Origin of the sequence: Gandjariella thermophila (genome assembly GCF_005405885.1) — a bacterium.
In the GTDB taxonomy this organism is placed as follows: domain Bacteria; phylum Actinomycetota; class Actinomycetes; order Mycobacteriales; family Pseudonocardiaceae; genus Gandjariella; species Gandjariella thermophila.
In genome coordinates, this window is the sequence record NZ_BJFL01000003.1 from 55446 (window position 1) to 113116 (window position 57671).

The 57671-nt window shown below is 73.3% G+C and carries 52 protein-coding genes and 1 pseudogene (2 of these 53 cut by a window edge); 19 read left to right on the forward strand and 34 right to left on the reverse strand.

The window, feature by feature from the left end; all coding sequences use genetic code 11:
* Positions 1 to 355: the beginning of an ABC transporter ATP-binding protein gene (locus tag FFT21_RS04135; protein ID WP_137812406.1), read on the reverse strand. It extends 1229 nt beyond the left edge of the window; 355 of the gene's 1584 nt are visible here — the first part of the coding sequence; it begins with the start codon at positions 353 to 355; its stop codon lies beyond the left edge, outside the window.
* Between the two features lie 75 nt (positions 356 to 430).
* Complete coding sequence (locus FFT21_RS04140) at positions 431 to 1558, reverse strand: BMP family lipoprotein (protein WP_137812685.1); 1128 nt, start codon at positions 1556 to 1558, stop codon at positions 431 to 433.
* A 432-nt stretch (positions 1559 to 1990) separates the two neighbouring features.
* Here FFT21_RS04140 and FFT21_RS04145 point away from each other — a divergent pair, with 432 nt between their 5' ends.
* The 10 genes from FFT21_RS04145 (at position 1991) to FFT21_RS04190 (ending at position 12084) form a co-directional block, all read left to right on the forward strand.
* Complete coding sequence (locus FFT21_RS04145) at positions 1991 to 2383, forward strand: hypothetical protein (protein WP_137812407.1); 393 nt, start codon at positions 1991 to 1993, stop codon at positions 2381 to 2383.
* A 163-nt stretch (positions 2384 to 2546) separates the two neighbouring features.
* A complete protein-coding gene (locus FFT21_RS04150; RefSeq protein ID WP_137812408.1) occupies positions 2547 to 4202 on the forward strand; it encodes a PPE domain-containing protein in 1656 nt (551 codons plus the stop codon).
* A gap of 19 nt (positions 4203 to 4221) precedes the next feature.
* Positions 4222 to 4995: an ESX secretion-associated protein EspG gene (locus FFT21_RS04155; RefSeq protein ID WP_137812409.1), complete on the forward strand. Its 774-nt coding sequence runs from the start codon at positions 4222 to 4224 to the stop codon at positions 4993 to 4995.
* 10 nt (positions 4996 to 5005) lie between these two features.
* Complete coding sequence (locus FFT21_RS04160) at positions 5006 to 5530, forward strand: YbaB/EbfC family nucleoid-associated protein (protein WP_137812410.1); 525 nt, start codon at positions 5006 to 5008, stop codon at positions 5528 to 5530.
* A 45-nt stretch (positions 5531 to 5575) separates the two neighbouring features.
* Positions 5576 to 6724: a WXG100 family type VII secretion target gene (locus FFT21_RS04165; protein WP_137812411.1), complete on the forward strand. Its 1149-nt coding sequence runs from the start codon at positions 5576 to 5578 to the stop codon at positions 6722 to 6724.
* Positions 6721 to 8346, forward strand: coding sequence for a hypothetical protein (locus tag FFT21_RS04170; RefSeq protein ID WP_137812412.1), 1626 nt, complete (start codon positions 6721 to 6723; stop codon positions 8344 to 8346). The genes FFT21_RS04165 and FFT21_RS04170 overlap by 4 nt, the downstream gene beginning before the upstream one ends.
* Positions 8347 to 8657: 311 nt before the next feature.
* The gene (gene sdhC, locus FFT21_RS04175; RefSeq protein WP_137812413.1) at positions 8658 to 9092 is read left to right on the forward strand and encodes a succinate dehydrogenase, cytochrome b556 subunit; all 435 of its coding nucleotides are present in this window, start codon (positions 8658 to 8660) and stop codon (positions 9090 to 9092) included.
* Entirely contained in the window at positions 9092 to 9520 is a 429-nt protein-coding gene (locus FFT21_RS04180; RefSeq protein WP_137812414.1) for a succinate dehydrogenase hydrophobic membrane anchor subunit, read from the forward strand. The genes sdhC and FFT21_RS04180 overlap by 1 nt, the downstream gene beginning before the upstream one ends.
* Before the next feature lie 21 nt (positions 9521 to 9541).
* A complete protein-coding gene (gene sdhA / locus FFT21_RS04185) occupies positions 9542 to 11293 on the forward strand; it encodes a succinate dehydrogenase flavoprotein subunit (RefSeq protein WP_137812415.1) in 1752 nt (583 codons plus the stop codon).
* The gene (locus FFT21_RS04190; protein ID WP_137812416.1) at positions 11293 to 12084 is read left to right on the forward strand and encodes a succinate dehydrogenase iron-sulfur subunit; all 792 of its coding nucleotides are present in this window, start codon (positions 11293 to 11295) and stop codon (positions 12082 to 12084) included. The genes sdhA and FFT21_RS04190 overlap by 1 nt, the downstream gene beginning before the upstream one ends.
* 215 nt (positions 12085 to 12299) lie before the next feature.
* Here FFT21_RS04190 and FFT21_RS04195 read toward each other — a convergent pair whose 3' ends face one another.
* Entirely contained in the window at positions 12300 to 12560 is a 261-nt protein-coding gene (locus tag FFT21_RS04195; protein WP_137812417.1) for an SCO4848 family membrane protein, read from the reverse strand.
* 61 nt (positions 12561 to 12621) lie between these two features.
* Between FFT21_RS04195 and FFT21_RS04200 the strand changes: the two genes are divergently transcribed.
* Positions 12622 to 13953 carry a D-alanyl-D-alanine carboxypeptidase family protein gene (locus tag FFT21_RS04200; protein ID WP_225978079.1) on the forward strand — a complete coding sequence of 444 codons (1332 nt, stop codon included), beginning with the start codon at positions 12622 to 12624 and terminating at the stop codon, positions 13951 to 13953.
* A 2-nt stretch (positions 13954 to 13955) separates the two neighbouring features.
* Here the strand turns inward: FFT21_RS04200 and yhjD are convergent, their stop codons facing one another.
* The 4 genes from yhjD to FFT21_RS04220 form a co-directional block, all read right to left on the reverse strand.
* Positions 13956 to 15005 carry an inner membrane protein YhjD gene (yhjD, locus tag FFT21_RS04205; RefSeq protein WP_225978080.1) on the reverse strand — a complete coding sequence of 350 codons (1050 nt, stop codon included), beginning with the start codon at positions 15003 to 15005 and terminating at the stop codon, positions 13956 to 13958.
* Between the two features lie 48 nt (positions 15006 to 15053).
* Entirely contained in the window at positions 15054 to 16094 is a 1041-nt protein-coding gene (trpS, locus tag FFT21_RS04210) for a tryptophan--tRNA ligase (protein ID WP_137812419.1), read from the reverse strand.
* A gap of 61 nt (positions 16095 to 16155) precedes the next feature.
* Positions 16156 to 16461: a hypothetical protein gene (locus tag FFT21_RS04215; RefSeq protein WP_225978081.1), complete on the reverse strand. Its 306-nt coding sequence runs from the start codon at positions 16459 to 16461 to the stop codon at positions 16156 to 16158.
* A 236-nt stretch (positions 16462 to 16697) separates the two neighbouring features.
* Positions 16698 to 19238 carry a bifunctional FO biosynthesis protein CofGH gene (locus FFT21_RS04220; protein WP_137812421.1) on the reverse strand — a complete coding sequence of 847 codons (2541 nt, stop codon included), beginning with the start codon at positions 19236 to 19238 and terminating at the stop codon, positions 16698 to 16700.
* Positions 19239 to 19354: 116 nt separating this feature from the next.
* Here FFT21_RS04220 and FFT21_RS04225 point away from each other — a divergent pair, with 116 nt between their 5' ends.
* Positions 19355 to 20050, forward strand: a complete 696-nt coding sequence (locus FFT21_RS04225; RefSeq protein ID WP_137812422.1) for a Clp protease N-terminal domain-containing protein — start codon at positions 19355 to 19357, stop codon at positions 20048 to 20050.
* A gap of 106 nt (positions 20051 to 20156) precedes the next feature.
* Here the strand turns inward: FFT21_RS04225 and FFT21_RS04230 are convergent, their stop codons facing one another.
* The 7 genes from FFT21_RS04230 to FFT21_RS04255 form a co-directional block, all read right to left on the reverse strand.
* Positions 20157 to 20588: a type II toxin-antitoxin system VapC family toxin gene (locus tag FFT21_RS04230; protein WP_137812423.1), complete on the reverse strand. Its 432-nt coding sequence runs from the start codon at positions 20586 to 20588 to the stop codon at positions 20157 to 20159.
* Positions 20575 to 20832 carry a ribbon-helix-helix protein, CopG family gene (locus tag FFT21_RS04235; RefSeq protein WP_137812424.1) on the reverse strand — a complete coding sequence of 86 codons (258 nt, stop codon included), beginning with the start codon at positions 20830 to 20832 and terminating at the stop codon, positions 20575 to 20577. Before FFT21_RS04235 ends, FFT21_RS04230 begins: the two co-directional genes overlap by 14 nt.
* Before the next feature lie 84 nt (positions 20833 to 20916).
* Entirely contained in the window at positions 20917 to 21090 is a 174-nt protein-coding gene (locus FFT21_RS28745) for a hypothetical protein (RefSeq protein ID WP_153816532.1), read from the reverse strand.
* Positions 21091 to 21245: 155 nt separating this feature from the next.
* A complete protein-coding gene (locus tag FFT21_RS04240) occupies positions 21246 to 22040 on the reverse strand; it encodes an exodeoxyribonuclease III (protein ID WP_137812425.1) in 795 nt (264 codons plus the stop codon).
* Between the two features lie 45 nt (positions 22041 to 22085).
* Positions 22086 to 22361, reverse strand: a complete 276-nt coding sequence (locus FFT21_RS04245) for an SH3 domain-containing protein (RefSeq protein WP_137812426.1) — start codon at positions 22359 to 22361, stop codon at positions 22086 to 22088.
* A gap of 248 nt (positions 22362 to 22609) precedes the next feature.
* Entirely contained in the window at positions 22610 to 22954 is a 345-nt protein-coding gene (locus tag FFT21_RS04250) for a hypothetical protein (protein ID WP_137812427.1), read from the reverse strand.
* Between the two features lie 155 nt (positions 22955 to 23109).
* Positions 23110 to 24327, reverse strand: coding sequence for an NADP-dependent isocitrate dehydrogenase (locus tag FFT21_RS04255; RefSeq protein WP_137812428.1), 1218 nt, complete (start codon positions 24325 to 24327; stop codon positions 23110 to 23112).
* A 206-nt stretch (positions 24328 to 24533) separates the two neighbouring features.
* On the opposite strand from FFT21_RS04255, the gene FFT21_RS04260 reads away from it, so the two are divergent.
* Both FFT21_RS04260 and FFT21_RS04265 read left to right on the forward strand, forming a co-directional pair.
* The gene (locus tag FFT21_RS04260; protein WP_137812429.1) at positions 24534 to 25367 is read left to right on the forward strand and encodes a metal-dependent hydrolase; all 834 of its coding nucleotides are present in this window, start codon (positions 24534 to 24536) and stop codon (positions 25365 to 25367) included.
* 111 nt (positions 25368 to 25478) lie between these two features.
* Entirely contained in the window at positions 25479 to 26582 is a 1104-nt protein-coding gene (locus tag FFT21_RS04265) for a J domain-containing protein (RefSeq protein WP_137812430.1), read from the forward strand.
* Between the two features lie 64 nt (positions 26583 to 26646).
* On the opposite strand, the gene FFT21_RS04270 is transcribed toward FFT21_RS04265, so the two are convergent.
* Positions 26647 to 27216 carry an HhH-GPD-type base excision DNA repair protein gene (locus FFT21_RS04270; protein WP_137812431.1) on the reverse strand — a complete coding sequence of 190 codons (570 nt, stop codon included), beginning with the start codon at positions 27214 to 27216 and terminating at the stop codon, positions 26647 to 26649.
* A gap of 268 nt (positions 27217 to 27484) precedes the next feature.
* On the opposite strand from FFT21_RS04270, the gene FFT21_RS04275 reads away from it, so the two are divergent.
* Positions 27485 to 27676 (forward strand): DUF1918 domain-containing protein, encoded by a 192-nt coding sequence (locus FFT21_RS04275; protein ID WP_137812432.1) that lies wholly within the window; start codon positions 27485 to 27487, stop codon positions 27674 to 27676.
* Between the two features lie 89 nt (positions 27677 to 27765).
* Here the strand turns inward: FFT21_RS04275 and FFT21_RS04280 are convergent, their stop codons facing one another.
* From FFT21_RS04280 to FFT21_RS04300, 5 genes are all read right to left on the reverse strand, one after another.
* Complete coding sequence (locus FFT21_RS04280; protein ID WP_225978082.1) at positions 27766 to 28596, reverse strand: inositol monophosphatase family protein; 831 nt, start codon at positions 28594 to 28596, stop codon at positions 27766 to 27768.
* Positions 28597 to 28667: 71 nt separating this feature from the next.
* Entirely contained in the window at positions 28668 to 28994 is a 327-nt protein-coding gene (locus FFT21_RS04285) for a DUF3017 domain-containing protein (protein WP_137812433.1), read from the reverse strand.
* Positions 28991 to 29851 carry a bifunctional methylenetetrahydrofolate dehydrogenase/methenyltetrahydrofolate cyclohydrolase gene (locus FFT21_RS04290; protein ID WP_137812434.1) on the reverse strand — a complete coding sequence of 287 codons (861 nt, stop codon included), beginning with the start codon at positions 29849 to 29851 and terminating at the stop codon, positions 28991 to 28993. The genes FFT21_RS04285 and FFT21_RS04290 overlap by 4 nt, the downstream gene beginning before the upstream one ends.
* 13 nt (positions 29852 to 29864) lie before the next feature.
* Positions 29865 to 30863 carry a DMT family transporter gene (locus FFT21_RS04295; protein WP_137812435.1) on the reverse strand — a complete coding sequence of 333 codons (999 nt, stop codon included), beginning with the start codon at positions 30861 to 30863 and terminating at the stop codon, positions 29865 to 29867.
* On the reverse strand, positions 30860 to 32158 hold the full coding sequence (locus tag FFT21_RS04300) for an MFS transporter (protein WP_225978083.1): 1299 nt from the start codon (positions 32156 to 32158) through the stop codon (positions 30860 to 30862). The genes FFT21_RS04295 and FFT21_RS04300 overlap by 4 nt, the downstream gene beginning before the upstream one ends.
* A gap of 176 nt (positions 32159 to 32334) precedes the next feature.
* Here FFT21_RS04300 and FFT21_RS29540 point away from each other — a divergent pair, with 176 nt between their 5' ends.
* Positions 32335 to 34368, forward strand: coding sequence for a TNT domain-containing protein (locus FFT21_RS29540; RefSeq protein WP_225978084.1), 2034 nt, complete (start codon positions 32335 to 32337; stop codon positions 34366 to 34368).
* Between the two features lie 46 nt (positions 34369 to 34414).
* Complete coding sequence (locus tag FFT21_RS29545; protein WP_225978085.1) at positions 34415 to 37951, forward strand: glycohydrolase toxin TNT-related protein; 3537 nt, start codon at positions 34415 to 34417, stop codon at positions 37949 to 37951.
* Positions 37952 to 38025: 74 nt separating this feature from the next.
* Here the strand turns inward: FFT21_RS29545 and FFT21_RS04315 are convergent, their stop codons facing one another.
* From FFT21_RS04315 to FFT21_RS04375, 14 genes and pseudogenes are all read right to left on the reverse strand, one after another.
* Entirely contained in the window at positions 38026 to 38550 is a 525-nt protein-coding gene (locus tag FFT21_RS04315; protein ID WP_307722898.1) for a pentapeptide repeat-containing protein, read from the reverse strand.
* Entirely contained in the window at positions 38505 to 42014 is a 3510-nt protein-coding gene (locus FFT21_RS04320; protein ID WP_137812437.1) for an error-prone DNA polymerase, read from the reverse strand. Before FFT21_RS04320 ends, FFT21_RS04315 begins: the two co-directional genes overlap by 46 nt.
* Positions 42015 to 42016: 2 nt before the next feature.
* Complete coding sequence (locus FFT21_RS30230) at positions 42017 to 42148, reverse strand: hypothetical protein (RefSeq protein ID WP_264081624.1); 132 nt, start codon at positions 42146 to 42148, stop codon at positions 42017 to 42019.
* 59 nt (positions 42149 to 42207) lie between these two features.
* Positions 42208 to 43824 (reverse strand): DNA polymerase Y family protein, encoded by a 1617-nt coding sequence (locus FFT21_RS04325; RefSeq protein WP_225978086.1) that lies wholly within the window; start codon positions 43822 to 43824, stop codon positions 42208 to 42210.
* 550 nt (positions 43825 to 44374) lie between these two features.
* Positions 44375 to 45004: pseudogene (gene imuA' / locus FFT21_RS30895) on the reverse strand (DnaE2-dependent mutagenesis accessory factor ImuA'); the annotation flags it as partial.
* A 352-nt stretch (positions 45005 to 45356) separates the two neighbouring features.
* Complete coding sequence (locus tag FFT21_RS04335; RefSeq protein WP_225978087.1) at positions 45357 to 45959, reverse strand: superoxide dismutase family protein; 603 nt, start codon at positions 45957 to 45959, stop codon at positions 45357 to 45359.
* A 215-nt stretch (positions 45960 to 46174) separates the two neighbouring features.
* Positions 46175 to 47791 carry a bifunctional phosphoribosylaminoimidazolecarboxamide formyltransferase/IMP cyclohydrolase gene (purH, locus tag FFT21_RS04340; RefSeq protein ID WP_137812692.1) on the reverse strand — a complete coding sequence of 539 codons (1617 nt, stop codon included), beginning with the start codon at positions 47789 to 47791 and terminating at the stop codon, positions 46175 to 46177.
* 5 nt (positions 47792 to 47796) lie between these two features.
* The gene (purN, locus tag FFT21_RS04345) at positions 47797 to 48459 is read right to left on the reverse strand and encodes a phosphoribosylglycinamide formyltransferase (protein WP_137812439.1); all 663 of its coding nucleotides are present in this window, start codon (positions 48457 to 48459) and stop codon (positions 47797 to 47799) included.
* Positions 48460 to 48569: 110 nt separating this feature from the next.
* Positions 48570 to 50009: a cell division protein PerM gene (locus FFT21_RS04350; RefSeq protein ID WP_137812440.1), complete on the reverse strand. Its 1440-nt coding sequence runs from the start codon at positions 50007 to 50009 to the stop codon at positions 48570 to 48572.
* Between the two features lie 115 nt (positions 50010 to 50124).
* A complete protein-coding gene (locus tag FFT21_RS04355; protein WP_192909384.1) occupies positions 50125 to 50931 on the reverse strand; it encodes a DUF5336 domain-containing protein in 807 nt (268 codons plus the stop codon).
* 202 nt (positions 50932 to 51133) lie between these two features.
* Entirely contained in the window at positions 51134 to 52024 is an 891-nt protein-coding gene (sucD, locus tag FFT21_RS04360) for a succinate--CoA ligase subunit alpha (RefSeq protein WP_137812441.1), read from the reverse strand.
* A gap of 5 nt (positions 52025 to 52029) precedes the next feature.
* On the reverse strand, positions 52030 to 53199 hold the full coding sequence (sucC, locus tag FFT21_RS04365) for an ADP-forming succinate--CoA ligase subunit beta (protein WP_137812442.1): 1170 nt from the start codon (positions 53197 to 53199) through the stop codon (positions 52030 to 52032).
* A gap of 388 nt (positions 53200 to 53587) precedes the next feature.
* Complete coding sequence (gene icmB / locus FFT21_RS04370) at positions 53588 to 53995, reverse strand: coenzyme B12-dependent isobutyryl CoA mutase small subunit (protein ID WP_137812443.1); 408 nt, start codon at positions 53993 to 53995, stop codon at positions 53588 to 53590.
* Positions 53996 to 54131: 136 nt separating this feature from the next.
* Entirely contained in the window at positions 54132 to 56015 is a 1884-nt protein-coding gene (locus tag FFT21_RS04375; protein ID WP_137812444.1) for an amino acid adenylation domain-containing protein, read from the reverse strand.
* A gap of 228 nt (positions 56016 to 56243) precedes the next feature.
* Between FFT21_RS04375 and FFT21_RS04380 the strand changes: the two genes are divergently transcribed.
* Both FFT21_RS04380 and FFT21_RS04385 read left to right on the forward strand, forming a co-directional pair.
* On the forward strand, positions 56244 to 57236 hold the full coding sequence (locus FFT21_RS04380) for an alpha/beta fold hydrolase (protein WP_137812445.1): 993 nt from the start codon (positions 56244 to 56246) through the stop codon (positions 57234 to 57236).
* Positions 57237 to 57578: 342 nt separating this feature from the next.
* Positions 57579 to 57671, forward strand: the 5' portion of a protein-coding gene (locus FFT21_RS04385; RefSeq protein ID WP_137812446.1) for a M23 family metallopeptidase. Its footprint extends 558 nt past the window's final position; the window shows 93 of its 651 coding nt (coding positions 1-93); it begins with the start codon at positions 57579 to 57581; its stop codon lies off the right edge, out of view.

Consider the following 57671-nt stretch of genomic DNA (forward strand, 5'->3'; position numbering starts at 1 on the left):
GCACCACGTTCTCCAGCACGGTGAGGTTGTCGGCGAGCATGAAGTGCTGGTGCACCATGCCGATGCCGGCGCGGATCGCGTCGGCCGGGGTACGGAACCGTACCGGGCTGCCGTTCACCTCGATGGTGCCCTCGTCCGGGTGCTGCATCCCGTAGAGGATCTTCATGAGGGTGGACTTTCCGGCGCCGTTCTCGCCGCACAGCGCGTGCACGGTGGCCGGCCGCACCACCATGTGCACGTCGGAGTTGGCGACCACGCCGGGAAAGCGCTTGGTGATGCCGGAGAGGGCGACGGCGGGCGGCGGCTCGGTGGCCACGGCGTCCGCGTCCGTTCCGGTGGGGGCGGATGTGGTCATGGGTCAACGCCTTCGGAAACGGTGCTCGGCCCCTGGCGGGCTCGTCGCCGCCAGGGGCCGAACCACGGGGCGGGATCAGCCGGTCAGCTTGTCCTTGACGGTGATCCTGCCCTGGACGATCTCCGCCTTGTAGCCTTCCAGCACGTCCCGGATGTCGTCGATCTTGCCGCCGGAGGTGGCGTAGCCGACGCCGTCCACCTTGAGGTCGAACACCTTCGGCAGCGAGCCGAGGTCGTTCGCGGCCACGGCCCTGATGTAGTCGAAGACCGCCAGGTCGACCCGCTTCAGCGCGGACGAGATGATCACGTCCTTGTCCTGCGCCACAGTGGGCTGGTTGTACTGGTCGGAGTCGACGCCGATGGCCTTGACCCCGCTCTCCTTGGCGGCGTCGAACACGCCCTTCCCGGACGCGCCGGCGGCGTGGTAGATGACGTCGGCGCCGGAGGAGATCTCGCCCTTGGCGATCACGTTGCCTCGGGTCGGGTCCTGGAATCCGGTGTTGTCGCCGGCGGTGGAGATGTACTGCGAGATGACCTTGATGCCGGGTGCCGCGGTCTTCGCGCCCTGCTCGAAGCCGGCCTGGAACTTCTGGATCAGCGGCACGTTCACCCCGCCGACGAAGCCGACCACGCAGCTCCTGCTCTTGTACGCGGCGATGACGCCGGCCAGGAAGGACCCCTCCTGCTCGGCGAAGCCCAGCGGGGTCACGTTGGGCGCGCTGGCGGAGCCGTCCACGATGGCGAACCTGGTGTTCGGGAACTGCGGCGCGACGGCGGCGAGCGCGTCCGCGTAGGCGAAGCCGATGGTGACCACCGGGTTGTAGCCCTCGCCGGCGAGCTGGCGTAGCCGGGACTGCTTGGCGTCCTCGGACTCGCTCGGGCTCGCGGTCAGCTCCTTGGTGTTCTCCTTCTTCACGCCGAGCTGCGCGATCGCCTGATCCAGGCCGGCCGCCGCGGCGTCGTTGAAGGAGGCGTCGCCCCGGCCGCCGATGTCGTAGGCCAGCCCGATCCGCAGCGTGCTTGCGTCAACCTTCGGTCCCGCGTTCGAGCTGCTGGTCGCCGCCGGTGCGGCCGGAGGCTTCGGCGCGAGCTGGCAGCCCTTGCCCCCGGTCCCGGAGGCGTTGTTCCCTCCCGTGTCCTTGGCACAGCCGACCAGCGACAGCGTGCCGGTCAGCGCGATGGCCAGAACCGCCACGCCTCGCATTCGACGACGCACGGCACTCCTCTCCCTCCCTGCTCGAGTGGAGCAGCCACCACCGATCTCGGGGTCGAGATTCGGATGGCGAACCGTACCTCCGGGCCACCCGGGTTCGACACCGCCGTGCCCGTGCGTGACCGAATCGTTGAGGCACCAACGGTCGGCCGACCGCCAAATGGGGCGAACGGCGGTACCCGACTCGTCCGATCATGGCGTTGTGATCTCGGCGACTCTGAGAAAACCCCATGAACCTCCGGACATGGTTGCACGTCTTCACACTGTGCGCCGACAATGTCGCTGGCTGTTAATGCGCCCTCACGTTGTTCGGCCACTTCGAACGCCGTAGGCAGCGAATATTTGTTGAGGGGAAGGGTGGACGTGTACATCTCGGCGGAAGATCAACAAGTCCCCACGGGCACCGAGGATACGCCGCGCGAGATGCGCAGGATGGTCGTCGCCCTGCAGAACAGCGTGGCCCGAATCGCGCAGCTCAAGACCGATGTGCGGGCAGGGCGGGTGGTCATCGACCCGGCTGCCGGTCAGCAGTTGCTCGCCGCGCTGCAAGAGCAGGCGGACAAGGCCGAGGCGTGGCGGGAACGGGCGCGGGGCATGGCCAGGAGCGCACCGCTGGGACGCAACTTCGTCGGCCAGTCGATGGCGGAGAAGTTCCAGCGGCGGGCCGATGGTGATCAGTTCGCCTTCGCCACCGTGCTGGACCAGTACCGGGCCGGCCTGGTCGACGCGCACGCCGCGGTCGACGAGGCGATGCGCCGCTACCACCAGACCGATCAGGTGCACGCGGCCACGTTCCGCCGGCTCGAGCCCTCCTGATACACCGCCCGCTCCGCGGGCCTTCGCGTGTGCGTTCCGACGTCCCATGCCGGGGCGTCGACGTGTATGACCACCCGCCCGGCCGGTCGACGTCGACCCGCCCGCGGCGAACGGTGCGGCCGGACGGACGCGTTCCGCCGGACGCGGTGAGGACGGGATTTCCGTGGATCAACAGAGTTCTTCCGACGGTGTGGTGATCGGCGAGGACAGGGTCCTCAACCAGACGATCAACTGGGCCGCGCTGTCGCACCAGGAGTTATACGACGCGGTACACCAGGACAACGATCCCGCTCAGGCGTACGCGCTGGCCGGCGAATGGAACGACCTCGGCGCGGAGATGGCCGAGGCGTCCCGGGTGCTGGACCAGCGGATCCGGGCGACCGAGTCCGGCTGGCAGGGCGCCGCCGCCGACTCGGCGCGGGCGGCCACGTCGCAGCTGGCGAGCTGGGGCTGCGACGCGGCGCTGACCTCGCAGCACATGAGCGCCCGGATCAACGACCAGGGGCAGATCGTCGAGCGGGCCAAAGCGGCCATGCCGGAACCGGTGAAGTTCGACATGGCCAAGGAACTGGCCATCGGCTTCGCCACCGGCGGGCTGTTCGGCCTGGCCATCGCCGGCGCCGACGTCAAGGCCAAGAGCGATCAGGCGCGCGCCGCGCATGACCGCGCGGTGGACGTGATGACCGCGATGGAGGCCAGCTCGCACACCGTGGACGGCAACACACCCCGGTTCGTGCCGCCGCCCAACGTGGTCGCGCCGCCGCCGGGCGGAGGTCCGCAGCCATTCCTCGGCGGTCCCGGGAGCCCGTTCGTCGGTGGCCCGGGCCCGGTCGTCCCGTCCGTGCCGGGCACTCCGGGGTCCGTGCCCGCCGGCACGGACCCTGCGGGGCAGTCGCCCGCAGCCGGCGACCCGGCGGGTTACCCGTCGCGGAGTTACCAGCCGGCCACCGCGCCGGCCGCCTGGTCCGCCGACCCCTCCGGCGGCGATCCGGGCGGCGAGCGCGGCGGTGGCTGGGGTGACGGGTCGTACGGGGGCGGCAGCCCTCACGGGGGTGGCGCCCCAGCCCTTCCCGGCGGCGGCTCCTCCGGCGGCGTCCCGGGTGACGGCGGCGGCCACACCTCGCCGGCCGCGTACAGCCCGCCGACGACCACCAACCCACAGTACGCCGACGGGTACGGTGCCCTCCCTGACTACGGCCACGGCCGGGATTCCGTGTACTACCCGCGCCAGGCGCCGCAGTGGGACCCGTCATCGTCGTTCGGCCCGCGGGGCGGCGCCGCGGCGAACGAGATGGCCGACCCCAACTACTGGTCCCGCATGCTCGGCTCGGGCGGCGCCGAACCCGGACGCGGCGGGGCCCGGCCCGGCATGCCCGGCAGCCCGGGGATGCCCGCGTTCGGACCGACCGGCGGCGGCCGGGTGCCCTCCGGCGGGTTCGGCGATGTTCCGGGTGGCGCCCGCGGCTACGGTGGCGGCGGTCTCGGCCCCAGCGGCGCCGGGCGGATTCCCTCGGGCACCGGTGCGGGCGAGTTTGGTCCGCGTGGCTCGAGCCAGCCACTCGGTCCCGGTGCCGCGTCAGCGGCCGCCGAGCAGGCCGCGACCGGCCGGGCCGGAACGCCTGGTGGACGCGGCCCGGCCGGCCCGGGCGGCCCCGCCACGGCGGGCGGCCCGATGGGCGCGGGCGCCGGGGCCCGGGGTGGCGCGCAGGACAAGGAGCGCAAGTCCGCCGGCTACCTCAAGGGCGAGAAGCTCATCGAGGAGCCCGGCCGGATCGTGCCCCCGGTGATCGGTGAGACCTTCAAGAAGAAGCAGCCCTGAGCGGGACGGACGCGAACCGATGACGATCTCTCCCGAGTTTGTGCTCTCCGCCCGCGAGTACGAGGTGCTGTGGTCCACGCTCGAACTGCGGCGGATGCCCTACCCACTGCACGTGCCCAGCGAGGGGGTGACCGGGCCGGAACGCGCCCAGGTCATCGAGGACGCCCGAGGGTCGTTGCGGGACAAGGGTCTGCTGCATGGCGACCGGTTCGATGCCGACCTGGTCGCCGCGCTGCGGGTGCTGGCCAATCCCGAGGTGTCGGTAGACGCCGTCGGCTACGCCGATGGCCCGCTGCGCGGATTGGCCGCCTCGGACGGCGGCACCGCGGTGCTCGCCGCACTGGACAACGGCCACGTCGCGCTGGCCACCATCCGGCCGACCGCGCTGGCCCCGAGCGTGGTGCAGGTGATGCCGTCCGGTCAGCCCGGCAGGGGGCAGGCCATGTCGGTGAGCTACCAGGCGCTGCGCCGCGCGGTCGAACCGGACGAGGCGGACTACGACCCGTTCGCCACGGGCGCGGAGCGGGACGCGCTGATCCGTGCGGGCGTGCCCGCCTCGGATGCGGACACCCTGCTCGACCTGGCCAACAACCGGGTGGCTGGCGGCCAGTTCGGTGTGAACTCCGCCGACCGGCGACACGGCACCATGCGCCGCGACCCGACCGTGGTCAGCTGGTTCGACACCAGCGAGGGCCGCTACCTGATGGTCCAGGAGGACGGCTGGCTGAGTCTGAGTCCCGCGGACGACCAGCGGATCACCGCACGCATCGACCAACTGCTCGCGGCAGCCTGAAGGAGACATCTTGGACCCGTCGGGAGAAACGTGGTTGCAGAACTTCGAATCCCGCGTCGCCGACATGCAGCGCAAGTCCGCGGCGCTGGCCGAGGGGCTGGCCGAGGCGTCGGCCACGGTGTCCTCTCCGGACGGTTCGGTGACCGTGCGGATCGGCGCCAACGGCGGCCTGGAGAACCTGGAACTCGGTCACCGGGCCACCGAACACAGCCCGGCCCGGCTCACCGCGCTGATCATGGAGACGGTGCGCAGGGGCCAGCGGATGGCCGCGCACAAGGTCAGCGAGGCATTCGCCCCGATGGGGCCCAACAGCGAGGCCATGCGCCTGATCAGCCGCTTCGCCCCGCCACCAGCTGATGAACCGGGCGGTGACGGCGAGGACCCCTTCCCGGTCGAGGACTCCGCAGCGGAGCCGCCGCGGGCCGACCGCCGGCAACCCCCGCCCCAGCACCCCAGGCCACCTGCGCCACCGGCCCGGCCGACCGGCCGCCAACGTCCGGCAGAGGACGACGATGACGACGTCGACCTCTGGTGACCCGGCCGGCATGAGCGCACGAACCCGTGGGAAGGGAGAGCAGCCGTGACGGCCGCAGTGAGCAGCAGCGTGACCACCTCGACCACCGGGGCGGGCATTTTCGACAGCTACCACGGTCTCGTCCAGTCGATCCAGGAGGACGCGGAGAGCGAGGGCGAGAAGGTCCTCGACGTGGCGATCAACGCGGCCGGCGTGGTCGCCGACACCGTCGCGTTCGCGATGGATCCGCTGGCCGGCCTGCTCACCGCGGGCGTCGGCTGGTTGCTTGAACACGTCAGCTTTCTGCGTGAGCCACTGGACATGCTGCTCGGCAACCCTGAGGAGATCCAGGCCAATGTGGATAAGCTGAAGACCTACGCCGCCAACGTCAGGTCACTCGCGGACGCGCACAGCCAGGACATGGCGAACTTCCAGGACTGGACGGGACAGGCGGCGGACGCCTTCCACAGCAACATGGACCGGCTCGGCGGCGAACTGGCGTCGCTGGCGGATACCGTGGAGGGTACCGCGACGGTGGTCGCGGTTTCCGGCGTGCTGGTGACCACGCTGCGCTCGATCGTCCGTGACATGATCGCCTCGCTGATTGCCGAGTTGATCGAGGGCGCGCTGATCGCGGCGGCCTCCGCCGTGGTCACCTTCGGCGCCTCGATCGCCGGTTTCATCGGGTACGCGGTCGGGCGCGCGGCCGCGCTCGGCGCGAAGATCGCCGGCAAGATCAGCAAGCTGATCGCCGGAATGGCCCGCCAGGGCTCCCGGCTGGCCAAGCTCGGCCAGGCCATGGGCGAGTTGGCCAAGAACCTCGGCCGGTTCGCCATGATCGCCGGGGTCGGCAAGAGCGTCTACGACGCCACCAAGCCCGGCCAACCCGACCTCGACACCGGCTCCGGCGACGACGGCTCCGGCGAGAACGGGTACGGCGAGAACGGGTACGGCGAGAACGGGTACGGCGAGAACGGGTACGGCAGCGACGGTGCCGACCGGGCGGGTTACCCGGCGGCGCAGGCACCGTCCGGGCAGTACCCGCAGCAGTCCCGCGTGGACGGCGAGCCGCTGCGCCACGTCAAGATGGACCGCGCCGCAGCCGAACCGTACCTCCGCGTCGGCGTCGAAGTGCCGCCCGACCGGGGGGCGACCGCATTCCAGAACTTCGGGCCCCGCCCGGGTGAGCGGGAGTCAGGAGACAACCCGCGATGAACGTGCACGTCCCGCATCCCACCCACACCAGTCCTCACGCGCCTGGCAAGCCGCCCGTCCCGCACCCGCTGGCCGGCTCCAAACCCACCGATACCGAGAGCCGACCGCCGCGCACCGGGCAAGGCTCGGAGCCCGGCGGCCACGGCTCCGGACGCCCGCACGACAGCACGGGACCCGGCGGCAAGCGCGTCGGTGTCAACACCGACTCCCTGCACCGCGTCGCCGGCAACCTGGACCACACCTCCCGGGAACTGCACAGCATCGCCGCCGGCATCAGCGGCATCAACGTCGGCCCGACCAGCTTCGGCCTCCTCGGCCAGGGATTCGCCGTGGGCACCAGCCAACATCTCCACAACACCCAAGCCGCCACCAGCCACGCCGCCAAGAACGTCGGCCTTGCCGCCACCGCCACCAGGAAGACCGCGGAGGACTACCGCGGCGTCGAAGACCACAACGCGAACACCTTCCACGGCATCAACCCGGACGGCCGGCCCGCCCCGAATCCCCACGGCGGAGACGGCACGGCGCCGAGTTCGGCGGGCACGACCACGCCATCCGGCTACCACGCGCCCAAGGACCCGCCGGGTGCGGCACCGACCACGCCGCGCCACGACAACCCCGCCGGCGGCGGCACCCACCAGCCGCCGACGCTGCCCACCAGCGCGTCCCCGGCCACGACCCGCTCCTCGACGGGAACCCGCAGGGGCAAGGGCCCCGCCAAGACCGGCGGGGGGAAGAAGCCTTCGGACCCGCCCGGCCCGAGCAAGAACAACCAACCTCCCGGCGGCGGGCGCGGTGGGCGCGGCGGTGGCGGCGGAAGTGGCGGCGGCCGTCCGGGTGGCGGTGATCCCGGCGGCAGCGGCGGCGGTGGTGGCGGCGGCGGCAGCCGCGATCACCGGCCGTTGGGCAGGTACAACGGGGTGGACGTCAGCGTCGACAGCCACCAGAACAAGCACCACACACGCCCGATCTTTCCCGGCGAGCTCAATAACTACACCGGTGCGCCCGGAGCCAAGTTCCCCCACAACGTGCGGGAGGAATGGCACCAGAACTACTTCGCCCACGAGGTGTCCAGGCTCACCCATCAGGAGGTCCAGCGACTCGAGGGAGAGGCCCACCACTACCGGCAGCAGGCCGACAACCTCAAACCACAACTCGAGGACGCGCGTCGGCAGGCGGAGATCGCGGACATCCGGGCGAACAACATGCAGCACCGGGCCGACGTCGCCCGGCAGAAAGGGTGGCCGGACGCGGACCATCTCGAGAGCGAGGCGCGGCGACTGGCCGCCGAGCGAGACGCCTTCCGCCGGGACACGCTCGGTCCCCTGGAGCGGCAGTACGAGCAGGCCGACAGCAGGGCGGCCGCCGCGGAGCGCAAGCTCAACGGCGACGAGGCGTTCTCACCGTCGAAGGACACGCAGAGGGACGGCGTGAAGTACGACATCACCGCCAGAAAGAACCCCGAGACGGGCCAGTGGGAGGCCGTTTACCACAACAACCCGGACACCAGCCGACGGGACCAGGGAAACGATGAACGGGCCGGCCAGCCGGGCAGGTCCTGGTGGGACGGCTACGGAAGGGACATCGGACGGAGCCGTCCCGATCTACCGGGCTTCAACTAGTGAGCCGGTGGCCGGCTCCCTCCCCACGGAGGTGCAACCGGCCCACGAGTGTCGAACCCGTCGGCGGCGGGCCCGGCCACAGCGGTCGGCGGCGAGCGTCCACCGTGACCTTCGCCGCCGGCCGCGGCGCCGCTTTCACCACCGCCGACGTCGCCACGGGACACGGCGCTGTCTGCTGGCTCACACAGTGCGCCAGGTCATGCGGGCCGCGCAGCTGGCAGGGCTAGCATCCGTCAGGTCAAGGACCCGTATGGACGTACTGCAACGTTTTTCGGGCCAAGTCCCACCAGTGACGTTGGAGGCCGTACACCATGGCCAGCAGCAGCGCCCCGGCGGCGGGCGCCCCCGAGCGGGCGGGCGGCTCGCACGGCGGGACGCTCTACCGCGGCGACCTGGGCATGTGGTCGTGGGTGGCGCACCGGATCACCGGCGTGCTCACCTTCTTCTTCCTGTTCGCGCACGTGTTGGACACCGCGCTGGTGCGGGTCTCGCCGAACGCCTATGACAAGGTCATCGAGACCTACAAGAACCCGGTGGTCAACCTGCTCGAGGTGGGTCTGGTCGCGGCCATCCTGTACCACGCGCTGAACGGGATCCGGGTGATGCTGGTCGACTTCTGGTCCAAGGGGCCGAAGTACCAGCGCCCCATGCTGTGGGGAATCGTGGGCATCTGGCTGGTGGTCATGGTCCCCGGCGCCTACTTCATGCTGGAGCGCACCCTGCACACGCTGTTCGGGGGCAACTGATGGCCACCACCGCACCGAACTCCTCGCTGGTTCTGGACAAGCCGCACGCGCCCCGCCGGCCGGCCGCCCGCCGCAGCAACTTCGAGCTCTACGCCTGGCTGTTCATGCGGCTGTCCGGCCTCGCGCTGATCGTGCTCGTGCTCGGCCACCTGTTCATCATGAACATCCTCGACGGCGGCGTGCACCGAATCAACTTCGCGTTCGTCGCCGGCCGGTGGTCCTCGCCGTTCTGGCAGTTCTGGGACCTGGCCATGCTCTGGTTGGCCCAGTTGCACGGCGGGAACGGGCTGCGCACCGTGATCAACGACTACGCGCGCAAGGACACCACCCGGTTCTGGCTGAAGATGCTGCTCTACACGTCGATGGTGGTCATCGTCGGCCTCGGCACGCTGGTGATCTTCACCTTCGACCCCAACATCAGCCGGTAACCGGACGACAAGAGGCTTCTCATGCAGTTCCACAAGTACGACGTGGTGATCGTCGGGGCCGGCGGCGCGGGCATGCGGGCGGCGATCGAGGCCGGACAGCGCACCCGGACGGCGGTGCTCACCAAGCTCTACCCCACCCGGTCGCACACCGGCGCGGCGCAGGGCGGCATGTGCGCCGCCCTGGCCAACGTGGAGGAGGACAACTGGGAGTGGCACACCTTCGACACGGTCAAGGGCGGTGACTACCTGGTCGACCAGGACGCCGCGGAGATCATGTGCAAGGAGGCCATCGACGCCGTCCTCGACCTGGAGAAGATGGGCCTGCCGTTCAACCGCACGCCGGAGGGCAAGATCGACCAGCGGCGGTTCGGCGGGCACACCCGGGACCACGGCAAGGCCGCGGTGCGTCGCTCCTGCTACGCGGCCGACCGCACCGGCCACATGATCCTGCAAACGCTCTACCAGAACTGCGTCAAGCACGGCACGGACTTCTTCAACGAGTTCTACGTGCTGGACATCTCGCTGGTCGACACGGACGAGGGTCCGACGTGCAACGGCGTGGTGGCCTACGAGTTGGCCACCGGCGAGCTGCACGTGTTCCAGGCCAAGGCGGTCATCTTCGCCACCGGCGGCGCAGGCAAGATCTTCAAGACCACGTCCAACGCGCACACACTCACCGGCGACGGGCTGGGCATCATCTTCCGCAAGGGCCTGCCGCTGGAGGACATGGAGTTCTTCCAGTTCCACCCGACCGGCCTGGCCGGCCTCGGCATCCTCATCTCCGAGGCGGTCCGCGGCGAGGGTGGCATCCTGCGCAACGGCAACGGCGAGCGGTTCATGGAGCGCTACGCGCCCACCATCAAGGACCTGGCGCCGCGCGACATCGTGGCCCGCTCCATGGTGCTGGAGGTGCGGGAGGGCCGCGGCGCCGGCCCGAACAAGGACTACGTGCTGCTCGACGTGACCCACCTCGGCGAGGAGGTGCTGGAGTCGAAGCTGCCGGACATCACCGAGTTCTCCCGCACCTACCTCGGAGTGGACCCGGTGAAGGAGCCAGTGCCGGTCTTCCCCACCTGCCACTACGTGATGGGCGGCATCCCCACCAACGTGCACGGGGAAGTGTTGCGGGACAACGAGAACGTGGTGCGCGGGCTGTACGCGGCCGGCGAGTGCGCGTGCGTCTCGGTGCACGGCTCGAACCGGCTGGGCACCAACTCGCTGCTGGACATCAACGTGTTCGGCAAGCGCGCCGGGATCGCCGCCGCCGAGTACGCCGCCGCGCACGACCACGTGGACCTGCCGGACGACCCGGCCGCACTGGTGCGGGGCCAACTGGAGCAGTTGCTCTCCGAGCACGGCAACGAGCGCGTCGCGGACATTCGCACCGCCCTGCAGTCCACGATGGACGCCAACGCGTCCGTGTACCGCACCGAGGACACGCTCAAGCAGGCCCTGCACGACGTGCAGGCGCTCAAGGAGCGCTACCAGCACATCACCGTGACCGACAAGGGCAAGCGGTTCAACACCGACCTGCTGGAGGCCGTGGAGCTGGGCTTCCTGCTGGAACTGGCCGAGGTGCTGGTGCAGGGCGCGATCGCGCGCAAGGAGTCCCGCGGCGGGCACGCCAGGGAGGACTACCCGAACCGCGACGACGTGAACTTCATGCGGCACACCATGGCCTACAAGATGGGCGAGGGTCTCGCCGCGGACATCCGGCTGGACTACAAGCCCGTGGTGCAGACCCGTTACGAGCCGATGGAGCGGAAGTACTGATGACCGCGACGCAAGAGCAGACCACCTCCGCCGCCGGCTCCCGCGGTAGCCAGCCCCCGGTGCCGGACGGCGCGGTCACGGTCACGCTGAAGATCCTCCGGTTCAACCCGGAGGTCGACGAGGAGCAGCACTGGCAGTCCTTCGACGTGCCGGCGCTGCCCACCGACCGGGTGCTGAACCTGCTGCACTACGTCAAGTGGTACCTGGACGGCACGCTGACGTTCCGCCGGTCCTGCGCGCACGGCGTGTGCGGCTCGGACGCGATGCAGCTCAACGGGGTGAACCGGCTCGCGTGCAAGGTGCTGGTGCGGGACCTGCTGGCGCCCAAGGGCAAGCCGACGACCATCACCGTGGCCCCGATCAAGGGCCTGCCGGTGCGGAAGGACCTGGTCGTCGACATGGAGCCGTTCTTCGAGGCGTACCGGGCGGTCAAGCCGTACCTGATCACCTACGGCAACGAGCCGACCCGGGAGCGCATCCAGTCGCCGGCCGACCGGGCCCGCTTCGACGACACCACCAAGTGCATCCTGTGCGCGGCGTGCACCACGTCCTGCCCGGTGTACTGGAGCGAGGGCTCCTACTTCGGACCGGCGGCGATCGTCAACGCGCACCGGTTCATCTTCGACAGCCGGGACGAGGGCGCCGAGGAGCGGCTGGACATCCTCAACGACCGCGAGGGCGTGTGGCGCTGCCGCACCACGTTCAACTGCACCGACGCCTGCCCCCGCGGCATCCAGGTGACCAAGGCCATCCAGGAGGTCAAGCGCGCGCTGCTGTTCCGCCGCGTGTGACGGGGCTTGTGACGGAGAGCACGGCACCGCCCGGGTGGGGTCCAGAGGGACCCGCCCGGGCGGTCCTGTCCCGGCTACGAGCGGCTCGACTCGGTGTGCTCTCCGCCACCTTCGCGGGAAGAAGCACGTCGGCGGTGCTACCTGCCGCCTCCGCGGGAGGAAGCACGTCGGCGGTGCTACCTGCCGCCTCCGCGGGAAGAAGCACGTCGGCGGTGCTACCTGCCGCCTCCGCGGGAAGAAGCACGTCGGCGGTGCAGCGCCAGCAGACCGCGCACGCCGATCACGCCGATCGCGGTGCCCAGCGCCACCGACACGACCGTGAGCACCAGGTGCACCGTGAAAAACCCGGTCGGGCTACCCGTGGCATCCCACGATCGAGGGTCCATCCAGACGTTGCGCATGAAGTTGGGCCAGATCACCCAGGACCACACCGCGAAGGCGAGCAGGAACAGCGAGGCGCCTCGGGACAGCTTCACACGGGCAGTATCCGACGTGGCGACTGTCGACCTTCATGGCGGGGTGGCTAGCCTGCCTTCCGTGCCCCTCACCGCTCGACGGTCCACGATTGCCCTCGTTCTGTCCCTGTGCGCGCTGGTGGCGGCCGTGGCGGCCAGCCCGGCCGCGGTGGCGACGGCGCGGCCGAGGCAGCCCACGGACGCCAGGATCGCCGCCGGAGCGCCCGCACCGAACTGCCCCAACCAGGAGGCACCCCCGCCCGCGGTGGACACCTCCGAGCAGCCCCCGCCCGGGGTCCGCGGCCCGAGCCCGCTGCCGATTCCCGAGCAGCCGATCGGGGGACCGCGGATGGGTGAATGCGGTCTCGTGTTGCCCGCGGGCGCCAAGCCGCCGCCGAACGCGCTGTTCGGCTCCTGGGTGCTGGCCGATCTGGACAGCGGCGCCGTGCTCGCCGCCAAGGACCCACACGCCCGGCTGCGCCCCGCGTCGCTGATCAAGGTGCTGCTCGCCCTCGTCGTGGTGCGCGAACTCAAGCCGGACATGGTGGTCACCGCGATCGACGAGGACGCCAGGCAGGAAGGCACCCGGGTCGGCCTGGTCCCCGGCGTGCCCTACACCGTCGACCAGTTGCTGCACGGGTTGGTGATGGGTTCGGGCAACGACGTGGCGCACGCCCTGGCCCGGCAGCTCGGCGGCGTGCCGCGCACGCTGAACAAGATGAACGCACTGGCCAGGCAGCTCGGCGCGATGGACACCCGGGCCGCCACCCCGTCCGGCCTGGACGGCCCGGGGATGAGCACCTCGGCGTACGACGTCGCGGTGATCTTCCGCACCGCCATGCAGGACCGCGAGTTCGCCGACGCGGTCGCCACCCGCCGGATCGACCTGCCCGGCGGCCCCGGCAAGCCGCCGTTCGCGCTCTACAACGACAACCCGCTGCTCACCAGCTACCCCGGCGACCTGGGCGGCAAGACCGGCTACACCGACGACGCCAACCACACCTACGTCAACGGCGCGCAGCACGGCGCCGACCGGCTGTTCATCGTCGGACTGAACGGCAACATGCACCCGGTCAGCGCGATGTACGCGCAGGCCAAGCCGCTGATGGACTACGCGTTCGAGTTGAAGGCGGCGAACAGCGCCCCGGTCGGCCAGCTGGTCGACCGGGGCATGGTGGAGTCCGGCACCAACGCGGCGAGCGCCGGCGAGCAGGGCGCGGCTCGAGCCGCCAACCTGCGCGCCGCCAACCAGATGTCCAGGGCGTTCGGCAACGTCGGTGGCCCGCTCACCGCGGTCGCCGGGGTGTTCCTGCTGCTGGTGCTGGTGATGTGGTGGCGGAGGCGGCGGGCCCGGCTGGCCCGGCTGGCCAACGCGGAGCGGCCCACCGAGGTCATCCGGACCCAGGCGCCATAACGCTAGCGGCGCCGGCGGGAGCCGCGGCACAGCAGCAGGCCGGCGAGCACGCCGAGGCCGAGCAGTCCGGCGGCGGTGCGGCCGTCCGGCCCGGACCGCACCCGCACGATCGGCCGGATCACCGCCGGCGGGGGCGGCGGCACCGGGCGGAGCAGCACGTTCTCCCGGGCGGTGGCCATCCACGCGGTCACGTAGAGCAGGAAGCGGGCGACCAGGTTGGCGAACACGAGAACGCCCAGAATCGGCCCGAACGCGGCTCCGGCCGGCGAGCCGGTCACCGCGCGCAGGTAGACCGCGCCGAGCTGCTTGAGCACCTCGAAGCCGACCGAGGCCACCAGCGCGCCGCGCATCGCGCTGCGCAGCGTCACCGGCTCGCGCGGCAGCCGGGTGAGCGCGTAGAGGAAGAGCAGCCAGTTGGCGGCGAGGGCGAGCAGCACGGTCAGCACCAGCAGCAGCGCCCGCGCCCAGCCGGAGCCCGCCAGCCCGGCCCAGCGCAGCACCGTGGCGCCGGCACCGGTGCCGGTCGCGGTCAGCCCGAAGCACACCGCCAGGGCGACGCCGAGCGCGACCAGCGCCGCCAGGTCCCGCAGCGCGGTGCGCAGGAACGGCAGTTGCGGGCGCTCCTGCCCCCACTGCGCGGTCAGCGCGTCGCGGACGTTGCCCATCCAGCCGATACCCGAGTACCCGGCGACCAGCAGGCCGATCACGCCGACCGCCTCGCGGGAGGCGATCGCCTGGTCCACGATCCCGTTCACCTCGGCGCCCAGCGTGCCCGGCACCGTCGCGGTGATGCTCACCCGGAGCTGGTGCAGCAACTGCGGCTGGCTGGCCAGCACGAAGCCGGTCACCGAGAACGCGATCATCAGCAGCGGGAACAGCGAGAGCACGCTGAAATACGCGATCGCGGCCGCGTAGTGGTTGCCGTAGTGGAGGTTGTAGGAGTCCGCCGCCCGCTTCAGGTGGTCCAGCCAGGGGTACCTGCGCCGCAACCGGTCGAACCGCGCCTCGGCCTCCTGGACGCGCTCGGCCACGCGCCGGGTCGGGTTGACCACGCCAGGACGTTAGCCATCCTGCCGATCAAGCCGCAATTCGGGGTGGCCTCACTCCGCGCGCGGCAGGAACCCGACCCGCTCGTACACCTGGCGCAGGGTCGCCGAGGCCACCTCGCGGGCCCGCTCCGCGCCCCGCGAGAGCACCTTGTCCAGCTCGGCCGGGTCGTCCAGGTAGGACCGGACCTGCTCGCGGATCGGGGTGAGGAAGTCGGTGAGCACGGCGGCCAGATCCTTCTTCAGGTCGCCGTAGCCCTTGCCCTGGTAGTCCCGCTCCAGGTCGGCGACCGTCCGGGCGGTCACCGCGGAGTAGATCACCAGCAGGTTGCTCACCCCGGGCTTGGTCTCCGGGTCGTAGACGATCTCCCGGCCGGTGTCGGTGACCGCGGAGCGGATCTTCTTCGCGGACACCTTGGGGTCGTCCAGCAGCTCGATGATCCCGGCGGGCGACGAGGCCGACTTGCTCATCTTCGCGCCGGGTTCCTGCAGGTCGTAGATCTTCGCGGTGTCCTTGACGATGTGCGCGCCGGGCACCACGAAGGTCTTGCCGAACCGGCTGTTGAACCGCTGCGCCAGGTTGCGGGTGAGTTCCAGGTGCTGCCGCTGGTCCTCACCCACGGGCACGGCATCCGCCTGGTAGAGCAGGATGTCCGCGGCCTGCAGCACCGGGTAGGTGAACAGGCCGACGCTGACCCGGTCGGCGCCCTGCTTGGCCGACTTGTCCTTGAACTGGGTCATCCGGTTGGCCTCGCCGAACCCGGTCAGGCACTCCAGCACCCAGGAGAGCTGCGCGTGCTCCGGCACCTGGCTCTGCACGAACAGCGTGGACCGCTCCGGGTCGATGCCCAGGGCGAGCAACTGGGCGGCCGAGCGCCGGGTCCGCTCCCGCAGCAACTTCGGGTCGTGCTCGACGGTGATCGCGTGCAGGTCGGCGATAAAGTAGAACGCCTCGTTGTCCTGCTGCATGTCCACCCAGTACCGGAGCGCGCCGAGGTAGTTGCCGAGGTGGAACGAGTCGGCGGTGGACTGGATACCGGACAGCACGCGCGGCTTGCGGGCGCTACCTTCGCTGGACGTCTGCTGGGTGGACACGTCCCGAATTGTCCCAGGCCGGCGGGGTGGGCCGGCAACGGGGTTTTCCGCCCGGAAGGGGTTACACCTGGGTGGGCAACTGCTCGGCGGCGGTCGCGCCGACGCCGCCGGCGGTGGCCTGCCGGACGCCCTCCGCGGCCCGCTGCCTGGCCTCGGCCGCGCTACGCGCCAGCGCCGCGCGGCGGTGCCTGACCAGGCCGAACACCAGCCCGCCCACGCCGAGCAGGATGGCGATCATGCCGACCGGACCGGTGATGCCCAGGCGCATGTGGGTCTGCACGGCGAACAGCGACGATTCCGGCGCGGCGCTCGCGGTGCCGGTGCCGGCGGCCACCAGGACCGCCACCGTGCCGACAACCGTGCCCATGCTCGCGCTCCACCGGGCCACCAGGCTGCGCACCGGTCCGCCTCCCACAGGGATGACAACATCACACTTCTGGGTGATGCCATGGCTGCCTATGAGCGAAAAAACTACCGAACGTGTCAATACCGGAGGCTGCGCTTCGCAGTCTCGATCTCGACGAGCCAGAGACTAACCCGATCGTGCCGAGACGATCAGGGGGGGTGTCTTTCTCGGCATCCTTCCTGGCAGCGGCGCCGCCGTCACGTCGACACGCCGATCTCGCCGTAGGTGGTGGTGCGCTGCCGGGCCGGGCGGCCGGCGAGCGCGGCGATGCCGTGCAGTTGCTCGGCGGTCCGCGCCGAGCCGTGTTCGGAGCCGGCCATCCGGCTGATGGTCTCCTCCATCAGGGTGCCGCCCAGGTCGTTGGCGCCGCCGCGGAGGATCTCCGTGGTTCCCTCGTCGCCGAGCTTCACCCAGGAGCACTGGATGTTCGGGATCCGCCCGTGCAGGGCCAACCGGGCCATCGCGTGCACCGCGCGGTTGTCCCGGCGGGTGGGACCGGGCCGGGCGATCCCGGCGAGGTAGATGGGCGCGCTGCGGTGCACGAACGGCAGCAGCACGAACTCGGTGAAGCCGCCGGTGTCGTCCTGCACCCGGGCGATGGTGCGCAGGTGGGCCAGCCAGTGCCCGGGGTGGTCGACATGCCCGTACATCATCGTGGACGAGGACCGGATGCCCAGCCGGTGTGCGGTGCTCACCACGTCGATCCAGGTGGACGCGGGGAGCTTGCCCTTGGTCAGCACCCACCGCACCTCGTCGTCAAGGATCTCGGCCGCGGTGCCCGGGATGGTGTCCAGCCCGGCGTCGCGTAGCTCGGTCAGCCACTCGGCCACGCTCACCCCGGCCTTGGCCGCCGCGCTGACCACCTCCATCGGGCTGAACGCGTGCACGTGCATGCCGGGCACCCGGGCCTTGATCGCCCGCACGATGTCGGCGTAGTAGGAGACCGGCAGCTTCGGGTCGATGCCGCCCTGCATGCATACCTCGGTGGCGCCGGCCTGCCATGCCTCGTCCGCCCGGTCGGCCACCTCGGTCACGGACAGCCGGTACGCGTCGGCGTCCCGCTCCCGCTGGGCGAACGCGCAGAACCGGCAGCCCACGTAGCAGACGTTGGAGAAGTTGATGTTCCGGTTGACCACGTAGGTGACGTCGTCGCCGACAACCTCGGCCCGCAACTCGTCGGCCAGCCGGGTCAGCGTCTCCAGCGCCGGGCCGTCCGCGGTGAGCAGGGCCAGCGCGGCATCCGCGTTGGCCTCATCCAGTAGCGCGGCCGGGTCGTCCCCGGCGATCCGCAGCCCCGCCGCGACGTCGCCGGTCAGCCGCTCGGGTGCGCCGACGCGTCGGGTGGTGTCGCGCAGCGCGTCCCAGTCGCCGTAGACGCTGTCGAAGTCGCCCCGACGGTCCGCGCTCCGGCCGGTGGTGTCGATCGCGGTGTGCAGGTCGGCCCGGCCGGTGGTGTCGAACCCGCCGTCCGGTTCCTGCCACGGCCGGCCCTCCGGCACCGTGTCCGCCGCCAGCCCGGTGTCCGGGTCGACCAGCGCGGCGACGTGCTCGGCCAGCCGCACGTCCACCCACTGCCCGGCGGCCTTGCCGTGCACGAACCGGGGGTAGGCGGTGAGCCGCTCGCGGAGGTCGAACCCGGCCTGCTCGGTCCACCCGGTCAGCGCGTCGAGCTGCGGCCAGGGCCGCTCCGGGTTGACGTGATCCGGCGTGACCGGGGAGACGCCGCCCCAGTCGTCGATGCCGGCACGCAGCATCAGGTCGTGCTGGTCGCCGACCAGGTTCGGCGGAGCCTGCACGCTCACCCCGGGCGGCAGCAGCAACCGCGCCACGGCCACGGTGGCGGCCAGGTCGTGCAGGTCGGCGTCGGGCACACCGCGCATCGCGGTGTCCGGCTTGGCCCGGAAGTTCTGCACGATCACTTCCTGAATGTGCCGGTACTGCCGGGCGCTGGCTCGGATGGCGAACAGGGACTCGGCCCGCTCGGTCAGCGTCTCGCCGATGCCGACGAGGATGCCGGTGGTGAACGGCACGCCGACCCGGCCGGCGTCGGCGAGCACCCGCAGCCGCACCGCGGGCTCCTTGTCCGGGCTGCCGTAGTGCGGGCCGCCCGGCTGCGACCACAACCGCTCGGCGGTGGTCTCCAGCATCATCCCCATGCTCGGTGCCACCGGCCGCAGCCGCTGCAGCTCCTCCCAGCTCAGCACGCCCGGGTTGAGGTGAGGCAGCAGCCCGGTCTCCTCCAGCACCGCCACCGCGCACGCGCGCAGGTAGTCCAATGTGGACGCGTAGCCGCGCGCCTCCAGCCACTCCCTGGCCGCCGGCCACCGCTCCTCCGGCCGGTCGCCGAGGGTGAACAGCGCCTCCTTGCACCCGTTGGCCGCGCCCTGCCTGGCGATCTCCAGCACCTCGTCGGTCTCCAGGTACGGCGCGTCCAGCCGGTGCGGCACGGTGGCGAACGTGCAGTAGTGGCAACGGTCTCGGCACAGCCTGGTGAGCGGGATGAAGACGTTCTTGCTGTAGCTGAGCACGCCGGTGCGGCCCTCGGCGGCCAGGTGCGCGTCCCGCACCCGCCCGGCGATCGCCAGCAACTCGTCGAGGTGGTCACCGCGGGCGTGCAGCAGCACGGCCGCTTCGGTGACGTCCAGCGTCGCCCCGTCGCCGGCGCGGCGCAGCGCCCTGCGCAGTGCGGCGTCACTCGGCTTCGGCTCGGGCGGCGTGATGCTGATGTCGCGTGGCACGCCGTCGAGCCTAGGAGCTTGCTCCGATGTGCAGCAGTGTCGTGATTCGGCGCACAGTCCGGTATGTCGTCAATTCCTTCTTGACGACCACGCCGTCGTCAAGCCAGGCTTGACGCATGAGCAGCCCACTCGACATGAACCTCGGCGACCTCATCACCCGCGTCGAGAAGGCCAACCCGCAGGCCACGGCGCTGGAACAGGTCTCGATGGCGCAACTAGTCGCGGACACCCTGGACAACCTCGGCGACCAGCTCGTCGGCCACTTCGTCACCCGAGCCCGCGAGTCCGGCGCCACCTGGAGCCAGATCGGTGACGCGCTCGGGGTGTCCAAGCAGGCGGTGCAGCAGCGCTGGTCGCCCGAGGTGTTCCGGAAGTACACGCCCCGCGCCCGGCACGCCGTCGTGCTCGCCCAGGAACGCGCCCGGGCCCGCAAGCACAGTTACATCGGCACCGAGCACCTGCTGCTCGGTCTGCTCGGCGAGCCGGAGGGGCTGGCCGCCCAGGTGCTCGCCGGCCACGTCGACTCCCTGGCGGAGATCGAGCGCGCCGTGGATGCCGCCATGCCGCCAGGCGGAGAGACCTCGCCCGGGAAGATCCCGTTCACCCCGCGCGCCAAGGAGGCGCTGGAGCAGGCGCACAGCCGGTCCACCGAACTCGGCCACGACTTCGTCGGCACCGAGCACCTCCTGCTCGGCCTGTTCCACGACCCCGGCGGCGTCGCCGCCCGCGTCCTCGCCGACCTCGGCTTCGACTACGACACCGTCCGCGCCGACGTGCTGGCCGGCATCGCCCGGCTGACCGGCAAAGACTGATCCTGGCCCGGCCGCGGGCGCCCGGCGCGCAGCGCCCCGGCCCGGCCAGCCCCAGCGCTCCATCGGCATCAGCCAGGCGGCCTCGCCTGCCCAGATGATCAGGGTGTTACAGATCCAGCGGATGGCTCCAGCGCAGTCGCTTGAAGCGCGCGAAGCCGCGGTCAGCGCTCAGCCAGGTCGCGTTGTGCTCAAGCGCATACGCGGCCAGGTAGGCGTCTGGAATGTCATTGCCACGCGCATCGATGTCGTGCGCGAGTTGCTGGAACAGCGTCCAGTGACGTTCTCCTGCGGCAAGCCTCATCACCGCGGGCGCCGCGAGCAACGCGTCAACCGCCTGCCACGCCTCGTCCGAACTCGCCGGCTCGGTGAAGACCCGACGGTTGGTCATGACTCGTATGAAGCCGCTGAGCACGAGATCCGGCAGACCGAGAGGCTCGTCGTCGTTGGCGAGACGCTCGAGCAACGGACGATATTCCGCATGTTCAGGGAGGTCCGCGCGGTGGGCGTAAACGAGAACGTTGACATCAACGCTGAGCATCGACCGACGTGCCTTCGTCCATCACCTCGGCGAGAGCGGCGTTGGAGGAAAGGTCCACGCCGGACCGAAGGCCTCCGCGGCCTGTCGGCCGGACCGTGTAGCGGGCTCCGGACCGCTGCTCAGGTGGGTTGAGACCACGCCGCACCGCGTCCTCGAGGACCGCGGCCACGGTGCGCCCGGAACGGACGGCCCTCGCCTTCACCTCGCGGTAAAGCTCGTCGTCGATGCGGATCGTGGTTCGCACGTCGACATCTTAGCATCACCCCTGAGCATCAAGATGACGCCATGGCGCAGCATCGCCCATCGAGCCGGGCGCCCAACTCTGCCCTCAGCCGCGCAACGCCATGGCTCGCGGCAGCGCGGCCACCTGTTCCTGGATCGTCGCCAGTTCCATGCAGCCCTCGGCCGTCGTCTGCCCAGTCGGCAGCTGGTGGGCCACGGCGTCCAGTGCCCACTGGGTTTGCCACAGGACGACGGCCAGTTCCGCCCGCGAAGACGTCACGGCCGAAAACTCGCCAAGGTGTGGCGGGCCGGGGGTTTGTCTCGATCCGGTAGGCGTCCGAGTCGGCGGCGCACCGGAGTACCGGGCAAGGTGGCCACCACCGCCGTGGGTACCTGCGGGGGCACGGCAGGCTGGCCACGCCGGGCCCGTGAGCTTCACTGGTACGTCACGGTGACCGGGGCGTGGTCGGACCAGCGGGTGTCGTAGCTGGGGGCGCGTTCCACCACCGCACGCACCGCGCGCTCGGCGAGCCCGGGAGTGGCGACGTGGTAGTCGATGCGCCAGCCGGAGTCGTTGTCGAATGCCCTGCCGCGGTAGGACCACCACGAGTAGGGGCCGGCGACATCGGGGTGCAGGCGGCGGACCACGTCGACGTAGCCGACGTCGCCGAAGACGCGGTCCAGCCAGGCGCGCTCCTCCGGCAGGAAGCCGGAGGACCTGCGGTTGGCCTTCCAGTTCTTCAGGTCGACCTCGCGGTGGGCGATGTTCCAGTCGCCGCAGACCAGCACCTCGCGGCCGCCGGCGGTGGCCTTCTCGCGCAACTCCACCAGGTAGGGCAGGAAGGACGCCATGAACCGCTCCTTCTCCTCCTGCCGGGGTGTGCCGACGTCGCCGCTGGGCAGGTAGAGGCTGGCCACCACCAGCCCGGGCAAGGTGACCTCGACGTAGCGGCCGCTGCCGTCGAACTCCGGGTCGCCGAATCCGATCCGCACCGCGCCGGGCGCCTCGCGGGTAAGCAGCCCGACGCCGTTGCGCCCGCGGACCTCGCAGTGCGCGAACACCGGGTGCCAGCCGTCCGGCTGCCGCAGGTGTCCCGGGAGCTGGTCCAGCTCGGCGCGGGTTTCCTGCAGGCACACCACATCCGCTCGGGTGGCGGACAGCCACTCCACGAAGCCCTTCCTGGCGGCGGCGCGCAGCCCATTGACGTTGACGGTGGAGACGGTCAGCACGCCTCGCAGGCTAACCGCGGCCACCGACAGGCGACCGCCGCGGGCTCAGCAGCGCGCGCCGGGCAGCGGGACGAGGTACCGGCTGGCCGACCAGCGGCCCTCGCCGAGCCGGCGGAAGCCGTTCCAGGTGATCGGGTCGGCGGTGGTGGTCGCGCCGCGCGGGTACGTGCCCACCACCCGCCAGCCGGTGCCCGGGCCGGAGCGCACGTTGAGCACGTCAGCGTCGATGCGAACCTGGCACTGGCCGGCGTCCAGCGCCCGCTCCAGCGCGTCGAACAGGTGGCCGCCGGTGTAGTACCACGCGGCGGCAACGGCGCCCACCACGATCAAGGGTCGGATCGGCAGACCGAACATGACACTCGCCCCCCTGCGAAGTGCCGTAGACCCGGACAATCCGGGCATGTCCGGGATGACCGGAACCAGGCCGGTCCGAAACCGGCCGGACCGAAGACCACCCGACCGGCACGACCGAACCGGCACGATTCGGGGAACGCGGGGGCGGCGGAACGGCCACCACCTCACCCGCGCTCACCCGCGCTCACCCGCGCGAGCGACCCTCGAAGGGTGACCTACTCCCGGCGGAGTGCCGGCTGGTTCACCAGCGGCGACATGCCGGCGGCCTTCTCCAGGGGCGCGCCGGTGCCGGCGGAAGGCGGCGCGGGGACGCGCGGCGGGCCGGGCGCGGTGGGCGGCGCCGGGGTGGTCCGGCGGTGGTGGGGGCGAAGTTCGGAGCGGAACCTGCGCAGCGAGCCGGGGCGCAGGTCGAGCAGCCGGGCGGAGACCTCGTAGCCCGGGCGGGCGACCTTGCCGTACGTCGTGTCGTGGTGGCTGTGCACGCACGCGGCGGCCGAACCCACGAACCCGGCCATGGTCAGCGCACCGGCGCACGCCGCCACGCGGAACCACGAGACCACGACGCCCTCCTCGACACTCGGATGTAGCCCGAACGTAGCGCGATCCTGCCAGCCGTGTGTGAAAGAGGCGTGATCGCCCCCCGGACGGGCGGATACACAAGGGCCGGTCACCACGCTGTGTGACCGGCCCTCGACGGACGCGCGACGTCCTGACCTCAGACGGCGACCTTCTTCTGCAGGTTCTCGTCCAGCGCGTTGAGGAATTCCTGGGTGGTCAGCCACGGAGTGTCGTTGCCGACCAGCAGTGCCAGGTCCTTGGTCATCTTGCCGCTCTCCACGGTCTCGATGCAGACCTGCTCCAGCTTCTCGGCGAAGTCGATGACCTCGGGAGTGTTGTCCATCTTGCCGCGGTGCTGGAGGCCGCGGGTCCAGGCGAAGATGGATGCGATCGGGTTGGTCGAGGTCGGCTTGCCCTGCTGGTGCTGGCGGTAGTGCCGGGTCACCGTGCCGTGCGCGGCCTCCGCCTCCACCTTGCCGTCCGGGGTCATCAGCACCGAGGTCATCAGGCCGAGCGAGCCGAAGCCCTGGGCGACGGTGTCGGACTGCACGTCGCCGTCGTAATTCTTGCATGCCCAGACGTAGCCGCCCTCCCACTTCAGGGCGGCGGCCACCATGTCGTCGATCAGCCGGTGCTCGTAGGTGAGCCCCCGCTCCTTGAACTCGGCCTCGAACTCGTTCTCGAAGATCTCCTGGAACACGTCCTTGAACATGCCGTCGTAGGCCTTGAGGATCGTGTTCTTGGTGGACATGTAGACCGGGTAGCCACGGTCCAGGCCGTAGCGGAACGAGGCGCGGGCGAAGTCCTCGATCGACTTCCGGTAGTTGTACATGCCGAGCGTGACGCCGCCGCCCTCCGGGAACTGGGCGACCTCGAACTCCATCGGCTCGCCGCCGTCGGCGGGGGTGTAGGTGATGGTGACCGTGCCGGGGCCGGGCACCTTGAAGTCGGTGGCCTTGTACTGGTCGCCGTGCGCGTGGCGGCCGACGATGATCGGCTTGGTCCAGCCTGGTACCAGGCGGGGAATGTTGGAGATGACGATCGGCTCGCGGAAGATCACGCCGCCGAGGATGTTGCGGATGGTGCCGTTCGGGCTCCGCCACATCTTCTTCAGACCGAACTCCTCGACCCGAGCCTCGTCGGGGGTGATCGTCGCGCACTTGACGCCCACACCGTGCTTGGCGATGGCGTTCGCCGCGTCGACCGTCACCTGGTCGTCGGTGGCGTCCCGGTGCTCGATGCCAAGGTCGTAGTACTCCAGGTTGATGTCCAGGTACGGGTGGATCAGCTTTTCCTTGATGAACTGCCAGATGATCCGGGTCATCTCGTCGCCGTCGAGCTCGACGACGGTGCCCGATACCTTGATCTTGGCCATGTCGGCGCGGGGCTCCTCTCGCGTTGCTCTCGCGATACCGCAAGTAAGACAAGCGTACTGGTAACTTTTCGTGATCGGTCCCCGAGTTGGGCGACGCTCGACGTGGGAACGCTCACCAGCACGAGGTGGCGCGCCTGCCACGCTCCCCGGGCACGATCACATAGTGTCCTCGCCGGATCGAGTGGATCACGCGCGAGGGGGCGAGGGTGGCGACGGGTCCGACGCACGCCATGAGCGGGTTGCTGGCCTGGAGCGGGGTGTGCCTGGCCGGCGTCTCAGGAACGGCCTCCGGTGCCGTCGGGCACGCCGGCCTGCCGCTGTCCGTGCAGACCTGGGCCGTGGGCGCGGCACTGGCCACCGGGGCGGCCCTGCTGCCCGACATCGACCACCCCGAGTCCACCATCGCCCGCACCTTCGGCGCGGTGAGCGAGGTCGCCTCCCGCGGCATGCACACCCTCAGCCACGCCGTCTACCGGGCCACCCGGACCCGGAAGGACGCCAACCGGCACGGCGGCCACCGTGGGCTGACTCACACCCTGGTGTTCGGCTTCTTCGCCGGGCTCGCCACCATCGCGGTGATCAACGCCAACCAGCGCTGGGCGCTGCCCGCGCTGCTGTTCGTGTTCTGCGGGCTGGCCGTTCGGGGGTTGCTGCACGAGTGGACGCCGCGCGGCGACGCGCTGGCGGTGACCCTGGTCACCGCCGGGCTGACCTGGGTCTGCTGGCGCTGGCTCACCCCGCTCGCGCCCGGGCAGGCGGAATGGTGCGGCATCGCGGTGATCACCGGATGCGTGGCGCACTACCTGGGCGACGCGATCACCGAGCAGGGCTGCCCCATGCTGTGGCCACTGCCGGTGCTGGGCAAGACGTGGTTCCCGGTGGCGCCGCCGAAGGCGCTGCGCATGCGCACCGGAGGCAGCGTGGAGCTGATGGTGGTGCTGCCCGGGCTGAGCCTGCTCGCGGTGTGGTTGACCGCCGCCACCCTGCACCGGCTCGGCATGCTGCCCTGGCTGGACCGGTTCTCGCTGCTCCCGACCTGAGGGCACCCGCCGGGACGGGTGCGGCGCGTCGGGCACGGGGATGCGCGGGCCACCGGCGGGTGACCGCATATCGTTGCCGCGCAGGCGCGGTGCCGGAGGTGGGCGGGGAGCGTGCGCGTGGTCGACTACTACGAGCTGCTCGGCGTGGAACGTGGCGCGTCCGCGGCGGAGATCAGGTCCGCCTACCTGGCGAGGGCGAAGGCCGCGCACCCGGACGTCGGTGGCAGCACGGAGCGGTTCCACCTGCTCCAGCAGGCGTACCAGACGCTGCGTGACCCGGCGCGCCGCGCCGAGTACGACCGGGCCACCGCACGGCTGCGGGCCGCGTCCGCCGGCGTACGGCCGCGGCCGGTGACCGTGCCGGTGCCGCGCACCGCCAGCCGCCGGCGGGACTTCGGCGACGACCCGGACTTCGTGCCCGTGCTGCCCCGGCTCAGCCGGGAGGCCGTCGCGTGGTGGCACGCGGTCGAGCCGGACGACCCGGTGCACTACCTGCCACGCACCGGCCCCGGCCGGGTACCGATCGCCGCCAGCCTCGGCGGGTGGCTGGTGCTGGTGGCCGCGGTGCTCGCGATCGACCTGCCGCTGCCGCTGCTGCTGATCTGCCTGGGGCTGCTGGTCGCCGGCGCCGGCGCGCTGTTCGCGCTGCTCCGGCGGCACCTCGCGGACGCCCGCTCGGCGCGGGCGTTCGTCGCCGAGTTCGGCGGGCGCCTGGTGTTCGGCCGGCCGGGCACCGAGGTGGCCGAGCGGCTCACCGCCCGGCTGCTGGGCGGCTACCTCACCGCACTGCCCGGCGTCCGGATCTTCCACGGGCTGGCCCTGCCCGGCTCGGTGTTCGCCGACGTGGACCACGCCGTGCTGTGCGGGCGGCGGCTGGTGCTGGTGGAGTCGAAGCGGTGGCTGCCGGGGCACTACGCCGCGGACGGCGCCGGCGGGCTGTGGCGCAACGGCCACCCGTTCCGCGGCGGCGCGATCCGGCTGCCCAAGGCGGTGGACGCCTACCGCGCGCTGCTGCCCGGCGTCGAGGTGCGCGGGGTGGCGCTGGTCCATCCCAGCCGACCGGGCGAGATCACCACCGACGAGTCGGCCGAGGCGCCGGTGCCGCCGATGCACGCGGAACGCTTCGTCCGGGAGGTGGGGGCGTGGCTGGCCGCCGAACCCGCCACCGTGGACCGTGACGCGTTCCGTACCGTCCTCGGCCAGGTGGTGTCGTAGCGAGGGCGGCCGCGCCGCCGCGCCAGCATGGTCGGGACCGGCGTGGTCCGCGGGCCGGGGCGGCCTACTTCGCCGCTGCCTTGGCGGCCTTCTTGAACGCGCGGACCTCGGCGAGTGACTCGGCGCTCGTGACGTCGGCGATCGACCGGTGCGAGCCCTCCTCACCGTAGGCGCCGGCCGCCTCGCGCCAGCCGTCTGGCCGCACGCCGAGTTGCTTGCCGAGCAGGGCGAGGAAGATCCGGGCCTTCTGGTCGCCGTAGCCGGGCAGTGCCTTGAGCCGCTTGAGGACCTCTCGACCGTCCGGCTCGCCGTCCGTCCAGATCCGCTCGGTCTGCCCGTCGTAGCGTTCGACGATGTGCCGGGCGAGTGCGTGCACCCGCCGAGCCATCGCGCCGCCGTAGCGGTGGATCGCCGGTTTGGTGACACACAGATCGACGAACTCGTCGAGATCGCACTCGGCGATCCGGTGTACGTCGAACCCGCCCATCCGGTCCGCGATCTTCTTCGGCCCGGCGAAGGCGACCTCCATCGCGATCTGCTGGTCCAGCAGCATGCCGGTCAGCAGCGCGAACGGGTCCTTCGACAGGAGCGCGTCGGCGTCCGCGTCGCCGGTCAGGTGCAGGCTTCGTGCCATGGGGGCCAGCATGTCATGAGCGGGGGCGGTCCCGAAGCGAGCCGGGGCCGCGTCGCACCTACCGGCAACCGGACACCCCATCAGATCCGGCGCGGACGCGACCGAGACGGGGGGTTCGGCAGGGTCACGGCGAGGGGTGGTACCACGGGACGGAAGACGAGTGGCGGCGTCCCGCTCACCCGGGCGGGTACTCGCCGCCGGGAGACGCCGATTGAGGCATGGCGGCTGCCCCCACAAGGGCTAACCTAAGGCTGCGGAGGTGTACGACATGCGAGCGACGGTTGGTGACAAGCTGCACGTGCACGGACGCACGGTGGGTATGCAGGAGCAGTTCGCGGAGATCATCGAGGTGCGCGGCCAGGACGGCGAACCGCCGTACGTGGTCCGCTACCCGGATGGCCGCGAGGGACTGATCTTCCCCGGCCCGGACTCGATCGTCGAGCCGCGCGCGGAGTCCTGACGCCCAGATCGGCGGAAGTGGGTGGTCACGGGCGGGTGCGCGCGCCGCGTGCCGCCGTACGGTCCGGCGGGTGGTGCTGCCCGACCGAGTCAGCCGAGGATCGTGGCGATCAGTTGCTCGCCCAGCGGCCGGGTCGCCGCCACCACGCCGGACCAGCGGCGGGTCACGTCCATCGCGAACTCCAGCGGACGGCCGTGCACGTCCAGCACCACGCCGCCGGCCGCGGGCACGGTGACCATGGCGGCGGCCAGGTCGACGATGCGGTGCGTGTCCGAGCCGGGGTCGGCGAAGGCGTCCACCGATCCCTCGGCGACCAGTGCGGCCTCCAGGCAGGAGGTGGACAGCGCCCGCACCCGGCCGGCGACCCGGGCGACCCGCTGCCACGCCGGCAGCGTGTTCGCCTTGGGGCGGAGCAGGTTCACCGAGGCGCCGGCCAGGTCGGTCCGGCCGCTCGTCCGGTAGGTACTTTCGGTGCCGGCGCGCGTCCACCAGCACCGCCCGGTGTCCAGCCAGCAGGTGACCGCCTCGGCCGGCGTGCCGTCGGCGAGCACCACCCCGGCGAACGCGCACAGCGGCACCCCGGCGGCCGCGTTCGCCGAGCCGTCCACGGGGTCCACCACGAGCGTGGTCGCCGAGCCGTGGTCGAGGTAGCCGGCCTCCTCGCTGAGCAGGTTGACCCCGTTGCGCGCGGCCGCCTCGGCGATGGCGTCCTCGACCAGGGCGTCCACCCGCATGGTCGGCGTGCCGTCGGCGCCGTCCGCGACCTCCTCGGCCAGCGCCGCCCTGCTGTGGGTGTGCCGTGCCGCCCGGTACGCGGTGGCCGCCGCCCGGACGGCCTCGGCGAGCGCGGGGTGCACCTCCGCCGGGAGTTCCGGCTCGGGCACCGGCCAGTTGATGTGTTCGGGGTTCGCGCTGATCACGTTCGTTCCTTTCCCGCGGGACGGCGCACCCCAATCCCATGGGGTCACCGGTCCGGGCGGCCCGCGGGCGATCAGCCGAACGGGCCGCCGGTGATGGTCAGCGCGATGAACAGCACCGCGGCGCCCAGGCCCGAGTACAGCAGCGCGTCCACCGGGCGGCTGCGGATCACGATCAGCCCGGCCCGCTCGTCGGAGAGCACCAGCCGCAGCGCGGCCGCGACCACCAGTGCCACGCCGAGCAGCACCGCGCCCTGCCGCCAGTGGTACTGCACGATCCGCACCAGCCCGGCCACGGCGAACGCGGCGACCAGCCCGAAGGGCAGGTGCACGATGGCCGGCCGGCGCCAGCGCCGGGACCGGCCTTCCGCCGCCTGGGACGGGCGGGTCTGGACCGTCATGGGCTGATCCCGGCCGCCCGCTCGGCGGCCTCCACGACGTTGGTGAGCAGCATCGCTACGGTCATCGGGCCGACGCCGCCGGGGATGGGCGCGAGGAACCCGGCCACCTCGCGGACGTCCGGGTGCACGTCGCCGACCAGTCCCTGGTCGGTGCGGGTGATGCCGACGTCCAGCACGGCCGCGCCCGGCTTGACCATGTCCGGGGTGATCAGGCCGGCGCGCCCGGCGGCGGCCACCACGATGTCCGCCCGGCGCACCTCGGCGGCCAGGTCCTTGGTCCCGGTGTGGCACAGCGTGACGGTGGCGTTCTCGCTGCGCCGGGTGAGCAGCAGCCCGATCGGCCGGCCCACCGTGACCCCGCGGCCGACGACCGTGACGTTCGCGCCCTCGATGGTCACGCCAAAGCGGCGGAGCAGGGTGACGATGCCGCGCGGAGTGGCCGGCAGCGGTCCCGGCTCGCCGAGCACCAGCTTGCCCAGGCTCACCGGGTGCAGCCCGTCGGCGTCCTTGGCCGGGTCGATCCGCTCCAGCAGCGCACCCGCGTCCAACTGCTCGGGCAGCGGCAACTGGATGATGTATCCGGTGCATTGCGGGTCCGCGTTCAGCTCATCGATCACCGCCTCCACCTGCGCCTGCGTGGCGTCCGCCGGGAGGTCGCGGCGGATCGAGGTGATGCCGATCTTGGCGCAGGCGTTGTGCTTGCCGCGCACGTAAGCGTGCGAGCCAGGATCGTCGCCGACCAGCACGGTGCCGAGCCCCAGCGTCACGCCACGCTCGGTGAGCCTGCCGACCCGCTCGCGCAGGTCGTCGAAGATCGCGTCGCGGGTGGCCTTGCCGTCCAGGATCGTCGCGGTCACGCACGCCATCCTCTCAGAACCGGCGCCCGTTCGGCGCACGGCGGGACGGCACCGTCGCCACGGCGACCGCGACGAGGATGATCGCCGCGCCGACAAGGGTGGTCACCGCGAGGTGCCGCCCCGGCGCGGGCACCACCAGATCCAGCAGCACCGCGCCGACCAGCAGCCCGGCCACCGAGCACAGCCCGACCACCAGCACGCCCACGTAGCGGACCGCGGCGGCCGCGGTGGCGATGACCACGATGCCCAGCAGCCCACCCAGGTAGAGCCACCACGGCGCGGAGGTCACCGCCGGCCGGCCGCGCAGCGGCACGTCCACCGCGACGGCGAGCAGCAGGGCCGCCGTCCCCACGGAGAAGTTGACTAGGGCGGCGACGAACGCGTTGCCGGAGGCGCCGCGCACCCGCCCGTTGACCGCCTGCTGCCACGCCGTGCCGATACCGGCCAGCGCCGGCAGCACGGCCAGCCACAGGCCTCTGGAGCCGCCGAGCCCGCCGGCCACCGAGACGACCACCGCGACCACGGCGAGCACCGCCCCGGCCACCCGGGTCGCGGTGACCGGCTGCGGCCCGGTGGGTCCGAGGCCGAGGCCGTCCACCAGCAGCCCGCTGACCACCTGGCCGGCGACCACCGCGACGGTGAACACGGCGACGCCGAGCACGCCGACGGTCAGGCCCTGGGTGGCCACCAGGTACGCCCCGCACGCCCCGCCGAGGGTCTGCCACCAGCGCAGCCCGCCGCCGCGCAGCGCGCCGCGCAGCCGGCGCAGCCCCCGCCGCCCGGGCGGCACCGCCGGCACGACCAGCGCGAGCAGCAGCAGCCCGCCGCCGAACGAGATGAGTGCGGTGACCACGCCGTCGCCGATCTGCCCGGCGAGTTGGCCGTTGAGCCGGGACTGTACGGCCAGGCTGACCCCGCCGAGGAAGGCCAGTCCGGCGCCGAGGGTGCGCTGCGCCGCGGTGGTGGTTTCGGGCACGGTGTCGGCGGTCCCGCCGGTGCGCGTCGAGGTCACGTGTGCCGATCCTCGCCCACCGCACAAGCGCTTACCCCATCATTACCGCTTACGGTGACCTTAGTCACATCATGTCGGCCGGGAACGGCGAGCGCGCACAGCGTCGCCGCGACGGCCAGCACGGCCGCGCCGCCGGCCGACGCGGCCGCCCCGGCCCGGTCCAGCAGCCACCCAGCCAGCGGCGCGGCGAACGTCGGCCCCGCCGTGATCGCGGTGGTCACCCAGCCGAACACCTCGGCCCGCCGCCCCTCGGGGGCGAGCGCGCTCAGCCGGGAGTTGTTGGCGGCCAGCGCCGGGGAGATGGCCATCCCGCCCACCGCCAGTACCACGCCGAGCAGCCACGGTGACGACGCCGGCGACACCGGCGGCAGCACCGGCACCAGGGCGAGCACGCCGAGTGCGGTGCCCGCGGCGCGCAGCGGCAGCCGGGGAGTGCCGCCCAGACCCCCGGCGATCAGCCCGCCCGCCGCGGAACCCAGCGCCCACGCCGCGCCGAGCACACCGGCTGTGGCGGGCGTGCCGCGGTCCCGTGCCCAGGCCACCACGACCATGTCCACCGCCTCCAGCGCGGCGATCAGGAACATCGACACCGCCACCGCGGCCAGCACCCCGCGGATCAGCAGCACGGACCGGCGCCGCCCGGGTCGCGGTCCGGCCACCTCGCCGGCGCCGACCGGGCGCGCCAGCCCGGCGCGGCGCAACACGCCGGCGAAGCCCAGCGCGCCGAGTACCGCGAAGCCGCCGCACAGCGCCGTGGCCGCGGTGGCACCGGCCAGCGCGACGGTGACCGAGATCAGCACCGGCCCGGCGGCGAAGACCAGCTCGACCAGGGTGGCCTCCACCGCGTAGAGCGACTCCCGGGCCGCGCCACTGGCCAGCCGCGGCCACGCCGCCCGGCTCACCTGGCTGACCGGCGGCATGGCCAGCCCGGTAAGCAGCGCGAGCAGCGGCTCCACCGGCCACGCGGCGGCGGGCAGCAGCGCGGGCAGCACCCCGAGCATGGCCAGCCCGGCCCCGTAGAGCAGGCCGGTGGCCACCAGCAGGCGCGGCGCGGACCGGCGGTCCGCGGAGCGGCCGCGGGACGGCCCGGAGAGCCCCTGCCCCAGCGCCAGCGCCCCGCCGACCACCCCGGCCAGGGTGTACGACCCCGTCCAGCCGGCGATCAGGAAGGAGAGCGCAAGCGCGGTGCCCGTGACGTGCAGCCGGCCGAGCAGAGACCAACCCAGCAACGCCGGGAGGTGCGGAATGCGGGCCAGCTGCCGGTACGGGCGGAGCACCCCCCAACTCTGCGACACGGGCCCGGCACCGGACACCCGGAAAACCGGGCCGGCGCTGGCGAAATGGCCGGGTTTCATCCCCCGCCGGGGCGACCGTCCGCAACACTGCATGCACCGCCCGATGCCACCGCATCCTCGACCCGGGCCGCGAAGCCAGGCGGCCCAGCGCCACCCGCGAGAAAGGAGGCCGGAACGTGGCCGACCTCCCGCAGTGGCAACTCGACCGGGCGGACGAGTTGCTGCGGGGTGTCGGGGAGGCGCTGCTGGAGGTGGCGCCCGAGGGGTGGCGCCGGCTGGACCTGGTCTGCCGGTCCTGCGCGACCGTGCAGGACATGGCGCTCACCGCGGTGGCGGAGGACGGTGAGACCTGGCCGCTGCACCCGCCGGACGCGCTGTTCGACGCCATGGCCGAGGTGCGCAGGCTCACCTACCGGCCCGGCAAGGGTGCCTGGTTCTCCGCGCGGTTCAGCATGGAGCCGCCGGCGCGTTGCTCGCTGGTCTACAACTACGAGCACGACCCGCGCTGGGATCCGCCGCTACCCAGCGCCGCCCTGGAACGCGACCTCACCGAGTACCCGAGGGTCAACGAGCGGGTGCCGGAATGGCTGATCGCGGCCATCGAGGAGGTGGCCGGGGAGCCTCCGCCGCCCAGGGCGCCGGGGTCGGTCGGCCCGCGGGAACGCGACGACCTGCTGCGCAGCATCGCCGTGCTGCTGGTGATGGCGGCCCCGGCGGAATGGCAGGAACTTCGGCTGGAATGCCGCGCCGTCGGCCGGTACCTGGAGTTACCGGTCGAGCTGGTCACCGTGGACGGCGCCACCCGGTGGTGGACACCGCCGCCGGAGGCCCGGCGACTGTTCGTCGACCTGCGCTCCGGGATGTACCGCCGGGACGCCGGCACCTGGACCACCGCGTCGCTGACCGTCCGCCATCCCGCCCGGTACGCCGCCGAGTTCGACACCGACAGGGAACCGAACTGGTCGAGCCCGCCGCCGGCGCGGGCGTATGCCGACGAGCTCCGGATGTTCCCGCGGGCCCCGGAGCAGACGCCGGAGTGGTTGCTGCGCCGGACCGGTCGCCCGGTGCCGGACCGGGCGCCGCGGGAGGGCCCGCCGGCCGCGCCGCCGGTGCTTCCGCCGGTGCGCCCGGTGCGCGTGTTCGACGGCGTGGACGCCAGCGGCCGGCCCTTTGTCCGCCGGCCGCCGGTGCCGCCGGAGGAGGTCGGGCCGCTGCTGGAGTACCTGGAGCTGGCGCCCGTCGTGCTCACCGCGCCCGGGTTCGCCCAGGACGCACTGAGCCCGGTCGGCGTGGCGGACGTGCCCAGGGCGTTCCACACCGACGGGGCCTGGGTGTGGCCGGCCGCCGTTCCGCACCACCTGCGCAGGCACGGGCTGCCCCCGCAGACCGAACTGGTGGAACACGCCCGCGCGCGCGGCTTCCGGCTGCCCGCGGTCTCCACCGCCGCCCGGGATGCCGCGGTGTTCGCCATGACCGGCCGCCCACCCGCCGCGGACGGCTGCGCCGAGCCGGAGCGGCGGGTGCTCACCCTGCTGCGGCGGCGCCTGGACGAGCTGGGCGTACTGCCCGACGAGTACGGCATCGGCCGGCCCACCGGTCCCGACCAGGAGGTGCTGGAACGCCGGCCGGACGGCCGGGGCTGGCAGGTCACCAGGTACCTCATCGACGCTTCGCCGGCCCAGCGGCCGGTGGCCTTCGACGACGTGCGCGGCGCCGCGACGTACCTGCTCGGAACGCTGCTGATCGACACCGAGCGGGCCGCCGAGCGCGCCGCCCGGCGAGCCCGGCTGGCCGGGTTCACCGAACCCGGCGGCCGGTTCGCGGCCGCCGGGCGCTGGCCGTTCCAGCCGCTGCCGGGCGAGCCGCCGCTGTCGCTGTTCCGCGACCGCCGGGTGGTGGAGCTGCCCGCCGGTACCGAGGTGGACCGCTTCGGCGAGCCGGAAGGCAACCTGACCTACGCGGCCGGCACCGAGTGGTCCGCCCGATCCCTGCCGGCGGAATGGCGCCGTCGCCCCTACCATGTCTACCGGTTGACCCGTCCCCTACCGGCGATCACGGGTCGCGCGGTGCCGTGGTTCGGGCAGCCGGGCGGCGGAATCGGTTATCTACTACCGCGTTCCGTGGCCGAGCTGCTCGCCGAGGGCAGCCTGTCCGAGCCGGACGAGCCGTACTCGGTGAGCGCGTACGGGCAGGTCCGAACCGGTCAGTAAGAGGGCGGCTGTGTCGAACGGGAAACCAGCAGGCGAAGATGGAGGCGTGTCGCAGCCGACGCCGATGACTCCGATCGAGCAGGACGCGCTCGTGAAGCAGATCGGCCTGACCCTGATGCGCTCCGCGCCCGAGGAGTGGCAGCAGGTCCTGGTCGCCTACCGCGCCACCGGGCGCTACTTCGAACTGGCCGGCGAGGTCCGGTCGGCGGAGGGCCCGGGGCGGAGCTGGACGCCGCCGCAGGAGGTGGCGCCGCTGTTCGCGAGACTTCGCGCCGGCATGTACCGGGACGGCCGCGGCACCTGGTTCAACGCCCGCTACCAGCTCGACCGGCCGTCCAGCTACAACCTTGACTTCGACCGCGACGAGCCGCGCTGGCAGTCGCCGCCGCCGCCCCAGGCCTACCAGGACGAGCTGCGCTTCTTCCCGCGCACCGAGGAGAACATGCCCGAGTGGTTGCAGCGGCGGCTGGGACCGCCCCGGCCGGAAGGTCCGCCGCCGATGCCGCCCGGCCCCCGGCTGCGCCCGGCCCGGGTGTTCGACGGTGCCGGCGCCGGCGGCCGGCCCACGGTGAACCGGCTGCCCGTCGTGGAACCCGATCTCGAGCCGCTGCTGAACTACCTGGAGCGCGCCCCGCTCGTCCGCGGCGGCCGCGGCCTAGACGTGGACCTGCTGTCGCCGGACTCCGCGCTGGCCGTGCCTGTGGCCTTCCACACCGACGGCGTCTGGCTGTGGCCCGCGGCCGTGCCCTACTACCTGCGCCGCTACGGCGTCCCGCCGGAGCCGGAGCTGGTGGAGCACGCCCGGTCGCGCGGCTTCCAGCCGCCGCAGGACGTGGACGAACCGACCCGGCGCGCGGCCAACGCCCTGCTGGACCGGCCGGCGACGCCGCCGCGCGGCTTTCCACCGCCCGGCGAGCAACCACCGGGCCAGCCACCCCAGGCGCCGCAGCAGCCGCGGCCGGGTTTCGCCGGCCCGCCGCCCGGACCATCCGCCGCCCCGCCGCCCGGGGGCGCGGGAGCCGGCGGCACGCCGCCGGGCGAGGCCACCGCGATGGTGCCGCCGCCGGGCCCGGCCGCGCAGCGACCGCCGACGGGCCGGCCCGCGCCGGACGACCACGCCGAATCCCAGGCGGGGCCCGGCACCGAGCCGGTGGACCGGGTCGACCCGGGGGAGGCCACCAAGACGGCGGCCGGGGAACCGGTCCGGCCGACCGGCCCGGGCGTCCCGGAGGAGCAGGCGCGGTCCGAGCCGGACCGGGACCGTTACGACGAAGAACGCTCCGCGCCGGCGCGGTACGAGGACACCCCGCAACGGTGGGATCCGGCCAGTTACCCGCACTCCCCGGCCGGCTCGGCGGCCGCGGAACCGGTGGAGCCGCCGGTGCGCTACGTCTCCGAGGATATCGACCTGTTCCGGCCGTATCAGCCCCCGGCAGAATCGGAACCGGCCGAGCCCGGCCGGTTCGGCACCGAGCCCGAGGACTACCACGCCGAACCGGAGCGGCAGTTCCGGGCCGAGCCGGAGCCGTTCCAGGGCGAGCCCGAGGCGTTCCGGGCCGAGCCGGACGAGTTCCCGGCGGAACCGGAGCAGCGGTACCAGCCGCGGGAGACCACCCTCCCGGCCGAGCCGGACCAGCAGTCCCATGCCGAGCCGGAACAGGTCCGCGCCGACGACGATCGCCGGGGCGGGGACGAGGGACACGCCGAACCCGGGCACGCCGGGCGGGTGGAAGCCGGTGACGACCTCGCCGGCAACGGCCCGTCGAGCGGCGAGCACCGGGACTGGTCGGCGCCGCAGGCGGACGGCCCGGACGATGAGCTGGCCGCGCTCCGCGACCTGCTCGGCGACTACGACCTCCCGCCGTCGACCTACCGGATCGGCGAGCTGGACCCGGCGGCGTGGAGCCTGGTGCCCGACGGGGACGCCTGGCAGGTCACCCGGCCGGCCCGGAACCCGGGCGAGCCGGTGCGCTTCGGCGACCTCGACGACGCGGCCGCCTACCTGATCGGCCGGCTGGTGCTGGAATCGGCCCGCGGCGAGCACGACCGGCCGCAGCCGGCCGCGTTCGCCGAGGCGGTCACCGACGACGGCTGGTCGGTGGACGCCGCCCCGCGGGACTTCCACCAGCACGACGAGCCGTTCCAGCACGACGATGCCGCCCGCCAGCCCGATGAGCCAGGCTCCGAGCCGGCGCAGAGCGGGCGCGCGGCCCAGGACCCCTACGCCGACGGCACCGGCGAGGCGGTCGTCACCGCTGAGTCGTCGACGAACGGCTGGCAGCCCGGCTACCCGGGCACGGACACCCAGCAACGCGCCGAGCCCGGTTACGCGGGCACAGACGCCCCGGAACACATCGAGCCCGGCCAACCGGTGCGGTACTCCGCCGACCACGGGACGCCGGGCGGCCAGCCGGCACCGGCTGACTACTCAGCACCGGCTGAGTACCCGGCGGCGGCTGAGTACCCGGCGGCGGCTGAGTACCCGGCGCAGGTCGGGCACCCTGCGCCGGCGGGGCACGGCCAGGCTGCACCCGGGTACGCCGCCGAAGGCGGGCGGGCCGAGCACGCCGCCGCGGTGGCCGCGCCGGACGCCACCGCACCGGAGCCCGCCTACCAGGCGTACCGCCAGGAGCCGGAGGCCGGCGGCCCGGAGACCGAGGACGTGCCGGCGCCGCCGACCGTGGAAACCGAACCGGCCACCGACATGCCACCGGAGCTGCTGTACCCGCCCGGCCACCCCATGCGGGACGCGGCGTCCGGCACCGCACGCCCGGCCGCGGAGGGCAGCGACCGCCGTCCCGGCGAGCCACGCTTCGACCAGGAACGGCAGCCGGTCGTGGCGCCACCGACCGGCCCGGAGAACACCCAGCCGGCCGTGCCCTCCGCGACCACCGCCGGACCGCCGGCCGCGCTACCCGAAGGGAACGCGTCGGCGATGCGACCTGCCGTCCCGCCGGCACCGCCGGGCGCCGCGGGGGCGAGCACTCCGGTGGTGGCGCCGGCCACCTCGGGTGGCACCGCGCCGGCGATGCCACCCGCCGCCACCGCGGGGAACGCCGCGGCGGTACCACCGGCCGCCCCGGCGGGCGGGAGCGCCTCGGCGGTACCGGCCGCCGCCCCAGCGGTGCCGGCGGCGCGGCCGGAGCAGGCCGCCCGGCAGCAGGAACCCGCGTCGGCCGGGCCGGCGCCCGCGCAGCGTGAGGACACCGCGCCGCGCACCGGGAACTGGCCGATCCAGCCGATGCCCGGCGAACCGCCGCTGACCCTGTTCCGCCACAAGCGGATGGTGGAGCTGGGGCCGGGCACCGAGTTGGACCGCTTCGGCGACCCGGACGGGAACCTCACCTACGCGGTGAACACACCGTTCGAGCAGCGGTCCCTGGTGCCGGAGTGGGTCAACCGGCCGTACCACGTGTACCGGCTGCTGCGGCCGATCGAGGTGCTGAACGGCGTCGCGGTGCCGTGGTTCGACCAGCCGGGCGGCGGCTCCGCCTACCTGCTGCCGCAGTCGGTGGCGGAACTGCTCGCCGACGGCAGCCTGGTCGAGGTGGAGTGGGACGGCAGCGTCGGCAACCACCAGTGATCCACCCGCCGATCTCGCCCGACGCCGGCTCCACCAGCGTGCGCCCACCCGGTGGCGGCCTGGTCGAACGCTCCCTAGTCGATCCGTAGGCCGTGCGCCGCGGCGAAGGCCACCGCCGTGTCCAGATCGATCCGCGCGCCGGCCAGCCTGGCCTGGACCAGGGCGTCGGCGTCCAGGTGTGCCCCGCGCAGGTCGGCGTCCTCCAGCCTGGCGGCCAGCAGCCGGGCGCCGCGCAGGTCGGTCTCCCGCAAGTCCGCCCGGCGCAGGTCGGTCTCCACCAGGTTGGCCTCGCGCAGCCGCAGGCCGCGCAGGTCCGCGCCACGCAGGTCGGCCGCGCCGAGGCCGACCAGGGTCAGGTCGGTGTCCCGTAGCGTCCACGGCCGCAGCCGGCACTCGGTGAACAGCGAGCCGAGCAGCGTGCACGCCTCGAAGGTGCTGCCGGCCAGCACGGTGCGGTGGAACGTGCAGGACCGGAAGGCGCTCGCCACGTGCCGCGACTCGCCAAGGTCGGCGCCGGTGAAGTCGCAGTTGGTGAACGTGCAGCCGTGGATCTCTATGCCGCGCAGATCGGCGTCGGTGAACGTGCAGCGCTCGAACACCCGACGCACCCAGCGACGCCCCGCCAGTACCGCGTCCGTGTAGTCCTCGCCGACCTCGGCCGGGACGGCCGCCTCCGATTCCATCGGCTCCCCCGGAACGGCACCGTCCGGGGCCTCGAGTTCGTCCACGCGGTCACCTTGCCACGGCATAACCGGAAGTCGCGGGAGCGGCTCGGGATGCGCAGGTGAAGCTGTTGCAGCCGGTCCGCGACCAGGCTGACCACGCCCTCGGCGTTCTCCACCACGCCGCGGACGAGCAGCGCACCGCTGGACCGGGCCACCCGGCGGTACCGGGCCCACAGCCCGGCCGAGCAGACCACGTTGACCATGCCGGTCTCGTCCTCGAGGTTGAGGAAGGTGACCCCGCCCGCGGTGGCCGGCCGCTGCCGGTGCGTCACCGCGCCGCCGACCAGTACCCGGGTGCCGTTCTTCGTCTCGGCCAACCTGGCGGCGGGCAGCGCGCCCATCGCGTCCAGCCGCTCCCGGACGAACTGGATGGGGAAGCTGTCCGGGGACAGCCCGGTGGCCCACACGTCGGCGACCGCGACCTCCACGGCGTCCATGCCGGGCAGCGCGGGCGCGTCGGCGCCGACCACCGTGCCGGGCAGCCGGTCCTCCCGCTCGCCGGCCACCGCGCCGGCGGCCCACAGCGCCGCCCGACGATCCAGCCCGAAGCAGCCCAGCGCGCCCGCGGTGGCCAGCGCTTCGGCCTGCGCGGTGGACAGCCGCACCCGGCGAGCCAGGTCGGCCGGGCGGCGGTACGGCCCGTTCCGTTCCCGCTCGGCGACCAGCGCCTCGGCGAGCTTGTCCCCGATGGTGCGCACCGAGCCCAGCCCGATCCGCACGGCCAGGTCCGGGTTGCCTTCGGCGACGGGTTCCAGGGTGGCGTGCGCCAGGCTGGCGTTGACGTCCGGGCCGCGCACCACCACCCCGTGCCGGCGGGCGTCGGCGACCAGCGACTGCGGTGAGTAGAAGCCCATCGGCTGGGCGCGCAGCAGCGCGGCACAGAACGCGGCCGGGTGGTAGCGCTTGAAGTAGGCGCTGGCGAACACCAGGTACGCGAAGCTCAGCGCGTGGCTCTCCGGGAAGCCGAAGTTGGCGAACGCCAGCAGCTTGGCGTAGATCCGCTCGGCCAGCGCGCCGGTGATCCCGTTGCGCGCCGCGCCGGCGTAGAACCGCTCCCGCAGCCGTTCCATCCGGGCGGTGGACCGCTTGGCGCCCATGGCACGGCGCAACTCGTCCGCCTCGGCCGCGCTGAACCCGGCCACGTCCACCGCGATCTGCATGAGCTGCTCCTGGAACAGCGGCACGCCCAGCGTCTTCTCCAGCGCCGGTCTCAGCAGGTCGTGCTCGTAGCTGACGTCCTCCTGGCGGTTGTGCCTGCGGATGTAGGGGTGCACCGAGCCGCCCTGGATGGGACCGGGGCGGATCAGCGCCACCTCCACCACCAGGTCGTAGAACTTCTTGGGTTTCAGCCGGGGCAGGGTGGCCATCTGCGCGCGGCTCTCCACCTGGAACACGCCGACCGAGTCGGCCCGCTGGAGCATCTCGTACACCTTCTGGTCGGTCAGGTCGAGCTCGCCGAGGTCGATCTCGACGCCCTCATGCTCGCGAACCAGGTCGATGGCGTAGTGCAGCGCGGAGAGCATGCCCAGCCCGAGCAGGTCGAACTTGACCAGGCCGACGGTGGCGCAGTCGTCCTTGTCCCACTGCAGCACCGAGCGGTCCGCCATCCGCGCCCACTCCACCGGGCAGACCTCGCTCACCGGCCGGTCGCAGATCACCATGCCGCCGGAGTGAATGCCCAGGTGCCGGGGGAACCCCTCCAGCTCGCCGGCCAGCTCCATGACGGCGGGCGGGATGTCGTGGTCGTGATGGTCCATTGTGGACGCAAGCGGGCCCCACCGGTCGATCTGCCTGCTCCAGGCGTCCTGCTGGCCCGGGGAGTAGCCGAGCGCCTTGGCGGCCTCCCGTACCGCCGACCGGGACCGGTAGGTGATCACGTTGGCCACCTGGGCGGCGTTCTGCCGACCGTACTTCCGGTAGACGTACTGGATGGCCTCCTCCCGCCGGTCGGACTCGATGTCCAGGTCGATGTCCGGCGGGCCGTCCCGGGCCGGCGCGAGGAAGCGCTCGAACAGCAGCTCCCAGCGCACCGCGTCGACCTTGGTGATGCCCAGCGCGTAGCAGACCGCCGAGTTCGCCGCCGATCCCCGTCCCTGGCAGAGGATGTCGTTGTTCCGGCAGAACGTGACGATGTCGTGCACCACCAGGAAGTAGCCGGGGAAACCGAGTTCCTCGATCACCCGCAGCTCGTGGTCGAGCTGGGCGTAGGCCCTCGGGTTCTCGGTGAACGCGCCGTAGCGGCGCGCCGCGCCGCGGTAGGTCAGCTCGCGCAGGTAGCTGTCCTCGGTGTGGCCCGCGGGCACGTCGAACGGGGGCAGTTCGGGGGCGACCAGCCGCAGGTCGAAGGAGCACTGCACGCCGAGCACGGCGGCCCGCTGCACCGCGCCGGGGTAGCGGGCGAACCGCTCCGCCATCTCCGCGCCGGAACGCAGGTGCGCGGCGGGCGCGGGTGGCAGCCAGCCGGCCATCTCGTCCAGGCTGCGCCGGGCCCGGATCGCCGCCATGGCCGCGGCCAGCCGGCCCCGCCGCGGGGTGGCGTAGTGCACCGCGTTGGTGGCCACGGTGGGCAGCCCCATCTCGCCGGCCATCCCGGCGAGCAGGTCGTTGCGGTCGGTGTCCTCCGGGAGGCCGTGGTCGACCAGTTCCACGAAGACGTGCTCGGCGCCGAACAGGGCGACCAGCCGGCGCAGCTCGTCGACCGCCGCCCGCGGGCCGCGCTCCGCCAGCGCCCGGCGCACCGCGCCCTTGCGGCACCCGGTGAGCACCGCCCAGTGCCCGCCGGCCTCGGCGGCGAGGCGCTCCAGGTCGTACACCGGCCGGCCCTTCTCCTTACCGTCGAGCTGCGCCCTGCTGATCACCCGGCACAGCCGGTGGTACCCCTCCGGGTCGCGGGCGAGCACGAGCAGGTGGTCGCCCTCCGGGTCGGCCACCCCGTTCTGCGGCGCGGTCAGCCCGAGACTCAGTTCGGCGCCGAACACGGTGCGCACGCCGAGTTCCTCGGCCGCCTCGGCGAACCGCACCACCCCGTACATGCCGTCGTGGTCGGTGATCGCGATGGCGTCCAGGCCGAGCGTCGCGGCCGTCTCGACCAGCTCCTCGGGATGGCTGGCGCCGTCCAGGAAGCTGAAGTTGGAGTGGCAGTGCAGTTCGGCGTAGTGCTGCCGGGGATCACCGTCCGGCTGGTCGGTGACACCGGGCAGGCTCACTCCCGGTGGTGCCACGTACCGGTCCCGCCGCCTGGTCCACGCCGGGCTGTCGTTGCCGTCGCCCGGCCCGGTCCGGCCGGACAGCGCCCGTTCCAGCTCGGTCCAGGTCACCGGCGGGTTGTTCCACCCCATGGTCAGTTCTCGGGGGAACGCCGCTGCCGCGGGACCACCACCCGCGGGTCCGGTTCCGGCAGGGCCAGGAACACGTCATCCATCGTCCACTCCGGACGGCCCCGTACCATGGCCCGGTACCGCACCCAGCCCATGCCAGACCACGGTTCGCGCCCGCGGTCGCCCTGCGCTCCGTGCGGCCAACCACTGGACATCAGTCGTACACCCCTTCCACCAGCCACCGGCCGCCCTCACGGACCAGCAGCAACGCCGTCTCTCCCGGCTCTTCCCGATCCGGCTGCCCCGATGCGCCGAGCAGGACCTGGATCCGGGCCCGCCTACGCCTCTCCCCGGCCGCCCACCAGCTCTCCACCGCCGGCCACGGGCCGGCCCAGCCGAGCACCGGGCGGGCCGGCCCGCCGGCCACCGAGACCCGCTCCGGCGCGGCGGTGACCACGTGCCGGCCGGTGACCCCGACGTCCGCGCCGGCGGCGTCCAGCACCTCGGCGGAGGCCGGCCGGGTGGGCACGATCGACGGGGAGGGCGCGGGCAGCCGCCCCGGCCACGGCGGATCCGGGTCCAGTGCCGGGGCGCGCTCGTCCCCCCAGGGCACCCAGCGCACCCGGTCCGCCGGGCCCCGCCCGCCGCCGAGCACGCCGGTGACCACCGCGTCCTGGCCGAGCAGACCCTGCACGTGGACGAACGCCCTGCCGGCCCGCTCGGCGCCGGCTCCAGGATCCTCCCCGTCGCCGCGCCACAGCCCGAGTTGCAGTGCCCCCGCGTCGACCACTTCCTCCGGGTCCAGCCGCAGCACGCTCATCGCCGCGCTGGGCGCCCGCTCCTCGGCCGTGCCGCGCAGCCAGCCGTCGAGTTGCCAGCGCACCCGGTCGGCGATGCCGGCCGGGGTGAGCGGTTCGGCACATCGCCACACCCGGCGGAGTTCCTCGCCGCGCTCGGTGGTGGCCCGGATGCCCAGCCGGGTGCAGGCCAGGCCGCGCTCGGCGAGCCCCGCGTGCAGGCGCTCGGCGAGCGCCCGCGCGGCGAACGCGGCCGCGTCCACCCGGTCCACCGGCGGGTCGAGCGTCTCGGTGACGAGCAGTTCCACGGCCGGCCGGCGCCGCGCCGGGGGCCGTTCCTCGAGTCCGCGGGCCAGCCGGTGGGCCAGCACCGCTGCGGCGCCGAAGCGGGAGGCCACATCCCGCTCGGGCAGCGCGGCGAACGCGCCGAGGGTGTGCAGGCCGAGCCGGCGCAGCAGGTCGACCAGGGCGGCCCGGCTCCGGGCGGCGCGCCCGCCGTGCTCGGCCGCCGCCTCCAGGGTGCCGACGTCCAGTGGGGCGAGGAACGCCGCGCTGCCGCCCGCCGGCACGACCAGGCCCCGGCGCGCCGCCTGCCCGGCGGCGAACAGGCCGTCGGCCACGCCGACCTGGCATTCCACCCCGGCCACCGCGCCGACGTGGTCGACGATCCGCTCCGCGGCCGCCTCGGCACCGCCGAAGTAGCCGGCCGGGCCCCGCGCGGGCACCGCGACCACGCCGGGACGCACCACCTCCACCCCGGGCGCGAGCTGCTCCACGGCCACCGCGACCGGTTCGAACGCCCGCGCGTCCCGCACCGGATCGTCGGCGAACACCACCAGTTCGGGGCAGCGGCCCTGCGCCTCCCGCCGCCGCAGGCCGCGCCGCACCCCCTCGGCCCTGGCCACCCCCGAGCAGACCACCACCCGGTTCGCGGCCAGCACGGCGGCCGGCACGTCCGGAGGCAGGCCAGCCGCCCTGGCCGCGGCGACCACCGGCCAGTCCGGGCACCACACCACGAGCATGCGCGCGGTCATGCTGTCTTCTCCGCGAGTTCGCGCGCAGCCGCGATCGCGCCGCCGGGGCACCCCGCACCCGCACAAAACAACCCCGCCAGAAAAACGCCCTGCCGCCCCGATCGCGGGGCCTGACAGCCCCAGCGCGCCCTGTGGTCCCCCTGACTACCGCGACTCGGCGTGATCATGCGGTTCTCCCCGCGAGTTCGCGCGCGATCGAGCGCGGCCGCGCCGGGGCCGGGCGGTCGGCATGGGTTGCCCGGAGCCGGGTCGCGTCGCCGTCCGGCCCCTCGACGAGCATCCCGGCGGCGACCAGGTCGCGGGTGGCCGCGGAGACTGCGCGGTGGATCTGACCGTCCACTCGAGACTGATGCTCGGCGTCTACAGTGGACACTTCGGTGGCGCCGAGGATGCCGGCCTCGGCCGGCCCGAGCGCGCCGCCCTCGGCGGGCAGCAGCACGTCCGCCCGCCTCGGCCGGGCCGCCACACCGCGCCCCCGGGACAGCACCCGCACCCGCCGCCTGCGCAGGAAACCGTGCCCCGCACCCATCCCGGACCACCGGCCATCCGTGCAGATCAGCTCCACGTCCGGGGCCGGCCAGGGGCCGAGTGGAAGCAGTACGGCACCGCGCTGGCGGGCCCGCGCGGACAGCCGCCGCGCCATCCGGGAATCGAACGCGCCGCCGGCGCCGGAGCCTGCGGCGTCGCGGCGCTCGGCCGAGATCGGAGAGAGCGGCCGGACCGCCTCGGCCGGCCCGCCCTCCCCGGCCGGAACCCCTCTCTCGGGCAGGGCGGCGTTGCCGGGCGGGGCCGCCGCGACCAGGTCGACCCCGTCCAGCAACGCGGCCACCACCGAGGGGAACTCGGCGCCCGGCCGAGGGACCAGGGCGAGCCGGTGCACCGCGACCCCGAACTCTCGGGCGGCAAGCAACCCGAGATCGGGAACGCCCACCACGGCCGCCCACGAACCCTCCGCCGTCGCCGTGGCCAGCAACGCGAGCAGCAGCGACGTCGACCCGCGCACCGGCACCGTGCTGCCCCGCCGCAGGCCGCCCCACGGCAGCAGCCCCGCCAGCTCCGCCGGCACCGGCAGCACCCGCCCGGCGGCCCGAGCCTGGGCGGCCGTGGCCACCCCGCTGGCCGCGCCCACACCCTCACGCGCGGCCAGCGACGTCAACGACGCCACAGCGGACCCGGACAACCCGACTCTCCTCCCCACACCGACGTCGTGCGTACTCGCCGCCGCAGTGGACGCCGACGGCCCTCCGGTGAGGGAACGCCTCGGCGCGGCACCTCGGCGGATGCCCGCAACGAACCGCCGTGGGGAAGCCGGCGGCCGGAGCGGCCAGCCCCCGACGCCGGCCACTCCATAGTTCGAACACACGTTCGAACTATGGAGTCATCATAGCGGGCCGCCTCGCGACCGTGTCAACTGTTTCCCACGCCGTGTCTCGCCCCACGATCACGGCTCTCACCTGCGGTGATGCCGCCACCACTCGGCCAGACCGGCGGCACGTCCGGCGAGTTCCACCGGCACGAGCGCCCGGGCAGGCTCAGAAGGGCACCGTGACGCAGGCCAGCCGAGCGCCGGCCACGCCGGCCTGGCCGGGCCCGGTCATCGTGTGGGTCTGGTGGATGACCACGGAGTGGGCGCCGTCCGCGCGGAACCTCCACGGCACGGTGGTCTTCACGTCCGCCGCGCCCTGGGCGTTGGTGGTGAAGTCCAGCCACACCTCGTTCTGCGGATTGGCATAGGCCGGGTCGGTGGAGGGCTGGTGCGGGTCGTTCCTGTTCTGGTAGTGCGGACCCGCGTCCTCACCCGTGGCACCGCACCGCCTGGTATGCACGTGCGCGCCGTAGGCGTGGTTCGGCAGCAGGCCCGCCACCTGCAACTCGACCTGGGTGCCCTGGCCGGCGGGCGTGCTGGTCACCGTGGCCGTGGCGCCGGCGGGCACCTGCGCCCGGTCGTAGGTGATCGCCGTGGCGGTGTTCTGCGCGGAGTAGACGGCGAACGCCCCCGACGCCCGCGCGACGCCGGCACCACTGGTGGGCGCCGGGCTCGACGCCCCGGGCGAGACCGGGATCGAGCCACCGGGTGGGGCTCCGCCGCGCGAGCCGCAGCCCGCGACGGCGCATGCCGCCAGAACCACACCCACCAGACCAGCGAGCGTGCGCACCGTCATCCCCTTCCCCCGGGTCCCGAGCCCGCCACCCTCGCCATCAGCCTGCGGGCTCCGGCTCCGCCGCACAACCGGCCAGTCGGGGATAGCGGACCTCGTCACCGCATGGTGGGACGGCGGTGGCCAGTTCCGAACGCGCGCCGCGATCACGTTCCCACGATCACCAACGGTGCGGTTCGTGGAACGGGCCGTCAGTGCGCGAAGTGGCGGGTGCCGGTGAGGTAGAGCGGAATGCCGGCGGTCTCCGCCGCGGCGATCACCTCGGCGTCCCGCACCGAACCACCGGGCTGCACCACGGCGCGCACACCCGCGTCCAGCAGCACCTGCAACCCGTCCGGGAACGGGAAGAACGCGTCCGAGGCGGCCACCGAGCCGCGCGCCCGGTCGCCGGCGCGGGACACCGCCAGCCGAGCCGCGTCGACCCGGTTCACCTGGCCCATTCCCACGCCGACCGTGGCCTCGTCGTCGGCCAGCAGGATCGCGTTCGACTTCACCGCCCGGCAGGACCGCCAGGCGAACGCCAGGTCGGCCAGGGTCTGCGGGTCCACCGCCTTGCCGCAGGCCAGGGTCCACTTCGCCGGGTCGTCGCCGTCCGCGTCGACGGCATCCGCGGTCTGCACCAGCAGCCCGCCGGAGATCGCCCTGGTCTCCATGCCCCCGCGCGGCCTCGGCTCGGCCACCAGCAGCCGCACGTTCTTCTTGCGGGAAAGCACCTCCAGCGCACCGTCCGCATAGGACGGTGCGACAACCACCTCGGTGAACACCTCGGCGACCTGCTCGGCCATCTCGACGGTGACCTCGCGATTCGCCGCGATCACGCCGCCGAACGCGCTCACCGGGTCGCACGCGTGTGCCTTGCGGTGCGCGTCCGCGATCGCCGCCGGACCGTCCACACGGGACACCGCGATGCCGCACGGGTTGGCGTGCTTGATGATCGCCACGCAGGGCGCGTCGTGGTCGTACGCGGCGCGCAGCGCGGCGTCGGCGTCCACGTAGTTGTTGTACGACATCTCCTTGCCGTGCAACTGCTTCGCACCGGCCAGCCCGCCGGCCTGCTCGGCGGCGCCCGCGGTGAACAGCGCGGCCCGCTGGTGCGGGTTCTCGCCGTAGCGCAGCACCCTGCCGCGCCGCCAGGCGGCGCCGATCCAGCCGGGAAAGCCGGAGCCCTCGTCGTCCGGGGCGAGCACGCTGCCCATCCAGGACGCCACCGCCACGTCGTAGGAGGCGGTGTGCCGGAAGGCGTCCGCGGCCAGCCGCCGCCGGTCGGCCAGGGTGAACCCGCCGGCGCACACCTGCTCCAGCAGCCACTCGTAGCGCGCCGGGTCGACCACGACGGCCACGCTCGCGTGGTTCTTGGCCGCGGCCCGGACCATCGCCGGACCGCCGATGTCGATCTGCTCGACGCACTCGTCGGGTCCCGCGCCGGAGGCCACGGTGCTGGTGAACGGGTAGAGGTTCACCACCAGCAGGTCGAACCCGGCGATGCCGAGTTGCCGCAACTGCTCGACGTGCTCCGCCCGGCGGGTGTCCGCGAGCAGGCCGGCGTGCACCCGGGGGTGCAGCGTCTTCACCCGGCCGTCCAGGCACTCGGGGAAGCCGGTGACCTCCTCCACCGGGGTCACCGGGACACCCGCGTCGGCGAGCGCGCGGGCGGTGCCCCCGGTGGAGACGATCTCCACACCGGCCGCGTGCAGGCCGGTGGCCAACTCCAGCAGGCCGGTCTTGTCGGACACCCCGATCAAGGCTCGGCGCACCGGCCGCCGCTCGCCGGCGGCGGAGGGCGCCGAGGTCGTCGTCGAATCGGGCACAGCGGTCACGGGATGCTCACCTTCCGTCCGTTCACGGTGCAGCCCTCGCGCGCCAGCCGGGCAACCACGTCGACCAGCAGCCGCCGCTCCACCACCTTGATCCGCTCGTGCAGGCTGCTCTCGTCGTCGCCGGGCTCGACGAGAACGGCTTCCTGGGCCACGATCGGCCCGGTGTCCACGCCGTCGTCCACCAGGTGCACGGTGCTCCCGGTGACCTGCACGCCGTAGGCGAGCGCGTCGGCCACCGCATGCGCGCCGGGAAACGCGGGCAGCAGCGCGGGGTGCGTGTTGACCACCCGGCCCCCGAAGGCGGCCAGGAAGGTGGGGCCGAGGATCTTCATGAACCCGGCGGAGACCACCAGGTCCGGCCGATGCTTCGCGACGGCGTCGGTCAGCGCCACGTCCCACGCGGCGCGGTCGGCGTGGTCCCGCAGCCGCACCACGAATGTGGGCACTCCGGCCCGCTCGGCCCGCTTCAGCCCCTCGATGTCGCCGCGGTCGGCGCCCACCGCGACCACGTCGGCCGGGTAGTCCGGGTCGGCCGCGGCGTCCAGCAGGGCCGCGAGCAGCGTGCCCGAGCCCGACACGAGCACGACGACCCTGGCCGGCACCGGAACGCGGAGCCGATGGGTGTCCTGCGGGGCATCGGATGCGGCGGGATTCAGCATGATCTCCTGGCGGCGCCTGGTCGCGGGACAATGGCCAGCCTAAGCGGTGGCCTGTCGATCTTCCGCGCCAGGTCCGGCCAGCGACTTCGCCGCCTGCGGCGGCATCGGCATCAGCCCGGCCGGTTCGCTTCCTCGCCGCCGTCCGCCTCCACCGCCACGTCGGCCCCGCTCCCGGCATCCGGTCCGGCATCCGGCCCGGCATTCGGCTCGGCGTCCGGCTCGGGTTGGCTCGCGGCGCGCTCCGCGGCATCGTCCGTCGCCGAGGATTCGGCGCCGGCCCGGTCGGCTGCGGCCAGGGCGTCCTCCACCGCGGACTCGTCCAGCACCAGTTCCTCCGGTGCGGCCGGTTCCCGGTGCCGTGTCGCGCGGGCGCGGCGCCGCGACCGGGGACCGGCGAGGACGGTCACCAGGCCACCCGGCACGCCGACCCAGCCGAAGGCGACCAGGGCGAGCAGCCCGGCCGGCAGGCTCACCGGGTCGAACGGGCCGGCGCCCAGCCGGCCTCCGGTCACCGCGGCCAGCATGAAGGTGCCGGCGGCCACCACGGCGGCGGCGATCGCCACGGCACGGCACCTGGCCAGCGGGCCGCGGGCCAACCGCCGGCACCGCCAGCCGACCAGCCCGCCCACCGCCGCGGGCAGAGCGAGCACCAGCGCCGACGAGGCCGAGTGCTGCCGGGGCAACGCGGCGAGCAGCGGCACGTCCGGCAGCGCGCCGCCCACCACGTGCAGCGGACTGGCCACCACCGACCCGATGGAGAAGCCGGGGCCGAGCAGGTAGCTCAGCGCGCCCACCACCGCGTTCGGCAGGTAGCCCACGCACAGCAGCAGCATGCCGACGCCGTTGCCCGGCTCGGGGCCGACCCGGGCGAACAGGTCGCTCATCGCCGCCGAGGACCGCACCATGCCGAGCAGCAGCAGCCCCGCCGCGCAGCCGACCAGCGCGGCCAACCCCATGACGCCGAACCGCAGGCCGCGCCGGGCCACCCCGTCCAACCGGCCGAGCAGCACCTCGGCCAGCCCGCACCGCCGGGACACGCCCAGCGTGGCCGCCACCCCGGCGACCGCGCCGCAACCGAAGAACGCCACCACCGGGGACGCCGCCACCGGGCCGGCCGGCAGCAGCGCCGCGAGCGCCGCGCCGAACGTGGCGTGCGCCGCGGTGACGGTGAGCACCACCTGCCGGGCGTCCGCCGGCTCCACCAGGTCCAGCCGGTCGGCCGCGGCCGAGGACACCTGCGCCACCAGCAGCATCACCAGCGCGGTCGGCAGCAGCGGCAGCACTCCCAACTCGCCGCCGGAGAGGGTGAGCGGCACGTGGTACGCGGCGAGCCAGCCCGGCACCGCGCCGAACAGCGCGCCCGCGGTGGAGAACGTCGCACCCGAGGAGATCGCGGTGACCAGCGCCAGCAACGCCGCGACCGCGGCATACCCCGCGACCAGCGGACCGGCCGCGGCGAACGCCAGCACCCTCGCTCTCATCTCCCGGGAGAGCCCGGACGGCCGGACGGGATCGACAACCCCGTGCGGCTGCGGCGGCAGCACGGACACGGGCCCACTGTGACAGCCCGGCGCGGCAGCGGGCGGCCAGCCACGCCGGCCGGTCCGGCACCGTTACCGCGATCGGGGTGGGACGGGTGGCCGCCGGCCATCCGGATGAGCCGGTTCAGCCCTGGTTCTGCGCCCCGAACCCGCCGGGCGGCGTACCGGGCTGCTGGCTCTGCTGGCCCTGGCCGGACTGGCCCTGCTGCGGCTGCTGACCGGTCTGGCCCTGCCCCGAGCCGCCCTGACCCGAGCCGCCCTGACCCTGGCCCGGCTGACCGCTCTGGCCGCCCTGCCCGGCCTGACCGAACTGGCCCGGCTGGCCGAAGCCACCGGAGAACTGCCCCGGCTGGGACATGAACGCGGTCTGCTGTGCCGGCTGACCCGGCTGCCCCTGGCCGTACTGCGCCGGCGGCACCGGCTGGCCGTACCCGCCGGGCTGCGGACCGTACTGGCCCGGCTGCGGGAACCCGCCGGAACCGGGGCCGCCCCAGGCGGGCGGCGCCGGGTACGGCGCGGCCGGCTTCGGCTGCATGTTGATCAGTCCGACCTGGGCGAGCAGCGCGGTCACCGCGGCGACCATCTGCAGCACCCCGACCGCGAGAATGACCAGCACGATCGCAGGCAACGAGCCGGAACTCGCCACCACCGTGCGCAGCACGCCCAGCGCCCCGACCGCGCTGAGCACCGCCACCACCGGCGTCAGCATGGCGGGCGTGGCCAGCTTGGGCACCGCGGGCAGGGCGCCGAGCAGCCCCGCGGTGAGCAGGATGAGCACCTCGAAGCTCAACGGGCTGGCCTCGCCGGCGAAGGAGCAGAAATAACTCACCAACCCCAATCCGGCCACGGCGAGGCCAAGTTTCGACTCCGGGTCGGGGGACGGGGCCGGACCGCCTGGCCGTTGCTGGGGCGCGCCGATGGGCACGGACATGGTGAGGTCTCCTCCTCCGCGAGGGAGCTGTCACGGTCGACAAGACAAGCAGCCGAAGCTCATCGGCCCTGACTTTACCGACGAGCATGACCCACCGAAGGTTCCCGCACCCCGTGGCCCGAAAGCCGCGGCCCACGACGGGGGGGCCGGGCACCGCCCGTGGCGGCACCCGGCCCCCGCGGGAAGCCCGGCGGACTCGGCCTCAGCCGAGGGACTTCATGATCTCGCGCATCAACGCGGCGGTCTCGCTGGGTGTCTTGCCCACCTTCACGCCGGCCGCCTCCAGCGCCTCCTTCTTCGCCGCCGCGGTACCCGAGGAGCCGGACACGATCGCGCCGGCGTGCCCCATCGTCTTGCCCTCCGGCGCGGTGAAGCCGGCCACGTAGCCGACCACCGGCTTGGTGATGTTGGCCTTGATGTACTCGGCCGCCCGCTCCTCGGCGTCGCCGCCGATCTCGCCGATCATCACCACGGCCGCGGTCTCCGGGTCGTCCTGGAATGCCTGCAGCGCGTCGATGTGCGTGGTGCCGATGACCGGGTCGCCACCGATGCCGACGCAGCTCGAGAAGCCGAAGTCGCGCAGCTCGTACATCATCTGGTAGGTCAGCGTGCCGGACTTCGACACCAGGCCGATCTTTCCGGGCCCGGTGATGTCGGCCGGGATGATGCCCGCGTTCGACTTGCCTGGGCTGATCACGCCGGGGCAGTTTGGCCCGACGATCCTGGTCTTGTTGCCGCCCGCCACGGCGTGCGCCCAGAACGCCGCCGAGTCGTGCACCGGGATGCCCTCGGTGATCACCACGGCCAGTCCGATGCCGGCGTCGATGGCCTCGAACACCGCGGCCTTGGCGAACTTCGGCGGCACGAAGATCACCGTGACGTCGGCGCCGGTGGCCTCCATCGCCTCGGACACGGTGGCGAACACCGGCAGCACGTTGCCGTCGAAGTCGACCTTCTGGCCGGCCTTGCGCGGGTTGACTCCGCCGACGATGTTCGTGCCGGCCTTGAGCATCCGCTTGGTGTGCTTGGTGCCCTCGGAGCCGGTCATGCCCTGGACAATGACCTTGCTGTTCTCGTTGAGGAAGATGGCCATTGCCGTCACACTCCCGCAGCAGCGAGCTCGGCGGCCTTGTCGGCCGCGTTGTCCATCGTGTCCACCACGGTCACCAGCGGGTGGTTCGCCTCGGCGAGGATGCGCCGACCTTCCTCGACGTTGTTCCCGTCCAGCCGGACGACCAGCGGCTTGGTCGCCTCGCCACCCAGGATGCCCAGCGCCTGGACGATGCCGTTGGCCACCGCGTCACACGCGGTGATACCACCGAAGACGTTCACGAACACACTGCGCACGTCCGGGTCGGACAGGATGATCTCCAGCCCGTTGGCCATCACCTCGGCGGACGCGCCGCCGCCGATGTCCAGGAAGTTGGCCGGCTTGACGCCACCGTGCTTCTCCCCGGCGTAGGCCACCACGTCCAGAGTGGACATCACCAGGCCGGCGCCGTTGCCGATAATGCCGACCTGCCCGTCCAGCTTGACGTAGTTCAGGTCCTTGGCCTTGGCCCTCGCCTCCAGCGGGTCCTCGGCCCGCTCGTCCACCAGGTCGGCGTGGCCCGGGTGGCGGAAGCGCGCGTTGTCGTCCAGGGTGACCTTGCCGTCCAGCGCGACGATCTTGTTCTCCGGGTCCCGCACCAGCGGGTTGACCTCGACCAGCGTGGCGTCCTCGCCGACGAAGACATCCCACAGCTTGACGATCACCTCGGCCACCGCCTCGGCGACCTCCGCCGGGAACTTCGCGGCGGCCACGATCTCCTTGGCCTTGGCCAGATCCACACCAGCCAGCGGGTCGATCGGCACCTTGGCCAGCGCCTCGGGCTTGGTGGCGGCGACCTCCTCGATCTCCATGCCGCCCTCCACCGAGGCCATGGCCAGGAAGGTCCGGTTGGCGCGGTCGAGGAGGAAGGAGAAGTAGTACTCCTCGGCGATGTCGGACGCCGTGGTGACCAGCACCCGGTGCACGGTGTGGCCCTTGATGTCCATGCCGAGGATGGCCTCGGCCTTGGCCCGGGTCTCGTCCGGGTTCTCGGCCAGCTTCACGCCACCGGCCTTGCCCCGGCCTCCGGTCTTCACCTGGGCCTTGACCACCACGGTCTGGCCGAGTTTCTCGGCGGCGGCCCGCGCCTCTTCGGGGGTGGTCGCCACGGTGCCCGGCAACACCGGGACGCCGTGGGCGGCGAAGAGCTCCTTCGCCTGGTACTCGTACAGGTCCACTCGACTCTCCTGCGACGTCGGTGTCGGACTGGTGGCTCGTGTCCAGGTGGCCCGCCTGGTACTCCGGCGTCCCGGGTGGCGCCTGGCTGCCCCGTCGGGCGGCGTGCCGGCCGTCGCCGGCTCCAGCCCCGACCGCGGGCGCCGGCATGGCCCCTCGGATCCCGCCTTGACCTCGCCAGAAAGCCACCTGGCACGCCGGCCGTTCCGGCGGGGACCACACCGGACAAGGCTCGCGCAGACCCTATCGACCAGCGGCGGAGGTCGGGGCACCGCACTCGGTGAGGTCCGTCACCGGGCGCCGTGAGGTCGGTCACCCCAGGTCAGCGAGGCTTGCCTGTCGTCAGCCAGTCCGGCGCGGCCCCGCCCGCGCCGGCGGGCCGGCACCGCCTCAGGCGCCGGCGGGCTGGGCGACGTGGGCGCGGACCCATTCGACGATCTCGTGGGTGGTCGCGCCGGGGGTGAACACCTTCGCCACACCGAGCCGCTCGAGTTGCGGGATGTCCTCCTCGGGGATGATCCCGCCGCCGAACACCACGACGTCCTCGGCGTTCTTCTCCTTCAGCAGGTCGACCACCTTGGCGAACAGGGTCATGTGCGCACCGGAGAGGACGGACAGGCCGACCGCGTCGGCGTCCTCCTGCAGCGCGGTCTCCACGATCTGCTCGGGCGTCTGGTGCAGGCCGGTGTAGACCACCTCCATGCCGGCGTCACGCAGGGCGCGCGCCACCACCTTGGCACCCCGGTCGTGCCCGTCCAGCCCCGGCTTGGCCACGACGACGCGGATCCGGCCGCTCATGGTTACCTCACTCCTCCGCGAGAACGTGTGCACGTCTCAAGCCGCGGCACCCACAGCGCCGAATCGCCTCAGCGTCGAGGACCGCGAGCGCAGGGTAAGCCATGCGACGCCAGGGGTGACCGCGACGAAGGGCACGTCACACCGGCCCCGCCCGCTCATCGTCCGCCCTCCCGCGCGCACCGTCCTCCGCCGTGCGCGTGCCGCTCCGCGCCGAGGTCAGCGCACCGACCAGCAGCGCCAGCGCGCAGGCCACCGCCAGCCAGGTGCCGGGACCGGCCGACGCCCCCTCGGCTCGCGCCCCGGTCAGCGGCATCTCCAGCAACCGGACACCGACCACGCCGGCGGCACCGAGCAGCAGCGCGGTGCGCCGCGCCGGCCGGCACAGCGGGGCCAGCACCGCGGCGCCGACCACGGTGGCCAGCCCGACCAGCAGGCCCCAGGAGGCGACCCGGAAGTCCGACCACACGCCCGGCTCGACGTAGTCGGGGGCGCGCAGTGCGGGCAGCCCGAACGCGCCCACGGCCAGCACCGCCGCGACCGCCGCAGGCACCGTCGCCGCCGGGTTCGGCCGCACGTCGGTGAGGTCGACATCGTCCCGCTCCACCCCGCCGGCCAGCGCGGCGCAGCAGGCCACCGCCACCGACCCGAGGACGGCCAGCCCGGTCAGCCAGGCGCCCACCCCGGGCCGCACGTCCGCGCCGACCTGGCTGGCGGTGAGCACGGCGTCCCCGGCGGCGGCCCCGGCCAGCGGGATCGCCGCCCAGGCCACCGCCAGCGCCGGCCGCACCGCGGTGGCCAGCCGCGCGGACAGCGAGGCCACCCCGAGCACGCTGACCAGCAGCCCGGCCGGCAGCAGCAGCCGGCTGGCGTAGCCGGCCGGCAGCGAAACGCCCTCCGGCACCACCAGTTGCGGGGCGAGCACGCCGCCCAGCGCGGCCACCCCGGTCAGCACGGCCAGCAGCCCGGCCGCGGTCTGCAGCCGGGCCTGGCCGGGCAGGGTGACCTCGGCCGGCTCCTCCGGCTGGTCGTCCTCGGCCGGCACGGCGCGCCCGGCGGGCACCGCGAACGCGGCCAGGCCCACCGCGGCGGCCAGCGCCACCGGCGGGCCCCAGGTCAGGTGCACCTCCGCCACGCTGGCCGTGGCCGCCAGTGGCGGCACGGCCAGGACGAACACGCCGGTGGCGATGCCCAGCAGCCCACCACGGGTGGTGGCCGGGTCGGCGGAACTCGCCGCGAGCACGGCGGCCAGCGGCACGGCGATCGCGACAAGCAGCCCGCCGGCCATCGCGGCGACCGGGGCGTCCAGCGCCGCACGCGGCACCAGGAACGGGTCGTCCGAGGTGAACGGCCGGCCGACCAGTCCAACCGCGCCGGCAAGCCCGAGGCACAGCGCCACCGCCAGCCGGCCCTGGCGCAGCGGCGCCACCCGAGCCACCGGCTCGCCGCGCGCCGCACCCTCCGGCTGGGCGCCCGGCCGGCTCGCGGCCAGCAGCCCGGCCAGCCCGGTAGCCAGGTGCCCGGCCAGCAGCAGCCACAGCCCGAGGCTCGGATGCAGCGGCGCCAGCGAGGTGGGACGCAGCAGTTCGGGGCGCCCGGTCAGCCCGGCGTCCACGGCGAGTTGCAGGTCGGCCACGGCCCTGCCGGGAGCGATCAGGGCGAACGCGGTGAGCACCGCCGCGGCCACGCCCGCCCGGCCACGCAGCAGGAACCCGCCGGCCAGCACCACCGGCAGCAGATCGAGTACGAGGAGCATCGGCCAGGCGGGGAACGCGGGCGGCGCGGGCGGGCTGACCACTCCGGCGATCGCACCGGCGGCCAGCAGCAGGGCGCCGACCGCGGCGGCCACCAGCGCCGCGCGCAGCCGCCCCGGCACGCCGGAGCCGGCCTCAGCCCACTCGGCAGGTGTCGCGTCCTCGCCCGGCGGTTGTCCCTCCGGCGCGCGCCTGGCGCCGCCGCGGGGGCCGCGGCCGGCACGCCGAACAGTTGAGCCGGAATACGGCGAACGGCTCCGGTCGGTCACTACGCAGACGCTAGCAAGGTCGGCCGCGATATGCGGCCCCTTCTCGGTGTCGTTTCGGATGTTCGCGTCATCCGGCGACCTCGGCGCGGTCCGTGCGGCCGGTCGGACGAGCAGAACCGGCGGCCGGTCGCCGGGCCCGGTTCTGAATGACGCTCACGGGGTATCCGGAGGCATGTCGTGACCAAGGAGTTGTCCACGTTGTCGGTTCCGTCACCTATGGTCACTCGTATGGGCAACGGCGTCCTTTCCCGGCTGACCGGGGCGCTGCGTAGCGGGGCCGGTCAGGGGTTGGACCTCGCCCGTGACATTGGCGTGCACACCGCGCAGACGATCCGCGCGCTGTCCTCGCTGGGCGCCATGCGTGGCGTGGTGGTTGAGGCCACCTGGCTGGCGCTGCACGCCGTGCTCTACCCGCTCGGCACCGTGGCGCAGGACCTGCGCCCGGACGGCCCGTACGGGCACTACCGGACCGACGACCTCCCGCCCCAGCAGCGCGGCCTGGTGGTGGCCGCGATGGAGGCGGCGGGCACGCCGATCGTGCTGATCCACGGCGTCGCGGACAACCGCTCGGCGTTCGCGCTGCTCGGTGGCGCGCTGCGGCGGCGAGGGTTCGGGGTGGTGCACGCGCTGAACTACGGCTGGCTGACCGCGTTGACCGGGGACATCCGCCGGGCCGCCGAACTGCTTGGCACGCACATCGAGCGGATCTGCGAGCAGACCGGGTCGGAACGGGTGCACATCGTCGGGCACTCGCTCGGCGGGCTGGTGGCCCGCTACTACGTGCAGCGCCTGGGCGGTGACGCCAGGGTGCGCACGCTGGTCACCCTGGGCACGCCGCACCAGGGCACGCTGGCGGCGTACCTGCTGCCCACCCGGCTGGCCGGCCAGCTCCGCCCCGGCTCGCCGCTGCTCACCGAGCTGGCCGGGCCGGCGCCCGGCTGCCGCACCCGGTTCGTGGTGGTGTGGAGCGAGATGGACCAGGTGGTCATCCCGCAGCGGAACGCCCGGCTGGTACACCCGGACCTGGTGATCGAGGAGCACCGGCTGCCCGACACCGGGCACCTGTCGCTCGCCGTGGACGCCCGCGCCCGGCACGTCGTCGTCACGACGCTGGCCCGGCTGGAGGACGACGAGTCGCCGACCGGGCTGCTGCCCCACCCCCGGCAGCCCGGAGAGCCACCGGCGCACCGGCCGAGCGCGCGGGTGCACCACCCGCACTAACCGACAGGGGACAACCGGTCGGCACATCCGGTCAGATCGGCATATTCGGGATCTCGGTGTTTGCCGGAGCGGCCGAAGGTTCGCTAATGTCCCCCGGTCCGTTGTCACAGTCCGGTCACAGTCGGACATGGAGCCGGTCACCCCGAGCCGGCACCCCGGGATCCCCCGCCCGGCGTCCACACCGGATTCCCCGAGACGGAAGGGCAGGCTTTGGCTCCATACCGCTCCCCGGGCGGCCAAATCCAGTCCCCGGCGCGCGCGCGGGCACGTACCCCGGTCCCGTCGCGCCCGAAGGCCGGCCACCGGCTTCCCCCGCCGCCGTCCGCGCTGCGCGGCCGGGTCATGATCGCCGCGGTGGCGGTCGGCGCGTTCGCCGCCGCCGGCGCCGGCCAGGTGCTGCACCCCATCGCGTCGGCCGAGGGCTTCACGCCGCTG

Excerpts from the sequence above, each read along its gene's own strand:
- FFT21_RS04355 (WP_192909384.1), bottom strand. The coding sequence starts at position 50,931 with ATGTCCGTGCCCATCGGCGCGCCCCAGCAACGGCCAGGCGGTCCGGCC.
- FFT21_RS30230 (WP_264081624.1), bottom strand. The coding sequence starts at position 42,148 with ATGGGCTGGGTGCGGTACCGGGCCATGGTACGGGGCCGTCCGGAGTGG.
- FFT21_RS04380 (WP_137812445.1), top strand. The coding sequence starts at position 56,244 with ATGGGCAACGGCGTCCTTTCCCGGCTGACCGGGGCGCTGCGTAGCGGG.
- icmB (WP_137812443.1), bottom strand. The coding sequence starts at position 53,995 with ATGAGCGGCCGGATCCGCGTCGTCGTGGCCAAGCCGGGGCTGGACGGG.
- FFT21_RS04285 (WP_137812433.1), bottom strand. The coding sequence starts at position 28,994 with ATGACGGTCCAGACCCGCCCGTCCCAGGCGGCGGAAGGCCGGTCCCGG.
- FFT21_RS04270 (WP_137812431.1), bottom strand. The coding sequence starts at position 27,216 with ATGGCACGAAGCCTGCACCTGACCGGCGACGCGGACGCCGACGCGCTC.
- FFT21_RS04140 (WP_137812685.1), bottom strand. The coding sequence starts at position 1,558 with ATGCGAGGCGTGGCGGTTCTGGCCATCGCGCTGACCGGCACGCTGTCG.
- FFT21_RS04145 (WP_137812407.1), top strand. The coding sequence starts at position 1,991 with ATGCGCAGGATGGTCGTCGCCCTGCAGAACAGCGTGGCCCGAATCGCG.
- FFT21_RS04225 (WP_137812422.1), top strand. The coding sequence starts at position 19,355 with ATGAGCAGCCCACTCGACATGAACCTCGGCGACCTCATCACCCGCGTC.
- FFT21_RS04325 (WP_225978086.1), bottom strand. The coding sequence starts at position 43,824 with ATGACCGCGCGCATGCTCGTGGTGTGGTGCCCGGACTGGCCGGTGGTC.
- FFT21_RS04190 (WP_137812416.1), top strand. The coding sequence starts at position 11,293 with ATGACCGCGACGCAAGAGCAGACCACCTCCGCCGCCGGCTCCCGCGGT.
- sdhA (WP_137812415.1), top strand. The coding sequence starts at position 9,542 with ATGCAGTTCCACAAGTACGACGTGGTGATCGTCGGGGCCGGCGGCGCG.
- sdhC (WP_137812413.1), top strand. The coding sequence starts at position 8,658 with ATGGCCAGCAGCAGCGCCCCGGCGGCGGGCGCCCCCGAGCGGGCGGGC.
- FFT21_RS04230 (WP_137812423.1), bottom strand. The coding sequence starts at position 20,588 with ATGCTCAGCGTTGATGTCAACGTTCTCGTTTACGCCCACCGCGCGGAC.
- FFT21_RS04180 (WP_137812414.1), top strand. The coding sequence starts at position 9,092 with ATGGCCACCACCGCACCGAACTCCTCGCTGGTTCTGGACAAGCCGCAC.
- FFT21_RS04155 (WP_137812409.1), top strand. The coding sequence starts at position 4,222 with ATGACGATCTCTCCCGAGTTTGTGCTCTCCGCCCGCGAGTACGAGGTG.
- FFT21_RS04215 (WP_225978081.1), bottom strand. The coding sequence starts at position 16,461 with ATGGGCACGGTTGTCGGCACGGTGGCGGTCCTGGTGGCCGCCGGCACC.
- FFT21_RS04170 (WP_137812412.1), top strand. The coding sequence starts at position 6,721 with ATGAACGTGCACGTCCCGCATCCCACCCACACCAGTCCTCACGCGCCT.
- FFT21_RS04320 (WP_137812437.1), bottom strand. The coding sequence starts at position 42,014 with ATGGGGTGGAACAACCCGCCGGTGACCTGGACCGAGCTGGAACGGGCG.
- purN (WP_137812439.1), bottom strand. The coding sequence starts at position 48,459 with ATGCTGAATCCCGCCGCATCCGATGCCCCGCAGGACACCCATCGGCTC.
- FFT21_RS04275 (WP_137812432.1), top strand. The coding sequence starts at position 27,485 with ATGCGAGCGACGGTTGGTGACAAGCTGCACGTGCACGGACGCACGGTG.
- sucD (WP_137812441.1), bottom strand. The coding sequence starts at position 52,024 with ATGGCCATCTTCCTCAACGAGAACAGCAAGGTCATTGTCCAGGGCATG.
- FFT21_RS04255 (WP_137812428.1), bottom strand. The coding sequence starts at position 24,327 with ATGGCCAAGATCAAGGTATCGGGCACCGTCGTCGAGCTCGACGGCGAC.